The organism is Methanobrevibacter sp., assembly GCF_051877095.1.
Classification (GTDB): Archaea; Methanobacteriota; Methanobacteria; order Methanobacteriales; family Methanobacteriaceae; genus Methanocatella.
On the sequence record NZ_JBJEIO010000005.1, the window covers coordinates 346,029 to 403,699 of the forward strand.

General features: G+C 31.0%; 53 protein-coding genes and 1 tRNA gene (2 of these 54 cut by a window edge). 28 read left to right on the forward strand and 26 right to left on the reverse strand.

Annotated elements, in window-relative coordinates; translation table 11 throughout:
* Nucleotides 1-269, forward strand: the end of a protein-coding gene (locus tag ACI389_RS04690) for a DNA glycosylase (RefSeq protein WP_439780382.1). It extends 649 nt beyond the left edge of the window; the window shows 269 of its 918 coding nt (coding positions 650-918); its start codon lies beyond the left edge, outside the window; it ends in the stop codon at nucleotides 267-269.
* A gap of 66 nt (nucleotides 270-335) precedes the next feature.
* On the opposite strand, the gene ACI389_RS04695 is transcribed toward ACI389_RS04690, so the two are convergent.
* The gene (locus ACI389_RS04695) at nucleotides 336-767 is read right to left on the reverse strand and encodes a peptidylprolyl isomerase (protein ID WP_439780383.1); all 432 of its coding nucleotides are present in this window, start codon (nucleotides 765-767) and stop codon (nucleotides 336-338) included.
* Nucleotides 768-839: 72 nt separating this feature from the next.
* Between ACI389_RS04695 and ACI389_RS04700 the strand changes: the two genes are divergently transcribed.
* On the forward strand, nucleotides 840-2,000 hold the full coding sequence (locus ACI389_RS04700) for an acetylornithine transaminase (protein WP_439780384.1): 1,161 nt from the start codon (nucleotides 840-842) through the stop codon (nucleotides 1,998-2,000).
* 36 nt (nucleotides 2,001-2,036) lie between these two features.
* Here the strand turns inward: ACI389_RS04700 and ACI389_RS04705 are convergent, their stop codons facing one another.
* Entirely contained in the window at nucleotides 2,037-2,675 is a 639-nt protein-coding gene (locus tag ACI389_RS04705; protein WP_439780385.1) for a hypothetical protein, read from the reverse strand.
* A gap of 170 nt (nucleotides 2,676-2,845) precedes the next feature.
* Between ACI389_RS04705 and lysA the strand changes: the two genes are divergently transcribed.
* Nucleotides 2,846-4,129 carry a diaminopimelate decarboxylase gene (lysA, locus tag ACI389_RS04710; protein WP_439780386.1) on the forward strand — a complete coding sequence of 428 codons (1,284 nt, stop codon included), beginning with the start codon at nucleotides 2,846-2,848 and terminating at the stop codon, nucleotides 4,127-4,129.
* 9 nt (nucleotides 4,130-4,138) lie between these two features.
* A complete protein-coding gene (dapF, locus tag ACI389_RS04715) occupies nucleotides 4,139-4,999 on the forward strand; it encodes a diaminopimelate epimerase (protein ID WP_439780387.1) in 861 nt (286 codons plus the stop codon).
* A 10-nt stretch (nucleotides 5,000-5,009) separates the two neighbouring features.
* Here dapF and ACI389_RS04720 read toward each other — a convergent pair whose 3' ends face one another.
* From ACI389_RS04720 to polC, 7 genes are all read right to left on the reverse strand, one after another.
* Nucleotides 5,010-5,594, reverse strand: coding sequence for a HemK2/MTQ2 family protein methyltransferase (locus tag ACI389_RS04720; protein WP_439780388.1), 585 nt, complete (start codon nucleotides 5,592-5,594; stop codon nucleotides 5,010-5,012).
* A 6-nt stretch (nucleotides 5,595-5,600) separates the two neighbouring features.
* Nucleotides 5,601-6,473, reverse strand: coding sequence for a 16S rRNA (adenine(1518)-N(6)/adenine(1519)-N(6))-dimethyltransferase RsmA (gene rsmA, locus ACI389_RS04725; RefSeq protein WP_439780389.1), 873 nt, complete (start codon nucleotides 6,471-6,473; stop codon nucleotides 5,601-5,603).
* An 8-nt stretch (nucleotides 6,474-6,481) separates the two neighbouring features.
* Nucleotides 6,482-7,114 (reverse strand): DUF655 domain-containing protein, encoded by a 633-nt coding sequence (locus ACI389_RS04730; protein WP_439780390.1) that lies wholly within the window; start codon nucleotides 7,112-7,114, stop codon nucleotides 6,482-6,484.
* 155 nt (nucleotides 7,115-7,269) lie between these two features.
* A complete protein-coding gene (locus ACI389_RS04735; protein ID WP_439780391.1) occupies nucleotides 7,270-7,614 on the reverse strand; it encodes an RNA polymerase Rpb4 family protein in 345 nt (114 codons plus the stop codon).
* A 5-nt stretch (nucleotides 7,615-7,619) separates the two neighbouring features.
* Nucleotides 7,620-7,910 carry a 50S ribosomal protein L21e gene (locus ACI389_RS04740; protein WP_439780392.1) on the reverse strand — a complete coding sequence of 97 codons (291 nt, stop codon included), beginning with the start codon at nucleotides 7,908-7,910 and terminating at the stop codon, nucleotides 7,620-7,622.
* A 256-nt stretch (nucleotides 7,911-8,166) separates the two neighbouring features.
* Nucleotides 8,167-10,485 carry an anaerobic ribonucleoside-triphosphate reductase gene (gene nrdD, locus ACI389_RS04745; RefSeq protein WP_439780393.1) on the reverse strand — a complete coding sequence of 773 codons (2,319 nt, stop codon included), beginning with the start codon at nucleotides 10,483-10,485 and terminating at the stop codon, nucleotides 8,167-8,169.
* A gap of 230 nt (nucleotides 10,486-10,715) precedes the next feature.
* On the reverse strand, nucleotides 10,716-14,012 hold the full coding sequence (gene polC / locus ACI389_RS04750; protein WP_439780394.1) for a DNA polymerase II large subunit: 3,297 nt from the start codon (nucleotides 14,010-14,012) through the stop codon (nucleotides 10,716-10,718).
* A 189-nt stretch (nucleotides 14,013-14,201) separates the two neighbouring features.
* On the opposite strand from polC, the gene ACI389_RS04755 reads away from it, so the two are divergent.
* Genes ACI389_RS04755 through ACI389_RS04765 form a run of 3 tightly spaced genes read left to right on the forward strand, consistent with a single transcriptional unit; the run spans nucleotide 14,202 to nucleotide 16,144 of the window.
* Complete coding sequence (locus ACI389_RS04755; protein ID WP_439780395.1) at nucleotides 14,202-15,263, forward strand: hypothetical protein; 1,062 nt, start codon at nucleotides 14,202-14,204, stop codon at nucleotides 15,261-15,263.
* 33 nt (nucleotides 15,264-15,296) lie between these two features.
* Nucleotides 15,297-15,767 carry a nucleoside deaminase gene (locus tag ACI389_RS04760; RefSeq protein WP_439780396.1) on the forward strand — a complete coding sequence of 157 codons (471 nt, stop codon included), beginning with the start codon at nucleotides 15,297-15,299 and terminating at the stop codon, nucleotides 15,765-15,767.
* Nucleotides 15,767-16,144, forward strand: coding sequence for a GNAT family N-acetyltransferase (locus ACI389_RS04765; RefSeq protein ID WP_439780397.1), 378 nt, complete (start codon nucleotides 15,767-15,769; stop codon nucleotides 16,142-16,144). The genes ACI389_RS04760 and ACI389_RS04765 overlap by 1 nt, the downstream gene beginning before the upstream one ends.
* A 134-nt stretch (nucleotides 16,145-16,278) precedes the next feature.
* Here the strand turns inward: ACI389_RS04765 and lysS are convergent, their stop codons facing one another.
* The 4 genes from lysS to ACI389_RS04785 form a co-directional block, all read right to left on the reverse strand.
* Nucleotides 16,279-17,862 (reverse strand): lysine--tRNA ligase, encoded by a 1,584-nt coding sequence (gene lysS, locus ACI389_RS04770; protein WP_439780398.1) that lies wholly within the window; start codon nucleotides 17,860-17,862, stop codon nucleotides 16,279-16,281.
* A gap of 161 nt (nucleotides 17,863-18,023) precedes the next feature.
* Complete coding sequence (gene thiC, locus ACI389_RS04775) at nucleotides 18,024-19,322, reverse strand: phosphomethylpyrimidine synthase (protein WP_439780399.1); 1,299 nt, start codon at nucleotides 19,320-19,322, stop codon at nucleotides 18,024-18,026.
* Between the two features lie 250 nt (nucleotides 19,323-19,572).
* Entirely contained in the window at nucleotides 19,573-20,487 is a 915-nt protein-coding gene (locus ACI389_RS04780) for a carbohydrate kinase family protein (RefSeq protein ID WP_439780400.1), read from the reverse strand.
* Nucleotides 20,488-20,653: 166 nt separating this feature from the next.
* On the reverse strand, nucleotides 20,654-21,520 hold the full coding sequence (locus tag ACI389_RS04785; RefSeq protein WP_439780401.1) for a LysR family transcriptional regulator: 867 nt from the start codon (nucleotides 21,518-21,520) through the stop codon (nucleotides 20,654-20,656).
* Between the two features lie 57 nt (nucleotides 21,521-21,577).
* Here ACI389_RS04785 and hxlB point away from each other — a divergent pair, with 57 nt between their 5' ends.
* Nucleotides 21,578-22,168, forward strand: coding sequence for a 6-phospho-3-hexuloisomerase (gene hxlB, locus ACI389_RS04790; protein ID WP_439780402.1), 591 nt, complete (start codon nucleotides 21,578-21,580; stop codon nucleotides 22,166-22,168).
* Nucleotide 22,169: 1 nt separating this feature from the next.
* Here hxlB and fdhD read toward each other — a convergent pair whose 3' ends face one another.
* Entirely contained in the window at nucleotides 22,170-22,919 is a 750-nt protein-coding gene (gene fdhD, locus ACI389_RS04795; RefSeq protein WP_439780403.1) for a formate dehydrogenase accessory sulfurtransferase FdhD, read from the reverse strand.
* Between the two features lie 95 nt (nucleotides 22,920-23,014).
* Between fdhD and ACI389_RS04800 the strand changes: the two genes are divergently transcribed.
* The 4 genes from ACI389_RS04800 (at nucleotide 23,015) to ACI389_RS04815 (ending at nucleotide 28,239) form a co-directional block, all read left to right on the forward strand.
* Nucleotides 23,015-23,584, forward strand: a complete 570-nt coding sequence (locus ACI389_RS04800; protein ID WP_439780404.1) for an FmdE family protein — start codon at nucleotides 23,015-23,017, stop codon at nucleotides 23,582-23,584.
* A gap of 374 nt (nucleotides 23,585-23,958) precedes the next feature.
* Nucleotides 23,959-24,762: a formate/nitrite transporter family protein gene (locus ACI389_RS04805; protein WP_439780405.1), complete on the forward strand. Its 804-nt coding sequence runs from the start codon at nucleotides 23,959-23,961 to the stop codon at nucleotides 24,760-24,762.
* 88 nt (nucleotides 24,763-24,850) lie between these two features.
* Nucleotides 24,851-27,016, forward strand: a complete 2,166-nt coding sequence (fdhF, locus tag ACI389_RS04810) for a formate dehydrogenase subunit alpha (protein WP_439780406.1) — start codon at nucleotides 24,851-24,853, stop codon at nucleotides 27,014-27,016.
* Between the two features lie 17 nt (nucleotides 27,017-27,033).
* Nucleotides 27,034-28,239 carry a Coenzyme F420 hydrogenase/dehydrogenase, beta subunit C-terminal domain gene (locus tag ACI389_RS04815; protein WP_439780407.1) on the forward strand — a complete coding sequence of 402 codons (1,206 nt, stop codon included), beginning with the start codon at nucleotides 27,034-27,036 and terminating at the stop codon, nucleotides 28,237-28,239.
* Nucleotides 28,240-28,326: 87 nt separating this feature from the next.
* Here ACI389_RS04815 and moaA read toward each other — a convergent pair whose 3' ends face one another.
* Both moaA and mobB read right to left on the reverse strand, forming a co-directional pair.
* A complete protein-coding gene (gene moaA, locus ACI389_RS04820) occupies nucleotides 28,327-29,262 on the reverse strand; it encodes a GTP 3',8-cyclase MoaA (RefSeq protein ID WP_439780408.1) in 936 nt (311 codons plus the stop codon).
* 1 nt (nucleotide 29,263) lies between these two features.
* Nucleotides 29,264-30,301, reverse strand: coding sequence for a molybdopterin-guanine dinucleotide biosynthesis protein B (gene mobB, locus ACI389_RS04825; RefSeq protein WP_439780409.1), 1,038 nt, complete (start codon nucleotides 30,299-30,301; stop codon nucleotides 29,264-29,266).
* Nucleotides 30,302-30,705: 404 nt separating this feature from the next.
* Between mobB and ACI389_RS04830 the strand changes: the two genes are divergently transcribed.
* The 9 genes from ACI389_RS04830 to ACI389_RS04870 all read left to right on the forward strand — a co-directional run bounded on the left by ACI389_RS04830 (nucleotide 30,706) and on the right by ACI389_RS04870 (nucleotide 37,807).
* Complete coding sequence (locus ACI389_RS04830; protein ID WP_439780410.1) at nucleotides 30,706-31,167, forward strand: 4Fe-4S binding protein; 462 nt, start codon at nucleotides 30,706-30,708, stop codon at nucleotides 31,165-31,167.
* 1 nt (nucleotide 31,168) lies between these two features.
* Nucleotides 31,169-32,266 (forward strand): tungsten-dependent formylmethanofuran dehydrogenase subunit FwdF, encoded by a 1,098-nt coding sequence (gene fwdF, locus ACI389_RS04835; RefSeq protein ID WP_439780411.1) that lies wholly within the window; start codon nucleotides 31,169-31,171, stop codon nucleotides 32,264-32,266.
* Nucleotides 32,267-32,274: 8 nt separating this feature from the next.
* Nucleotides 32,275-32,505, forward strand: a complete 231-nt coding sequence (locus tag ACI389_RS04840) for a 4Fe-4S dicluster domain-containing protein (protein WP_295030776.1) — start codon at nucleotides 32,275-32,277, stop codon at nucleotides 32,503-32,505.
* A 13-nt stretch (nucleotides 32,506-32,518) separates the two neighbouring features.
* Nucleotides 32,519-33,088 carry a molybdopterin dinucleotide binding domain-containing protein gene (locus ACI389_RS04845; RefSeq protein WP_439780412.1) on the forward strand — a complete coding sequence of 190 codons (570 nt, stop codon included), beginning with the start codon at nucleotides 32,519-32,521 and terminating at the stop codon, nucleotides 33,086-33,088.
* Entirely contained in the window at nucleotides 33,078-34,454 is a 1,377-nt protein-coding gene (locus ACI389_RS04850) for a formylmethanofuran dehydrogenase subunit B (RefSeq protein WP_432645329.1), read from the forward strand. Before ACI389_RS04845 ends, ACI389_RS04850 begins: the two co-directional genes overlap by 11 nt.
* 6 nt (nucleotides 34,455-34,460) lie before the next feature.
* Nucleotides 34,461-36,179 (forward strand): formylmethanofuran dehydrogenase subunit A, encoded by a 1,719-nt coding sequence (locus tag ACI389_RS04855; protein ID WP_439780445.1) that lies wholly within the window; start codon nucleotides 34,461-34,463, stop codon nucleotides 36,177-36,179.
* Nucleotides 36,180-36,181: 2 nt separating this feature from the next.
* Nucleotides 36,182-37,057, forward strand: coding sequence for a formylmethanofuran dehydrogenase subunit C (locus ACI389_RS04860; RefSeq protein ID WP_439780413.1), 876 nt, complete (start codon nucleotides 36,182-36,184; stop codon nucleotides 37,055-37,057).
* Between the two features lie 45 nt (nucleotides 37,058-37,102).
* Nucleotides 37,103-37,393 (forward strand): DUF2097 domain-containing protein, encoded by a 291-nt coding sequence (locus ACI389_RS04865; RefSeq protein WP_439780414.1) that lies wholly within the window; start codon nucleotides 37,103-37,105, stop codon nucleotides 37,391-37,393.
* Between the two features lie 123 nt (nucleotides 37,394-37,516).
* Nucleotides 37,517-37,807 carry a DUF2097 family protein gene (locus ACI389_RS04870; RefSeq protein WP_439780415.1) on the forward strand — a complete coding sequence of 97 codons (291 nt, stop codon included), beginning with the start codon at nucleotides 37,517-37,519 and terminating at the stop codon, nucleotides 37,805-37,807.
* On the opposite strand, the gene ACI389_RS04875 is transcribed toward ACI389_RS04870, so the two are convergent.
* The 5 genes from ACI389_RS04875 to ACI389_RS04895 form a co-directional block, all read right to left on the reverse strand.
* Entirely contained in the window at nucleotides 37,808-39,490 is a 1,683-nt protein-coding gene (locus ACI389_RS04875; protein WP_439780416.1) for an NrpR regulatory domain-containing protein, read from the reverse strand.
* Between the two features lie 55 nt (nucleotides 39,491-39,545).
* Entirely contained in the window at nucleotides 39,546-40,919 is a 1,374-nt protein-coding gene (gene glnA / locus ACI389_RS04880; RefSeq protein ID WP_439780417.1) for a type I glutamate--ammonia ligase, read from the reverse strand.
* A 220-nt stretch (nucleotides 40,920-41,139) separates the two neighbouring features.
* On the reverse strand, nucleotides 41,140-41,892 hold the full coding sequence (locus tag ACI389_RS04885) for a HesA/MoeB/ThiF family protein (RefSeq protein WP_439780418.1): 753 nt from the start codon (nucleotides 41,890-41,892) through the stop codon (nucleotides 41,140-41,142).
* A gap of 15 nt (nucleotides 41,893-41,907) precedes the next feature.
* Nucleotides 41,908-43,074 (reverse strand): aldo/keto reductase, encoded by a 1,167-nt coding sequence (locus tag ACI389_RS04890; RefSeq protein ID WP_439780419.1) that lies wholly within the window; start codon nucleotides 43,072-43,074, stop codon nucleotides 41,908-41,910.
* Between the two features lie 120 nt (nucleotides 43,075-43,194).
* Nucleotides 43,195-43,304: transfer RNA gene (locus ACI389_RS04895), tRNA-Met, on the reverse strand.
* Between the two features lie 126 nt (nucleotides 43,305-43,430).
* Here ACI389_RS04895 and ACI389_RS04900 point away from each other — a divergent pair.
* Nucleotides 43,431-44,681, forward strand: a complete 1,251-nt coding sequence (locus tag ACI389_RS04900) for an adenosylhomocysteinase (protein ID WP_439780420.1) — start codon at nucleotides 43,431-43,433, stop codon at nucleotides 44,679-44,681.
* Nucleotides 44,682-44,704: 23 nt separating this feature from the next.
* Complete coding sequence (locus ACI389_RS04905) at nucleotides 44,705-45,355, forward strand: DUF2119 domain-containing protein (protein ID WP_439780421.1); 651 nt, start codon at nucleotides 44,705-44,707, stop codon at nucleotides 45,353-45,355.
* 3 nt (nucleotides 45,356-45,358) lie between these two features.
* Here the strand turns inward: ACI389_RS04905 and fen are convergent, their stop codons facing one another.
* Genes fen through cyaB form a run of 5 tightly spaced genes read right to left on the reverse strand, consistent with a single transcriptional unit; the run spans nucleotide 45,359 to nucleotide 49,947 of the window.
* Nucleotides 45,359-46,342 carry a flap endonuclease-1 gene (fen, locus tag ACI389_RS04910; RefSeq protein ID WP_439780422.1) on the reverse strand — a complete coding sequence of 328 codons (984 nt, stop codon included), beginning with the start codon at nucleotides 46,340-46,342 and terminating at the stop codon, nucleotides 45,359-45,361.
* A gap of 9 nt (nucleotides 46,343-46,351) precedes the next feature.
* Nucleotides 46,352-46,915, reverse strand: a complete 564-nt coding sequence (locus tag ACI389_RS04915) for a chorismate--pyruvate lyase family protein (RefSeq protein WP_439780423.1) — start codon at nucleotides 46,913-46,915, stop codon at nucleotides 46,352-46,354.
* Between the two features lie 8 nt (nucleotides 46,916-46,923).
* Nucleotides 46,924-48,177, reverse strand: a complete 1,254-nt coding sequence (gene hacA, locus ACI389_RS04920; protein ID WP_439780424.1) for a homoaconitase large subunit — start codon at nucleotides 48,175-48,177, stop codon at nucleotides 46,924-46,926.
* A gap of 6 nt (nucleotides 48,178-48,183) precedes the next feature.
* Entirely contained in the window at nucleotides 48,184-49,353 is a 1,170-nt protein-coding gene (locus ACI389_RS04925; RefSeq protein ID WP_439780425.1) for a homocitrate synthase family protein, read from the reverse strand.
* 42 nt (nucleotides 49,354-49,395) lie between these two features.
* Complete coding sequence (gene cyaB / locus ACI389_RS04930; protein ID WP_439780426.1) at nucleotides 49,396-49,947, reverse strand: class IV adenylate cyclase; 552 nt, start codon at nucleotides 49,945-49,947, stop codon at nucleotides 49,396-49,398.
* 295 nt (nucleotides 49,948-50,242) lie between these two features.
* Between cyaB and ACI389_RS04935 the strand changes: the two genes are divergently transcribed.
* The 5 genes from ACI389_RS04935 to ACI389_RS04955 all read left to right on the forward strand — a co-directional run.
* Nucleotides 50,243-50,788: a TATA-box-binding protein gene (locus tag ACI389_RS04935; protein WP_178788776.1), complete on the forward strand. Its 546-nt coding sequence runs from the start codon at nucleotides 50,243-50,245 to the stop codon at nucleotides 50,786-50,788.
* Nucleotides 50,789-50,800: 12 nt separating this feature from the next.
* The gene (serB, locus tag ACI389_RS04940; RefSeq protein ID WP_439780427.1) at nucleotides 50,801-52,327 is read left to right on the forward strand and encodes a phosphoserine phosphatase SerB; all 1,527 of its coding nucleotides are present in this window, start codon (nucleotides 50,801-50,803) and stop codon (nucleotides 52,325-52,327) included.
* 44 nt (nucleotides 52,328-52,371) lie between these two features.
* Complete coding sequence (locus ACI389_RS04945; protein ID WP_439780428.1) at nucleotides 52,372-52,518, forward strand: hypothetical protein; 147 nt, start codon at nucleotides 52,372-52,374, stop codon at nucleotides 52,516-52,518.
* A 106-nt stretch (nucleotides 52,519-52,624) separates the two neighbouring features.
* Nucleotides 52,625-54,778 carry a DNA topoisomerase I gene (gene topA, locus ACI389_RS04950; protein WP_439780429.1) on the forward strand — a complete coding sequence of 718 codons (2,154 nt, stop codon included), beginning with the start codon at nucleotides 52,625-52,627 and terminating at the stop codon, nucleotides 54,776-54,778.
* Between the two features lie 303 nt (nucleotides 54,779-55,081).
* On the forward strand, nucleotides 55,082-57,671 hold the 5' portion of the coding sequence (locus ACI389_RS04955; RefSeq protein WP_439780430.1) for an STT3 domain-containing protein. 98 nt of this gene lie beyond the right edge of the window; the window shows 2,590 of its 2,688 coding nt (coding positions 1-2,590); its start codon is at nucleotides 55,082-55,084; its stop codon lies off the right edge, out of view.

The following is a 57,671-nucleotide window of genomic DNA, read 5'->3' on the forward strand; positions in this document are numbered from 1 at the left end:
CATTTGAGACAATATTAAAAGTCCCTGGTGTTGGTCCTAAAGTTGCTGATTGTATTTTATTATATGGTTTTAACTTTAGAGAAGCTTTTCCATCAGATGTTTGGATAAAAAGAATTGTTTCTCATCTTTATTTTGATGACAAGGATATTAGTGTACCTAAGGTCAGAGAGTTTGGAATGGAAGAATTTGGTAAAAATGCAGGTTATGTTCAATTGTATATGTTTCATTATGCACGTAAATCTGGTTTGATGAAACAACTTAAAAAATAGTTCTCTTTTTAATTGTAAATTAAGATATTTGAGTTAGTATAAAATAAAAAAAGTTGAAAGATAAAATTATCTTTCTTCTACGGTAACTTTGTTCATTTTGTCGCCTTGGCGAATAGCGTTAACGACATCTTGGCCTTTGATAACTTGACCAAATACAGTATGCACACCATCTAAATGAGGTTGTGGAGAGTGAGTAATAAAGAATTGACTACCACCAGTGTCTTTTCCTGCGTGTGCCATGGATAATGCACCAGTTCCATGTCTATGTGGGTTTCCTTCGGTTTCACATTTAATTGTGTAACCTGGTCCACCAGTACCGTTTCCGTTAGGACATCCACCTTGAATTACAAAGTCAGGGATTACTCTGTGGAAAGTTAATCCATCATAAAATCCTTCTTTGATTAATTTTTCAAAGTTTGCTACAGTTCCAGGTGCTTCTTTTGGGAATAATTCAAGTTCAATGTTCCCTTTATCAGTTTCAATTATTGCAACTTTCATTTTATCACCTAATTTTTAAATAATATTAATATTATAAATATTAATGATTAAATAGTTTATGGAAAGATTAAAATGAATACTCAAGAATTAATTAAAATTGAAGATGATTATTTCATAAACACTTTCACAAGACAACCAGTAGTACTTGACCATGGTGAAGGTGTAAGAGTCACAGATATTGATGGAAATGAATATTTAGACATGTTTGCAGGTATTGCTGTAAATGCGTTAGGTCACAACCACCCTAAACTTGTAAAAGCTATACAAGACCAAGCAGAAAAACTCATTCATATTTCAAGTATTTACTATAATGAACCAGCATTAGTATATGCTAAAAAATTAATTGATTTAACTAATTTCGATAGAATCTTTTATGCAAACAGTGGTGCTGAGGCAAATGAAGGAGCTATTAAATTAGCTGTAAAGTACACTGGAAAAAGTGAAATTATTTCAACTATTGATTCATTCCATGGAAGAACAATAATGACACTTGCAGCAACTGGTCATGAGGAATATCATGAACCATTTAAAGCAGTAATGCCAGAAGGGTTTATCAATGTTGCCTATAATGATCTTGAAGCTATTAAAGAAGCTGTAAATGAAAACACTGCAGCTATTATTGTAGAACCTATTCAAGGTGAAGGTGGAGTCAATGTTCCTGATGCTGAATATTTAAAAGGAATTGAGGCAATCTGTAAAGAAAATGGTATTGTATTCATTGTAGATGAAGTACAAACAGGATTCGGTAGATGTGGAACATTATTTGCACATGAATTATTCGATGTTAAACCAGATATTATGACTATGGCTAAAGGAATAGGTGGAGGAGTTCCAATGGGTGGAATTTTAGCAACTGAAGAAATAGCTAGTGCATTTGTACCTGGAGATCATGGAACTACATTTGGAGGAGGACCTCTTGTATGTGCTGCTGCTAATGAGGTTTTAGATGAAATTGAAGAAAAAGATATTTTAGCAAATGTTAATGAAGTTGGAGAATACTTTATTGAAGAGCTAAAAAAATTAGATAAAGAAGTTATTTCTGATGTTCGTGGTAAAGGTTTAATGGTTGGTTTAGAATTAACTAAACCTGGTGCTGAATATGTTGATAAACTAAGAGAAGCAGGATTTTTAATTAATTGTACTGCTGGAAATGTTTTAAGATTTGTTCCACCATTAATAATTACTAAAGAAGACATTGATGAGTTTGTTAAAGCTTTAGATGAAATTTTATAAGATTATCAATTAGATAATCTCATTCTTTTTTTTAATTTACCAACTATAACTCATACCAACACCACGTCCATGACTTCCTAAATAATAGAAATACTTAGGTTTATGATGATTGTCCTGTGTGTGATAATTATATTCTAAATCCACTTCAAGATTTTTCATGTAATTTTCTTGACAATAATCTCTTTGTGCAGTATCTAATTTGTTTAAAAATGTTTCTTTAGATATTTTTGATTTTGGTGTGCTTTTGATAATTTCCTTGAGTTCATTGGTAACATGATCTGAATTATATTGGATTCTAAAAATCTTTTTACCGGTTGCAAAAAATACCTCTAAGAAATCATGATTGTAGTAATCATTGTACTGATATAATACTACTGCATGGTGGCCGGCAATCTCTGTTTCTTCACTATCATTTAAATATCTACTGTTATAGGAATAGCCATACATTCTTTTTAAATTATCATTTTTAACTAGTGAAAATATTATAAAATCAAATGGTTCTCCATGAGTGTAACCTGTATTATCTTTATTTAGTGTTCCATTTGAAAATTTTTCAGGAATTTTGAAAGTTACTTTATTGACAGTAACATTTTTCCAATTATTAGTATCTTCTGCTGATATATGGGGAATTAAAACGAAGAGTATTATCACAAGTAAAATACATTTTAATTTCATAATGCTCACCTTACACATTTATTTGTTTATAATTCAATATTTATCTTTTGCTTTGTAGTTTAATTTTGGATTAATATTATTATTGGGATTTTGCTACTTTTTTCATTAATTTTAAATAGTATTAAGAAAATAACTAAATATATAATGTAACTTTTTTAGGAGTTTTAATTATGGATTTAAATATTAAAGTAAATGATAAAAACCACCTAGATATTGGTGGAGCAGATGCAGTTGATATTGCAGAAGAATTCGGAACTCCAACCTATGTAATTGATGAAAATAGGATAAGAGATAATTATAATAGATTCTATTCTACTTTTTCAAAATATTATCCTGATTTTAAAGTTTTTTATGCATGTAAAGCTAACACTAACCTTGCTGTAATGAAAATTTTAGAAAGTGAAGGTTGTTGCATTGATGCAGTTTCTCCTGGTGAAGTCCACATATCAAAATTGATTGGATTCTCAGGAGACAGAATATTATTCACTGGTAACAATATCACTAATGAAGAATTAAAATTCGTACATGATGAAGGTGCAGTTTTAAATATTGATTCAGTATCCGCACTTAATAGATTATCTAAAATGATTGATCCTGAAGGAGTAAAAATATCATTTAGGGTAAACCCAATGGTAGGTGCAGGGCATCATGATCACTGTATTACTGGTGGTGTGATGAGTAAATTTGGTATTATGGAATCTGAAGCTGTAGAAGTATATGAAAAAGCAAAGGAATTAGGATTCAATCCTATAGGTATGCATTCTCATATTGGATCAGGTATTTTAGATCCAGAACCATTCAAATTAGCTATTGAATCAACAATGGATATTGCGGGTAAAGTTCACCAAGATGCTGGAATTGATTTTGAATTTGTTGATTTTGGTGGAGGAGTAGGTATTCCATACACTCCTGAAGAGAATATTGTAGATTTAGATAAATTTGCAGAAGTTAATGTTGGATTATTTAAAGAAAAATTAGAACAATATGATATGGGTAATCCTACAATGTATCTTGAACCTGGAAGATTCTTAGTTGGAGATGCATGTGTACTTTTAGTAACTGTTAACAGTTTAAAACAAAGTTACAGAAAATTCATAGGTGTAGATGCAGGTTTCCATACTTTATTAAGACCAGCAATGTACGAGTCATATCATCACATTGTTGATGCAACTAAAATGGATGCTGAAAACACTCAAACTGTAGATATTGCAGGAAATGTATGTGAATCTGGAGATTTATTTGCACGTGACAGATTAATGCCTGATGTAGAAGAAGGAGATGTATTAGGTATATTAAATGCTGGTGCATATGGATTTACAATGTCTTCAAATTACAACTCAAGACCACTTGCTTCAGAAATATTGGTAACTGATGGTAAATGTTCAGTTGTACGTGAAAGAGAAACATTTGAAGACTTATATGCAAAACAAAGAATTCCACCACATTTAAAATAAGTTGATAATATGGTAGATTTAAAAGGATTAAAATTCTCAAAAATGCATGGAATAGGTAATGATTTTCCAATAATCGATGAATCAAAAGGAAAAGTCATTTCTGAAGAAGATAAACCTGAAGCATGTAGAATGTTATGCCATAGAAACTTTGGAGTAGGTGGGGATGGTGTCTTATTTGTAGAACCATCTGAAGTTGCAGATATTGGGTATAGAATGTTCAATCCTGATGGAAGCGAAGCTGAAATGTGTGGAAACGGTATAAGATGTTTTGGAGATTTTGTATACAGAAAAGGTATTTTAAAACAGGAAAAAATGACTGTTGAAACAAGAGCAGGAATTAAAACAATTGAAATCACATTGGATAATGGTGAACCTGTATTATTTAAAGTTGATATGGGATTATCAACTTTTAAAACTACAGAAATTCCAATGATTTCAGATATGGAGGAATTTTTAGACGGTAATTTAGAAGTTTTAGATACTACTTTTAATGTAACTGCTATTAGTGTTGGAAATCCTCATGCAATTATTTTTGTTGATAATGTAGATGAAATAGATATTAACAAATATGGTCCTGCTATTGAAGCACATGAAGTATTTCCTGAAAAGATCAATGTGCATTTTGTAGAGGTAATCTCTAAAAATGAAGGTAAAATGATTACTTGGGAAAGAGGTGCTGGTGTAACTCTTGCATGTGGTACTGGTGCGACTTCTACAGCTATTTCTGGGTACAAGTTAGGTTTATTTGATAGTGATGTATTACTTCATTTACCTGGTGGTGACTTAGAATTCAATGTATATGAAAAAGATGATTCTCTTGGAGCCTTTATGAAAGGTCCTGCAGAGCTTGTTTATGATGGAGAATTTTAATTCTCCTTTTTTAAATTTTATAAGCATTAATTAATGTTATATCTTCGAAAAAGAAATGTTCTTTTTCAGCTATTTCTGAAATAAAACCTAATTTATCTAATTTTTCTAGTGTTTCTTCATTACCTGATAGTGAAGACTGTATCATCTGTACTATTCCACCATCATTTAAATGATTCCCTACTTCATTTAAAAAGATGTCAATAACTTTTCTGCCATCTAATCCACCATCGAATGCATAATTTATAGTGTCATCTAGAACTTCGCCTTCTTCGGTAGGTAGATATGGAGTATTAAATAAAATTACATCAAACTTTCTATTTTTTACAGGTTCAAATAAATTTCCAAACAATATTTCAATGGTTTCAATGTTATTTGCCTCGAAGTTTTTACGTGCAAGTTCACAAGCATCAAAATTAATATCGGTTACAGTAATATTATCTGTAAGTCGTGAAGCATACATTGCAATAATACCTGATCCAGTCCCAATTTCCAGTACACTTTGTCCTTTTTTAATTTGCAAGTTTTCTGCGAGTAAATAGCTATCTTCCGCTGGAATGTAAACATTATCATCAATATTAATTGTAAAATCTTGCATAGCAATCTATCCATTAAAAATTGAGTTTAACTTTTTAGATAAAAACAGTATATCTTCGGGTTTAAGTGTAACAACTCTTTGTGTTAGATATTCATTTAATTTTTCATCTTCAATGTTGTTCATGTGTTTTTTCATTTCTTTTTTATCAAGATTGGTTATTATATGTCTGGAATCAATCAATGCATTTCTGATTTTTTTGTTCCTATGTTGGAACAATGCTTTTGTAAATTTAGAATAAATTTCAAAATCTTCAATTGAAATTTTATTTTTTTTGGGTGTTAATTTCACAACAGAAGAGTCAATTTTTGGTTTTGGGATAAAACTCTCAGAACTCACATCTGTTAATTTTTTCACATCACATTTAAAATATAACATGGCTGAAAGTCTAGAATAATTTTTAGTTCCAACTTCACCATTCATACGATCAGCAAATTCTTTTTGATACATTAAAATAGCTAAATCAAAATCATAGTCTAAAAATTTAAAAGTAATTGGTGATGAGATTTGATAAGGTAGATTAGAGATGATTTTATTGAATTTTGGAAATTCAACATCTAATGCATCTTCATTGAGTAAATCCACATTATCTATTTTTTCATCTTTGAGTCTTTTAGCTAATATTCTACAGATATTTTCATCCTGTTCAATAGCTATTACCTTTTTAGCTTTTTTGGCAAGTTCAATTGTTAATGTTCCAATTCCAGTTCCAATTTCTAAGATTACATCCTCTTTATGGATGTTTCCAAAGTTAATGATTTGGTCTCTTTTATTTTTATCAATTAGATAATTTTGACCAAGATTTTTATTTAACTTTATCCCATTTTGATTTAAGATGTTTTTAGTTATCTTGGAAAGGGATAAGGAATTTTCATTATTCAATTTATCACTTATCTTGGATTTCTAGGTTTTCTTGGAGCTTGTGTAAATATGTAATATTTACTTTTTCCTCTTTTTAGGGTATTTTTGTCTAATTCTTGTTTAACCCGGTTTACAATCATTCCTGCAGGATCAGTTAATGTTGGGAGTCTTTCTGTTATATCTTTAAAACTTTCAAATGGTTTTTCTTCTCTAGCATTAATAATGTCCCACATATATTTTTTTCCAATTCCTGGAATCAATTCAAGTGTATGGAGTCTTGTACTTACTGCCCCTGTTGTATTGAAAAAGTTAACATATTTTTCTTCGTTTGATTCAACAATGTCTCTGATTGTATAATCCAATTCTATTCTACTTGTTGCAGTTAATTTTTCAAAGTTTAATCTCCCAAGTACTCTATATATCTTATCTTTTTTTCCTTCTCCTATAAATACTGTGTCTCCTATTTCTAAATCAACACCTTTTTTAGGAGCTAATTCAAGTAAAGTGAATTGTTCTGTACCAATAGCTTGAGCAATAGGTTTTCCAGCAAATTTAGACATATCTGATTTAACATAGCCTCTGCTTAAATAATCAAGAACAACAGCATGTTGTTCTCTTTTTACAGTTGGTTTTTTTTCATTTCTTTTTTTATTATCAACCATCTTTATCACTCACTATTGTTTTTATAAAACTAAAATTAGCTATATAAATAAACTAATTAATTAATTTATTTTTTAAGTATAATAAAGATATCTAAAAAAAGTATATTTTTGGATAATAAATTAAAAATATAATAAAAAAAGTGAATAGTTAGAAACTATTCTTCAATATCATATTGTTCTAAGAGTTCAAGTATTTTTTCCATATCTGATTTTTCAATTTTCATAGTTTCTTTAGCAAAAATTAATCTTAAATCTGCTAAATCTTTTGGAGCTAAATCTGCGATACGTACTGCAACTTTATCTCTTAGGCCAAAATCGTCTTGAAGTTTTTTAATAATTTCTTCTGAATCTTCAATGGAATATCTTTTAAATCGTGCAAGATGATTTAAAGTAATATTTTGCTCATAGTTTAATTCATTGTTTTGTGAAAAATCTTCAAGAACTTGTTTTACTTCTGTACTTGATATTGGTTCACTTTCAATAATTTCTTTTCCAATCATAGAAATCATTTTTGTAATTTTAAGTGGTCAGGTCTTACAATTAATTCCTTTGCTTTGTTTCCTTCTTTTAAGGATATGATGTAAGCTTTACCTTTTTGACCAGTAACTTTTCCAGTTTTACCATGGAATCTAGGAGAAGGTTGTCCTTTTTGGATACTTGGATTGATAGTAATGTGAACTAAGTCTCCTTCTTCAAACCTTTGCATTTTGTTAGTAATAGGATTGGTCCTACCTGGTCTTTGGGTTTTAGTCATTTTTTTTCTTGATCTACTTTTTAATCCTCTTGATCTTTGCATAATATAACCTCTTATCAGCTGTCTGGGTATATTAATCTATGTTATCAGCGACCTAGTATTAAATTGCCCATAAATACTAGTAACATAGAATGTGAAAATAATGTAATTATCACTCAGTAACATGATAATATTATAATTTTAGTTTAATGCTATTAATATACTTTTAGTTTTTTAGCATTTTTTAAAATTTTTTTTAATATAAATTTTAAAATATGGTTGTGGTTTGGTGTTTAAAATGGTGTGTGAAGATAACTATTTAGTTATCTTCGAATCTTCTTCTGTCAATTAATTCTTGACGTTTACCTGGGTTCCATCCACCGGATGCAGATTTTGCACGTCCAACTTGTTGTACGTATCCAGTAATTCTGTCATACCATTCAACATCGTCTTTTTCACCACAGGTAGGACAACTATTGTTCAATCCTTTCATTAATGTTTTACATTTAAGACAGAAACTTAATGCTGAACTGTAAGCCCAGAATCCAATATCTGATTTTTTAGCAATTTTATTAGTTAAACTCATTAAAGAATCAGGGTCAGAATAGGATTCACCCATGAATGCATGGAAGATGTGTCCACCTGGTGTGATACTGTGATATTGTTCTTCAATTTTAATTTTTTCGATAAGTGAAAGGCCAGTGTCTACTGGTACATGTGAAGAGTTTGTGTAGTAATTTGCGTTTCCTTCACCTTGTACAATAGCTTGGTCTCCATATTGTTTTTTATCGAGAGTTGCAAATCTGTAAGCAGTAGATTCAGCAGGAGTTTGAATAACAGACCATCTGAGTCCAGTTTCATCTTTTAATTGGTTAGCTCTATCATTGATGTATTCAATACATTTTACTCCGAATTTATTTGCATCAGCATTTTCAATACCTTCTCCAAATAATGAAGATAACATTTCGTTAAGTCCAACGAAACCAAAAGATAAAGTTGAATTTTGGATTCTGTAGTAAGAGTCTTCAGCTACTTGTTGTTTTAAGAATGGTAAAATGTGGAAATCGTTTAAACATTTTAATCCTTGTTCTCTTCTAAGCATTAAAGTTTCAACTGCAAGATCCATGTATTCGTCTAAGTATTCAAATACTTGACTTTCATCTTTAGATTGATATCCAATTCTTGGTAAGTTTAAAGTAACATAAGCTAAGTTACCAGTTCTTAAACAATCTTGATCCCAGTCACCAGTCCATGTATCTTGTAAACAAGTTCTACATCCCATGTAGTTTGCCATGTCTCCTCTATATTTAGGGAACATGTTTACAAAGTAGGAAGAACCATATTTTGCAGATAATTCGTGAACTAATCTGATGTCTTCTTCGTATTCACTGGTCATTGTTTCTTTACGGAGAGTATAAATGGTATTAGGGAATAAATGAGGTTTTCCTTCGTTATCTCCAGCGAGTAATGTTTCAGTAAATGCTCTTTGTATTAATCTGGTTTCTTCTTCAAAATCACCATAAGTTCCTACTACTTGACCTTTCGGTCCGTATGCTGTTTCTTCTTTTAAGAAGTCAGGAACACCAAATTCTAATGCCATACTTGTGAATGGAACTTGGGATCCTCTTGCTGCATATGCCATGTTTAAGTTGTAAACAAGCATTTGTACAGATTGTTTGATTTCTTCGTATGTTCTTCCTCTTGCAAATGGTGCTACAAATACGTTCCAGAGAGACATTCCTTGTCCTCCAGACATGTTTTGTTGTGCTGCAAGCATAATTTCACCAGTATGGTTCATTAATGTTTCCATATGGTTTGGAGCTCCTGCAATTGAAGTGTGATCCCCAGTACCATCTACTTTAAGTCCATATTTGATGAAAGTTCTAATATCGTGTTGCATACAATTTAGAGGTCTTCCTGCGAAAAATTCTAAATCGTGAATGTGGATATCTCCAGACATGTGTGCATCTGCTAAGTGTGCAGGAAGCATTTTTAAAAGAGCATATTGTTTTAATGCTTCATCTGCTACATGTTTGTGAATACTTTCAGGGTTGTGAATCATATTTGCATTATCTCTGTTACCATTTTCGATTAAATTGGTAATGTTATATACAGGAATACCTAAACGAGTGTAACGGCTTCTTAAATCTTCTAAGCCATATTCTACTAATTTAGTGTTAACAATTTCCCTAATCATTGGAGCAGTTAAGTATTCTACATTTAATTTTTTGAGTTCTTTCCAAGTTTCGGTTGCAATTTCAAATGCAGTTTCTTGGCTTGCTCCAGTTTCTTCAATTAAAGTATTTGCGATTTTGGATAAGTCAAATGCTTCAATAGTATCTCTTGAAGTACGTACTTTTAATCTGGTACTTGCTAAATATTTGTTTGCAATTTCAGAATCAATGTCTTCTAAACATTCATGCACGATTTTTTTGATTTCTTTAGTTTTAATTCCATCGTATAACTGTGATACTACTGTTGCTACGATTTTATCAGATTCAAAAAAAGGAGTTTCAACCATTACTAATGATTTTAGTAATTTTTCATAGCTGAATCTTTCTTTAATCCCATTATTCTTCTCTACATTAATTTTTGCAGATTCATCTAAATTTTTTTTTAATTCTGAAGTTTTTTCCATTTAAAACACACCATTTTCATAATTTCGAGAGTAAGTACTCTCATGTAAAATAATATATGTTTGCTCATGTATAAAAATTGTTCGTATTCTATCGAACATATATTTTAATACTTGATTTTGAGAATATATAAAATTTTCGTCTTTGCTTAATCAAGTCTATTATACTGTGATATTTATTATATTTCTAATATTAAAAATTAAAAGTCCAAGAGCATTTGGAAAGTAATTCTTTAGAAAAATACATCTAAAGAACTTTGTTTGGATTTATCACTTTCAAACAATGAGTTAATACCATATTCCTGTATTTCTAAACGTTGTTTTAAGTAATGTGAAACAGGATATCTATTAACAAGCTCTTGTGATATTTCAAGGTATTTAGTAACTGATCCTTTTGAAACGGACAGTATTAAATTACCTCCACATCTACATTTTCCAGTAAGTGGCATTCTCCGGTATTTAGCACCACATTTAGGACATCTTACTTTTTGTTTGGAAAATGCTCTTGAGTTACCCATAATGTCAGGTAAGAAATGAGATGATAAGACCTTTTCCACAACTCCTCTTTGATCAACTGCTCTAATAGTCTCAGCAAGTGCAATTTGAGCTTCAACTTTTTCTCGCATTGATGGTAATCGTTTATATAGGCAAACAGTAGGTCCTGCGTGAATACTTGAAGTATGATGGGAAAACATCAATCCTTCGTATTGCTGTGGGGTTCCTAAATGCATTTCTACATTATCAATATATTCTAAAACCTCCGCAGGCTTATGGGGAGTATAAGTTTCTTCATAAAACTCTACAGGGAATCTTTCAAAGATATCTAAATTATGTGATTCATCATCTATTTCTTCTGGATCAATTCTTGAAGATAAAACTAAAGGAGCATCCATACTTCCTCCTCTAGTATTTGGTAAATATGATTTTGAAAAGTTAATTAATGCATCTAATAATAGCATTACAGCATCTTCGTCACTATCACAGTTTCTACGTTTTGCTGAGTGGAAGTAAGGATGAGCATAGCAGCCCAATGCTTTTGTAAATCCAACAATTCTTCCAAGTACTCCTGCGGATGTGTGAGGAGCAAGTCCTGCGACTAAATGTCCAATTAAGTCACTTTTTTCTTTAACGTTATAGAATGGTTCCATATGATAATATCTTTCAAGCTCGTCGTCGATAAATTGTGCAGTATGTAGTAAATATTCACCACAATTGTTTGAAATAACGATATCTTGAACTTTAAGCTCAATGATTTGGTCTTCATTTTCAATAGGATTTCCATAACAATCTTTTTCATAACCCATTTCTAATAATTTTTCGACTGTAACTCCAATTTCACTTGGAATGAAGTGAGTAAGTGGCAAGTCAGTTGAGTCGTGTCTAATGGTTCCATCTTTAAAAGTAAATACTTCATGTTTTGCTCTAAGTATTCCTTTTTCAATAGGTTCTGGTAATTTAGATTCTGAAATCATACCAATTACACCTTTAACTTCATCAACACGTCTTACTTTGACATTATCTGATGCTTTTTTAAGCATAGCCGCAAGGGGAATAGTTTTTTGGGATGGTTTTCCCATTTCAGTTGGACTACCACATTTAGGGCAAAGTGATCCAAATGAACTGATTCCACAATTTGGATTTGTACATTTTCTTCTAGAAATATCTACTTTAATACTTCCTTTTTTAGCAGCTGTAGCTACAAGTCTTCTAGAACCACCATTATTTCCAATAGGTATTAACCCATGAGGTGCTGGTCTCATCAATCTTTCTTTTGATTTTTCAGGTCTACCTACACGAGTACCAATATATGCTGGTGCTTTATTTTTAATTTCGACAGGTGAAATTTCATTTACAGCATCTAGAGTGGTTTCTTTATTGGCTAATTTTTTAGATAATGTCACTAAAAGTGAATAAGAGTGATCTTTGTCAATAATAATTTTATTATCTCGTATGGTATGGGGAACACCTATTATTTCAAGAATTCTTTTTTGATATGATAAATCAAGTTGCATTCCTTTATCTTTATTGAATGTTGGTTTACCTTTTTCAATTAAATCAATTAATGAATTTAAATCTTCAATTGTTACATCATTGTAACAGTATGTGTATTTAGGATGAAGTGGAATGTTATACTCTTTAGATAAGCTAAATGCCTCAATGGATGATAAATATTCATATTCAAGTCTATGTAAATCTAAATTGTTATTTTTCTCATCGAAATTTTCGCTTCTCATTAATAGTTGAATCCACCATTCTTCACACCATCCAGATGGATATAATGGTTGATTGTTTCTTAAAAATTCTCCGAATGCAACAAGCATGTCTCCAAGGAATAATATTTCAACAACATCTTTTTTAACTTCTCGTGCTTTTTTTACAGAATCGAGAATTAAGACATCTCCATTTTTGAGTTTAACTGTAGGTCCTTCAATTGAATCTACAGGAACCACACAATTACCTTTTCCAGGATATTCAATTTTGAGTTGTGTTCCAACTGCTAAAAAATCAAGTAATGCCATTGTTGCTGGGTGAACTCCCATAGTTGCAAGACCAGTATTTCTAGATCTACCATATCTTAATCTAAATGCACCTTTTTCAGAAGGATATCCAAGAATTGGTCTTCCACCAATGATGTCTTGAATATATTTAGGTTCGCTAACAATATCTGAATCATTAGAATCCTCTTTTACATCATCTTTTTTAGGTTTGGAATATTCTTCAAGCCAATCCCAGTCAAGACCTAATTTGTTTGAAATCTTTTTGATTTTTTTAGATTTCTGAATAACTCCTTCAACCATAGCAAGAAGTGCTCCACCACGAATGTTGTTAGTTTCAACACGTTCTAAATCACGGTGAGATACTTCTACTTTATCAGTTTGTTCTCCTGAAACTTCTACAGGAATGTGAGTTGCTGCAAATCTCACTTCTTCTGGTGTTGGTGAGTATTGTAAGTTTGTAACTTCTGATTCGTATAATTCAACTTCTTCTACGTATCTTTCGATTTCATCATCGATTGGTTTGAATGCATCAATACCAATAGCTCGCCTAATTTTATCACCTAAAAGTACTGCTAGTGCAGCTGCAGTTCCTCCTGCACTCCTAATAGGTCCTGCGAAATATACTCCTATATATTTTGTTCCATCAAAGTTGTCTTTAATTTTAACATCAGAAATTCCTTCAAGGGGTGCTGCTACTACTCCTTCTGTGAGAATAGCAAGTGCAGTTCTGAGGCCTTGATCACATCTTTGTTCGGTATCCCATTCAGCTTTTTCGCCGGTAAGTTCAAATTCACCAGAGGCAATCTCTGCTGCAATTTCAAAGGCAACTTCTTCTCTTGTAATATCTTGTTCTAATGTTTTAATTCTTTTAGCTACACCTTCAGGACCAACAAGCCCTTCTACTCTTTCAGCTAAATCCTTTGCTAGAGGTACTTCAGTCTCTATTTCAACATCTAAACCTTTTGATCTGGCTTTATTAGCTATTTCGTATAGGTGATGGGTATCAGATTCTAATCTATCAAAATAATCCATGGTATCGCCACAAGTCCAAAATTAATTTATCATATAATTTATTGTTTTTCCTAATTTAATAATGTTTGTAATTTTAAGAATCACTATTAAACTCTATATTTAAAAATACTTAAATATAGAAAAATCTAAAATTTTTAAATGTAATTTGTTGTTGAATTTTTAATTAATTTTGCTATTTTGGTGATTTTAATGCCTAGTGATAAAGCGATTAATGCTATGTATGGCAGTAAAATGAAATTAGACTTGGATAAACTAAAAAAGTATCGTAAAACTGAAGAAGTAAGTGAAACAAAATCTGTTAAAGCGGATTCTGAAAAACCTGTTGATGTTTCTAAAAATGTAATTGATAAAGAAGAATCTTCTGAAGAAATTTCTGATAAAGTAGTTGAAGAAGTTTCTGAAAAACCTATTGATGTTTCTAAAGATGTAGTTGAAGATAATATAAAAGAAGAATCTTCTGAAGAAATTTCAAAAAAACCTGTTGAGGGTTCTAAAGAGGAAGTTAAGAAAGAAAAATCTTCCAAAAAAATTGATTCTAGTATTGTAGATAATTTGAAAAATATATTAAGTGAGAAAGAAAAGAAATTATCTAACCAATCTCAGGAACTTAATTACTTAACTAATAAAGTAATTCCTAATCTTAAAAAGGAAAATGCTAATCTAAAGGATATTAAAACAGAATTAACTGATGCTCTTGAAAACTCAACTAGGAAATATTTTGAGCAATTAGATATTAATGTGGATTTAAGTAATAAAATTGGAAAAATTGGTGCTGAAAGTGCTGTTAACAAGGTAAGAGCAGATAAATTTGAAGTTGAAATTGAGTCTGTTAAAGAGAAATTACAAGCTAAAATAAATCAATATAAAGAGAAACTAGATTCAATTAATATTGATGAGTTGAAAAAAGAGAATAGTGTTTTGTCTAGAGAGTTAGATGATGTAAACTTAGAGTTAGATAAAGCTAAAAAAGATAATGCTGAGCTTTCTAATGAGATTAAAACTTTAAGAGATGAAATAATTAAACTAGGTAATTATAAAGAAGAAGTAAATCAGCAAGTTAAGAAAGAAATTGAAGGATACAAAGAAGAAATTTCATCACTTACTACTCAACTTAGACTTAAGGAAAGTAGTTATGATAAGTTATCTAATGGGTCTAGTAAAACTATTTCAAGTTTGAAAAAGCAAATTACTAAACTTGAAGAAGACTTGGAAAAAGAATCCAATAAAGGATTATTTAATAGATTTAAATAGGTGATTAATTTCATCTAATTTATTTTTTTTAAAATGACAAATGATAATTATTTTATGAATGAGGCTATTTGTGAAGCTCAAAAATCTTTAAAAGATGGTGGACTTCCAATTGGGGCTGTTCTTGTTAAAAATAATAAGATAATATCTAGAGGACATAATCGGTTGATTCAAGATAATTCTGTAGTTTTACATGCAGAAATAGATGTACTTGAAAATGCTGGCTGTTTAACCTATGAAGATTATATTAGATGTACACTTTATACAACATTATCTCCATGCTCCATGTGTTCTGGTGCTGTAATATTATATAATATACCACGAGTTGTAATTGGTGACAATGTTACTTTAATGGGTGCTGAGAATTTACTTAAGTCTAATGATGTTGAGGTTGTTGTATTGGATAATCCAAAATGTAGGGAGTTATTTTTAAATTTTATTAAAGATAATCCAAATGTATGGGAAAAAGAGCTTAAAAGAGTGGGGAATACTACTGAGGTGAGATAATGGAGATTATTGTAACAAATGAAATGGATGAGAGATTTATTGAACTTTGTAAATCTTTTGATTGTTTCTTAGATGATCCTCAAGTAGTTTTGCTTCTAAATAACTTTGGCAAAACTGTTGGTTGTGCTAGTTTTAAAGTGCATGATGCAGATTCTGCTGAGATTACTACATTATTTTTAAATTCATACGATGATCGTGAGAGAATAGCGTATAAATTAATCAGACAACTTGAGAAAATAGCTATGGATTATGAATTTAAAAGTGTAATTGTTAATTTTGATAGTAATGAGGATATTCTAATTGAAATCTTTAAAAAATTAGATTATAAATTTATTGATGAACTTTTAATGAAAAAAGAATTTAAAAGTTTAATTTAATGTTTAAATTCACTGATAATGTGGTGAACTTTTTTTTTAAAATCAAAAAAAATTAAGTTTTAGATATATTGAAACTTTCTTTATAACTAACTAAATAATTATAGAAAATTAAGAAAAAAATAAAATTTAAAAGATTAAGCTTCTTGTCTTAATCTTTTTACAACGAAATCTTTGTCTAAGCTTAACAAGAATGAAGCTGCTCTTGGGCCTTGTTTTTGACCAAGAATCATTTTATAAATAGCTTGGAATCCTTTTTGAGGTTTTAATTCTTGTGCTTCTAAGATTTCATACATTGCATCGTGTAATTGTGTTGCTTCTGAAAATTCATTGTTTTCCATTAAATCAGCTAAATCAGTTAAGAATTTGGTTTGCTCATCAGTTAATGGTAATTTTGGAATGTTTTTCTCTTGTACTTGGAATTTTACAAATTTAGGCGCATAAGTATCTAACCAGTAAATTACATTGTCAACTCTTTCACGATATTGAGCTAATTCTGTTTCAGTTAAATCGTCAAATTCTTTATCTTTAAAGCTTTTAGATAATTGTGAGTTTCTTTTTAAAATTCCATAGATTTTTTCTAAGTCATCACCAGCTATTTGATAAGCATTAACTAAAAATCTGAAAGGTGGTCTAAATGGCAATGGGCTGCCTTCATGGATTTGCACGATTTCATAGATTTCTTTGAATTTTTTACCTTCTTTTTCAGATGGTGCTTCTTCTTCATCGTAGAATACTTTTTCAACTGTATCAAATTGGTCAATAAAGTCTAAAAATGACATTTTTGGTGAAAAATCTTTTGCTTTCATTGGTTTGGATCTAAATAAGTAATAGTTAAGACTTTCAGCAGGTCCAATTTTTAACCATTCTTCAGGAGCAAAGAATACTCCATGAGATTTACTCATTGCTTCACCATCAAGAGTAATCCATTCATATGGAACTGGATATGGTGCAGGATAATCAAAGATTTTTTCTGAAATAATACTACTTACATCATAAGATCCTCCACTAGCTGCATGGTCTTTTCCAAATGGTTCACATGTAGTTCCAAAGATTTTCCATCTTGCTGCCCATTCTACTCTCCAAGTAAGTTTACCGTTACCAGATTTAATATCCATTTCACCATCATGGCCACATTCACATCTATATTTAATAATGTCTCCATCATGATCATAAGCATAAGTTGTATTTACACGTCCACATTCATCACAAATTGGATTGTAAGGTAACCAGTCTTCTGCTAATGGTTCTCTCCTGTATTCGTTGAAGATTTCTTTGATTTCATCAACATGTTCAAGAGAAGTTCTAATATAATCATTGTAAATGCCACTTTTATACATTTCAAAACCTGATTTGGTTTCCATTTCAATTCCATAATCATCCATTACAGTAAGTAAAGGTTTTTCAAAGTGTTCTACAAAATTAGCACAACAACCATCAGGACATGGAATAACAGAGTAAGGCATACCTAGATATTTATCATAATCTTCAGGAAGTGGATATGGTACTTTTCTTAATGGATCGTGGTCATCTGCAATCCAGATAGTTTTTGCTTGTTTTCCGAGTTCCCTTAATTTTTTTCCAATTGCATTAGCAATAAATATGTCGCAAGAGTTCCCAATGTGTATTGAACCTGAAATAGAGGTTCCACTTGCAATAACATGTTCTTCTACATCTCTTTGTGCTAATTCTTTAGCTATGTTTTCAATCCAATGTGTCATTTATATTCACCGTTTTTTAATAAAAAAATTATCATAAAATAAGTTATATTAAATTAATATTTGTTAGTATTTATATAAAAAGATTAAGTAAAAGTAGTCTGTTTTCAACGTTGGGTTGGTTTTTAGTATAAAAAAAGAAGGAAAGGATAGATATAATTTATCTATTTAATCAATTCAGAATCAGATTTATCTAACCATTCATTAACGATTTTTACTGCACAGTAGTTACCACACATGGTACAGGTGTCTTCTTCTTCAGGTGGCCTTTGATCTCTTTTTGCACGTGCAGCTTCAGGGAACATAGCACATGCATATTGTCCTTCCCAATCAAGATTTTTACGAGCTTCAGCCATAGCTAAATCTTGTGAACCATCGATTTGACCAGTTGCTAAGTCACCAGCATAAGCTCCGATTTTTGTTGCAATTACTCCTTCTCTTACATCATCAGGGTTAGGAAGAGCAAGGTGTTCAGCAGGAGTTACATAACAAATAAAGTCTGCTCCAGCTTTTGCAGATGACGCTGCACCGATTGCAGATACTATATGGTCATAACCTGGTGCTACATCACATACAATAGGTCCAAGCATATAGAATGGAGCATTGGAACACATTTTCTTTTGAATCATAACATTTGTAGGAATTTCGTTAATAGGGATATGTCCAGGTCCTTCAATCATACATTGCACTCCAGCTTCACGTGATTTATCAATTAATTCTCCTAAAATGATTAATTCTTGGATTTGAGCACGGTCTGTTGAATCAGCAATAGATCCTGCTCTCATACCATTAGCAAGTGAAAGAACAACATCATGTTCTTTAGCTAATTCTAAAACATAATCGAAGTTTGAGTATAATGGATTTTCTTTTTCATTTTCAACAATCCATCCGGACATGAATGATCCTCCACGAGATACAAGTCCAGTTACACGACCTTGTCTTTTGAGTCTAGTTAAAGTTTCAATATTGATACTACTATGAATTGCCATGAAATCAATACCATCTTTTGCTTGTTTTTCGATAGCATTGAATAAGTCATCTTCAGTCATGTCAACTACAGAACCATGTTTCCTAATACTTTCAATAGCTGCTTGATAAACTGGTACGGAACCTACTGGTAATGGGGACATGTCAAGAACTCTTCTTCTGATTTCATCTAAGTCTCCACCAATACTTAATTCCATTAAACAGTCTGCACCGTGGTCAATTGCAATTTGTGCTTTTTGCACTTCTTCATCAAAGTTAACAATATCAGTTGAAGTTCCGACTGTTGCATTTACTTTAGTTCTAAGTCCTGCACCAATACCTGAAGCTTCAATGTTTCTGTTTACATTATTAGGTATTACGATTGTACCTTTTGCTACTGATTTTAAAATAAACTCTTCTGAAACATTTTCTATTTCTGCAACATGTTTCATTTCTTCAGTTAAAATTCCTTTTTTAGCATCACTAATTTGAGTCATGTTATCACATTATTTTGTTAAATAATATTTAAAATAATCAAATTTATTTTAATTAAATTTAATTTCAATTTGATACTTTTTTATATTTATTTATTAGTATTTAAATTAGTTGGTTGGCCTTTAATTAAATTAATATTGATATGTATCAATTTTTTTTGAAAAAATAGTATTTTTAGTTTTTAAATCTTAAAATAAAGTGATATTGATAAAAATAAAGTGTAATTTAAAAAAAGTTAAAAGAAAAATAAATTTAGTAAAATTCATTCATTCTTTCAAATGCCTCATCAAAAGTAGGCATATTGGTTTGGCAACCTTGGTGTTCAACTATAAATGAGGATACAGTTGATGCAAATTTTGCAGATGATTCTAATGATTCACCATTTAAGAATCTTGATAAAAATCCTGCTCTATAAGAATCTCCAGCACCAGTAGGGTCTGTGGCATTTGTTTTGATAGCATCAATTTTTATTTTATCTTCATTTGAATAAATTTCACTACCATGGGCTCCACAAGTTTTAACTATTATTTTTGGACCTAATGCTCTAAGACCATCTAAATCTACTTCAAGAGATTCTAAGATTCTACCAATTTCATGATGATTTCCAAAAAGAATAGTAGTATTTTCAATAACATCTTTTAACTTTTTGATATCATACATTCCAAGATCTTGACCTGGATCGAATGAAACAAGTAATTCTTCATTTTTAGCTTCTTCAGAACATCTCCAATTGAAATTAGGATCTCCTGTTGCTAAATGTACTGCTTCAGTATTTTTAATTGCGGAGGTAGGTACTTTGCTTTCTGCAAATTCACGAGCAGCGCCCCAATAGAAGTAACTAATTTGGTCTTCATTATCATCAGTTAAGACAAATGCAGTAGGTGTTGATTCTCCAGGAACGATAATTAAAGAATCAGTGTCAATATCTAAATTTTGCATATGTTCATAATATTCAGTTTTTTTGAAATCTCCACCAACTGCTGAAACTAAAGAAGTTTTTAATCCTAATTTCGCTCCAACACAAGCAACATTTGCAGCAGCTCCACCATTAAATGTTTTCATATTGGTTATTGGAGCTGAAAAGTTTGTTTTTGGGAATTCAGGCACTCTAATAATGTAATCATGAGCAGAGTGACCAATAGCTAGTAAATCTCTGTTTTTTACCATAATATCGCCTTTTAATCTTTTAATTTTATAATTGTTTTTTATCATTATTTAATAGTTTTGAAAAATCAATGTATGATAAATCATGAAAAAACGTAGTCATTATAATTGTAATTGATAATATGTTATATAAGTTTATTTTTTTATCTAAGAGCAATTGAAAAGTAATTTACATTGGTGTAAATCCTTGTTTTTCAATTTTCTTTTGTCCTTCATTAGTTAAATATCTAATGAATTCATCAATATTAGGTTTGTCTTCGTTAATTTTAACTAAACTAATTACATGTCGTGTATCAAATTTTAAAAGTTCATTTCCTTTAAAATAACTTGCATTTAAAAAAGTATATAAATTTTTAGAGTTTTTAACTTTTTTATATGCATCAAATTGTGAGCTTACACTTTCTTTAATGTTAATAGATATGTCATAATGTTTTAGACTGTCCCATGCAAGTCTTTGTGCAGATCCAGATACACTTATAAAATCAAGATTTTCTAAATCTGAAATACTCTCAATTTTTTTAGAATTTGGGCTTGAAACAAGGACAAGATAATCATAAGCTATTGGATAAAAATTTATATCTCTTTCAAATGCTATTAATGGATCATCTAATGTTAAGATATCAACGACACCTCTTTTTGCAAGTTCAAATGCATCTTCATCGTTGCTACTATAAATATTAGTTTTAAAAGGTAGGTCAATACTTTCTAAAAGACCGGTACTGATGTGACCTCCAACGATGTTGATTGTAGGGGTTTTTTCAATTTGGATAACATATTTTTTAAATTCATTTAATAATTCCAATCCCTCTTTTGTAAGTCCAGTACCATTCCCTTTTCTTTCCGTAAGTTTAAATCCTAATTTTTCTTCTGCTTTAAGTATTCTCCTATTAAATACTGTATGGGATATATTTAGTTCTTTTGCAGACATTCTTTGAGAATTAGTTTTTGATAGTGAATTAAGACTTTCATATAATTTATATCCATAAACTTCACCGTTTATATCTAAACTTATTAATCCTTTACTTTCAAATTCCATCAATTATAAATAAAATTTTAATCATAATTAATAATATCGATTTGGGGATTGAATAAAATGGAAATTATGAAAAGTTCTATTAAGGTCATATTGGAAAATATTGTTAAAGCTGAAGAATTTTTAGATGAAAAGGCAATTGATGAATTTGAAGATATAATTATTAATTCAAAAAATATCTTTGTTACTGGTGCTGGAAGATCAGGGCTTGCTGCTAAAGCTTTTGCAATGAGATTAATGCATTTAGGTTTAAGTGCTTATGTTGTAGGGGAAACTATTTCTCCAGCTATTTATGAAGATGATTGTATTATTGCGATTTCAGGTTCAGGTGAAACAAATACAATTGTTTCTGCTGCAAAAATTGCTAAAAATAGAGGTTCAAAAGTCCTAGCTTTAACATCTTATCCTGAGTCTACTTTAGGACAATTATGTGATGCTTTTATTCTTGTTAAAGGAAGAACTAAAAAAGAAGTAGATGATGAAAATTATATGAAACGTCAAATTCATGGAAATTATACTTCTTTAACTCCTTTAGGTACTGCATTTGAATTAACTACTTTGGTATTTTTAGATGCTATTGTTTCTGAATTAATGGAAAAAATGCAACAAACTGAAAGTGATTTAAAAGCAAGACACACAGTTTTAGAGTAATTTAATCAAAAATTACTCTATTTTGATTATTATATATATTACAACGTTGGCCTCTTAGGAATCCAACAAGTGTTACATTTCCTTTTTTTGCAATATTATATCCTGAATTTGCAGGTGCAGCATTTGATGCTAAAATTGGCACACCTGCCCTAGTCATTTTTATTACCATATCTGCTGGCATTCTTCCACTGTAAATCACATAGGAATGATTTAGATCAAAGCCATTTAGCAGACCATATCCAATTACTTTGTCAACAGCAACGTGACGGCTAACATCTTCTTTAACGACAAATTTCCCGTCATATACAATTCCTGCAACATGTGTTCCACCAGTAGCTTGCCAGATTTCTGCATTATTTTTCAATTCTTCAATTCTATCAATTAATTCTTTAACATTAACCTGTAAGTCAGAGTTAACTGGTTTTACTTCTTTAATTTTACTTCTCCAGCCACCTGCAGAATCAGAACATAATACTGTTTCATTTGTTTTAAGTAATGTATCATCAATTTTTACATTGATTTGAGCACCATCAATTTCTATTTTTTTAATGTCGTCAAGGGATTTAACCATATTTTCATTAAATAAGTATCCAACTGTAAATTCTTTAAGTGAATCTTCAATCGCAGATAAACTACGTGAAATATTTCTATTTATTGTTAATGTAATTGTTTCGTCTTTTACAACATTTTCTTTTACATTTTCATGTCTATTATTCTTATATTTTATAGCATCTATTTCTTCAATTTTCATTTTTTTCCTCATATAAAATATATCAATTGTTATATTTAAATTATTTTATAATTAATAATATATTATATATTATTAATAGTTAATGAGATGATGATATGAATATAGATGATTATGATGAACAGTTAAAAAAAGCAGTTGAGTTTCATGGTGAGCTATGTGGAGGCATAGCTATTGGAACTAAACTTGGAATGTATGGTCTTGAGTTATTGGGCATGGAATTAAATAAAAGACATAAAAATTTAATTGTAATTTTAGAAAGTGAAAGATGTACTTCAGATGGTATTCAAGCTGTAACTAAATGTAGTATTGGTAAACGATCTTTAAAATTAGCGTATTATGGTAAGTTTGCTGCTACTTTTTATAATATGGATACTGGTGAAGCTTATAGGGTTTCAGATGCTGATGCAAATAAAAAGGATAAATCTAAAGAAACAAGAGAAGAATTAGTTGAAAGGTTTAGAATCACTCCTCCTGAAGAATTATTCAATGTTGAAAAAGTTAAAGTTAAACAGTTTAATGAGGCTCAAAAACCTGGGGGTGTTCATGCTACTTCTTGGTGTAGTGTTTGTGGTGAAAAAATTACGGATAACTATCATTTGCTTAGAGCAGGTAAACCAATTTGTGAAGCTTGTGCAAATGAATCTTATTATGAAGTTATTGAATAATAACTTTAATTTTATTTTTAGGAATATAACATCATAATTCCTAATTATTAATCAATTAAATTTTTTTTCTTTTATTAACGCTTATTTTTAATATACATAAATTATATATTTAAATTTAAAAAACAAAGGATATTAATTCAAAAATAAGTAAAAACAGAACTTTAGCATGATGTTAGTACTATTCATCATGATTTATCATTAATTTTACTTTATAATTCTTATTATTTAAATATTTCTTTTATTTTCTAATGACAAATCCTTTATATATTAAACTAGTAATATAGACTCATAATACTTTGAACATCTTATGAAATGTGGAATTCATTAGTATTATAAAAAATTTAATTTAAAAGGGAATAAAAGAGGTTGATAAAATGAGTTCATTTAAAAGTCCAGCTGAAGTTGCAAAAGTAATATCTAAAACAGCTGGAGCAAAAAACTCTGCAAATATTGTTAATGTAATATTGCTTTCTTTCTTAGCAGGAGCATATATCGCATTTGGTGGTTTATTAGCTGTAGTTTCAAGCGCAGGTATGCTTAAAGCTGGCGCTCCACTCGGTTTAGAAAAATTTGTATTCGGTGCAGTGTTCCCTGTAGGTTTGATTATTGTTATTCTTGCAGGTTCTGAATTATTCACTGGAAATGTTATGTTTATGGTTTTAGGTGTTTTAGACGGATCTGCTTCTATTGGCGGTCTTGCTAAAAACTGGGTTGTTAGTTGGATTTTCAACTTTGTTGGAGCTTTATTCGTTGCATACGTTTTAGCTTACATGGGAGGAATTTGTCCTACCGATGCAACCGCACCTGCTTATGCTATTTCTGCTAAAGCTATTGCAGTAGCAGAAGGTAAAGTAACTATGCCTTTCACTGTAGCTTTAATTAAAGCTATTGGTTGTAACTGGTTAGTATGTTTAGCTGTATGGTTAGCTAACGCATCTGATGATGTAATTGGTAAAATACTCGGTATTTGGTTCCCAATTATGGCTTTCGTTACAATCGGATTTGAGCACAGTGTTGCAAACATGTTCTTTATCCCATTAGGTATGTTCTTAGGAGCTAATGGAGTAACTTGGTCCACTATTATTGTAAACAATTTAATCCCAGTTACTATTGGTAACATTATTGGTGGAGGACTTTTCGTAGCTTGTATTTATTGGTACACTTTCCTTAAAGAATAAGCTTGTTAAATTGAACATTAAGAAGCTTATAATTTAAGCTTCTTTTAAAAATATTTTTTAAAAAGATATATATTTTGGAGATTATAAAATGGTTGAAATTAAATATGTTCCAACAATCTGTCCATACTGTGGTACCGGTTGTGGACTCAATTTCGTTGTTAAAGACGGAAAAATTGTTGGTGTTGAACCTTTAAAAAGAAGCCCTGTAAATGAGGGTAAAGTATGTCCAAAAGGAAACTTTGGATATCAATTTATTAATAGGGAAGACAGATTGACTTCTCCTTTAATTAAAGAAAATGGTGAATTTAGGGAAGCATCTTGGGATGAAGCTTTAGACTTAGTTGCTAACAAACTTAAAGAAGTATCTGACGAAGATCCAAATAAAGTTGGATTCTACGCATGTGCTCGTTCACCTAACGAAAACATTTACATTACTCAAAAATTAGCAAGAGTAGCTTGTGGAACTCAAAACGTAGACCACTGTGCACGTATCTGTCACGGACCTACTGTTGCAGGTTTAGCAAATACCTTTGGATCAGGTGCTATGACTAACGGATTCGACAGTATCAAAGAAGCTGATTACATCTTCTGTATTGGATCCAACAACATGGAAGCTCACCCATTATTTGGACGTAAAATCATCCAAGCTAAACAAAATGGTGCTAAATTAGTAGTATTAGATCCAAGATTCACTCCTACTGCTAAAATTGCAGATGAATACGTACAATTCGAAACTGGTACTGACGTTGCTTTAATGAATGCTATGATTAAAGTTATCATCGACAACGACTTACAAGATGATGAATTCATTGCAAACAGAACCAAAGGTTACGAAGAAATGAAAGAAACTGTCCAAAAATACACTTTAGACAAAGTTTCTGAAATCACAGGTATTGCTCCTGAAACTATTGAACACTTAGCTATTGAATATGCATCTGCTGACAAAGCAGCTATTGTATACTCCTTAGGTATTACCGAACACTCCCACGGTGCAGATAACGTAATGTCTACTGCAAACCTCGCAATGTTAACTGGTAATATTGGTAGAGAAGGTACTGGTGTAAACCCATTAAGAGGACAAAACAACGTACAAGGTGCTTGTGATATGGGTGCATTACCTTCCGATTATGTAGGATACAGAAAAGTTAAAGACCCAGAAACTACTGCATGGTTCAACGAATATTACAGTGGAGATGGCTACGAAGTTAACTTACCAACCACTCCTGGTTTAACATTAGTTGAAATGATGAACGCAGCTCATGCTGGTGACTTAAAAGTATTATACATCCATGGGGAAGATCCTGTACTCTCCGATGCTGATGTACAACACACCAAAGAAGCACTTGCTAACTTAGAAATGTTAATTGTTCAAGAATGTTTCTTAACTGATACTGCACAATGTGCTGATGTTGTATTACCTGCAGCAGGTTGGGGTGAACAAGAAGGTACTTTCACCAGTGGTGAAAGAAGAGTACAATGCTTACACAAAGCTCAAGAACCTCCTGAAGGCGCAATGTTAGATTGGAAAATCATGGAAGAAATCGCAGTTAGAATGGGCGTACCTAGATCATTATTCCACTACGAAACTTCTGAAGATATCTTCAACGAAATCAGAGAATGTGCTCCTATCATGGCAGGTATGAACCGTGAAAGATTAGACACTCCTGAAGCTCTTCACTGGCCTTGTCCTTCCGAAGATGATCCATGTCAACCATTAATGCACAAAGAAAAATTCGCACACCCTGATGGTTTAGGAATTTTCCAAGCATTAGAACACAAAGGACCTGTTGAAACTCCTGATGAAGAATACCCATTACTCTTAACTACTACTAGAGTATTGTTCCACTATCACGCTGCAATGACCAGAAGATGTGAAACCTTAAGTAATGAGGTAAAAACTGGATTTATCGAAATCAACACTAAAGATGCTAAAGAAAGAGGAATTATTAATGGTGAAGTTGTAAAAGCTTACTCTAGAAGAGGAGAAATTGCAATTCCTGCACGTGTAACTGATGACATTAAAGAAGGTATTGTAAACATCCCAATGCACTTTGTAGAATGTGCTGCAAACGTATTAACTAACTCCGATTCTTTCGACCCTAAATCTAAAATGGTTGAATTAAAAGCTTGTGCTATTAATGTAGAAAAACTCCCTGAAAAAGTAATCGTTAAAGGAGAAGTCTACAAAGATGGTACTGATACTGAAATTAAAGCTGAAGATATGGCTACTACCACCATTAAAGTAGGTAAATAAATAAGGAGTAGATTTAAATGAGCGCAAAAATTAACGATATGTACTACGCATACTCTGCTATCGAAGATATTAAAGAAAAAGGAGAGTACGGTGGAGTAGTAACTACTATCATGAAATACTTATTAGAAGAAGGTATCGTTGACGGTGTTGTTGGTGTAACCGAAGGTCACGATATGTATGATGGTGTACCTATTCTCGTAACTGACCCTGCAGATGTAATTAAAACTGCTGGTTCCGTACACTGTGGTACTTTAAACCTTGCTAAATTCGTATCAAAATACTTAGATGGCGCAAGAGACATGAAACTTGCTGTTGCATGTAAACCTTGTGATGCAATGACCATCAGAGAATTAATGAAAAAAGGTAAAATCATTGAAGATAACGTAATCATGATTGGTGTAAACTGTGGAGGTACTTTCTCACCAGTTCCTACTATGAACATGATTAGAGATGTATATGAATTAGATCCTAAAGACGTTGTCAAAGAAGAAATTTCCAAAGGAAAACTCATCATGGAAACCGCAGATGGTGAAAAAGGAATTGCTATTGGTGAGTTAGAAGCACAAGGTTTAGGTAGAAGAGAAAACTGTCAAAGATGTAACCTTAAAATCCCTAGCAATGCTGATATGGCATTAGGTAACTGGGGAGTTATTGGTGAATTAGCTGGAAAAGCAACTTTTGTTGAAGTATTCACTGAAAAAGGTGCAGATGTTTTAAGTAAAGTTATTGATGCTGGATTAATTGCTACCGAAGAACCTCTCGAAAAAGGAATTAAAATCAGAGAAAACATTAACAACTTCATGCTCAAAGAGTCCCAAGAGAAAAAAGAAGTTGATTACGCAGGTACTACCGGAGATATTATTGATGTATTCCACATGTATGAAGATGAATTCTCCAAATGTATGAAATGTTACGGTTGTCGTGAAGCATGTCCATTATGTTTCTGTGAAGACTGCTGTCTTGAAGCTGAAGGTCCTGAATGGGTACCTGGTGGATACACTCCTGCAGCTCCTTTCTTCCACTTAACTCGTTTAGTGCACATGGTTGATGCATGTACCAACTGTGGACAATGTTCTGAAGTATGTCCATGTGAAATCCCTGTAGCTAAAGTATGGAGTACTATAAATAATAAAGTAAGAGATGTCTACGGATACATCCCAGGTATGGGTAGTGATGACCCACTTCCATTCACTGATCACGTATCCAAAGCTAAATGGATTTAAGGGTTCTTCCCTTTTATCTATTTTATTTTTTTTTAGTTATAAAAATAACATTGTTATATATTTTTTTAAAAAATATAAAAAAGAGAATTAATCCTCTTTGTTAAATGGTTCACGGTTATTAATTCCATTGATAAATATTTCTTCAAGTTCTTTTTCACTTTTACCAGTTCTAATATGTGGAATTAATTCTACTAAATTATCATTTCTAAGCAAGCAAGGTTTTATTTTTCCATCTGGTGTTATTCTTAATCTAGAACAACTTGCACAGAATTTAGCATTGTCAACTGGTTTAACTATTTCAATTTCTCCATCGCCAATGTAATATTTCTTACGTCCTTGCATAAATTTACGTTCATGAACTTTATCAGCTATATCAGCTATTTTCTTTTCAATAGAATCTAAAGGATAATAATGTTCTATGCTGAATTTATCATCATCACAGTTTTCACTTTCAATTAATTCAATTAATTGGAGGATAATACCATGTTTTTTACAGAAGTTGAACATTTCTTTTACTTCATGTACATTTATATCTTTCATTATAACCATGTTTATTTTAACAGGGTATAATCCAACTTCAACAGCTTTTAATATGCCTGATTTAACTTCGTTTAGATAATCCATACTTGTTACATATTTGTATGTATCTCTGTTTAATGTATCTAAACTTACATTGACTCTATCTAATCCAGCATTTTTTAAGTCTTGAGCATATTTTCCAAGCAATACTCCGTTGGTAGTTAAGGATATGTCTTTAAAATCGAGGCTTGCGATTTTTTCTACAATTTCAACTATGTCTTTTCTGACTAATGGATCTCCACCTGAAAGTCTTATTTTTTTAACACCAATCTTTTTAGCTATTTTGCTTATGGTGTATAATTCGTCGGGGGTCATTTCACCTTTTGATGAAACCATTCCATCATGATGACAATAAATGCAGTTTTCATTACATCTATTGGTTATTGTGATTCTTAGTGAAAGGATAGGTCTTTCATATTTATCTCTGACTACATTTTTTAACATATTATCTCTCTTCCACTTTGATTTTTAATTCTGTAATTTCTTCATCAACTTTTAAGGAATTTATAATAGCAAAAATAGTTTCTTTTAATATTCCTTGTGTAAATTCGTTAATTTCAACATTATGGTCATTTGTTTTAAGTTGAATAGTGGCATTTTCTAATTTATTATTTTCAATATTTGAAATGACCATATCAATTATTTTAACATTATCTTCGGTTTTAATAGAATTAATCATTCCTTTAATAGAATTTGAAACAATATTTTTTGTGAATGTGTTCATTTCTAGATTTTTATCATTGACTAAAATACTGCATTCAGCATCAATTGGATTTTTATTTGCTTCATTAGGGATTATTAATTCAATATTTGATATATTCTCAATATTGTAGTCATCTAAATTCAATGTATTTATTACACCAAGTACTGTTTGTTTTAAATATTCACTTACAAATCTATTTAATCCAACTACTTTATTATCTATTGATAAATAACTGTAAACATTATCTAATTCATTAACAGTTAAATTTCCTTCACGAATTTCAGATGCAATAGCTTCTCCATTATTGAATCCACAATTATTTGCAAATAATGTGTCTACAATATCATGAGACCTTTCTTCAATAATGTCAACTAATTCTTCCAAGCCAGTATTATCAATAGTAAATGAATCTACTTCTTTAATTGTGTATTCATCAACTACATCAGGGGAAGTTGCTATTTTTGGATAATTATATTTTTTAAAGCCTTCAATGACAACGAAATCAACGATATCCATATGTTTTATTAAAAATAGTAGTCTATTCAAATCCATTTCTTTTTTCACATTAAAGAATGTTGTTGAACCAATCCCAACAACAACATTAGATCCTGCTTGTTTATGTTTCCAGGTATCTGTATTCTCTTTATCCATTTCCATAGTGTGATGAGAATGTTTTATTGATGCTACATTGTAGCCTCTTTTTGTAAGTTCTTCGATAACTTTCACTGTCAGTGAAGTTTTTCCAGTATTTTTTCTTCCAACTATAGATACTATTTTCATAATGTTCTCCCCCTTTGATAATATATATTGTAATTGGTATTAATTAAGAATTTCTAAATTATTTATGTGTAGTTACTACACATTTTAGTTAAACCAAAATATTTTGTATAATTTCGCTCATTTAATAATACTTTTTTATTATATTTTTATTACTACTTTCGTGCCATTTTTTAACTTTTTAGTGTATTTTTAGTTTATACTACTTTTATTTATTTATTTAAGATATTTTATGAATTATTATATGTAATAATTAGTTTATATTCTTTATTTAATTATTTTAACGTTTAATATTAATTTTAATTAAAAAAATTGTGTAGTTATCCCATAGTAATATATAAATCTTGTGTCTTTAATCTAGTAGGTAAATATATTTATATAAGGAAACATATGTGTAATCATTACACATGGTGGTTCAAATGCCAAAACATATTGCTTCTGGTTTAAAATATTTGGCTGCAGTTAAACTAAAACTGAAAGGTAAAAGTCATCAAGAAATTGCTGACGAGTTAGATGTTGATAGGTCTACTATTTCTCATTATTTGAATGGTAGGAATTTGTCTTGGAACTCTATTGATGTTGCAAGAACAATTATCGACTTATGCCCCAAGGATTTTTTAGCAATGACTGGGGTTATATTTGATAATCCAGAACAGAGTCGTAAAATTGTGAATATTTGCAGAGAAAGAAATTTTGAAGCAAAGGTTGAAGATTCTTGTATTGGTTGCGGCTTATGTGTAAATGCATGTGCAATGAAAGCTATAAAATTAGAATCATTAAAAGCGCATGCAGACTCCATGCAATGTTGTGGTTGTCAGCTTTGTGAAGATGAATGCCCAACTAATTCGATAAAAATTTTGGAGATTTAATATGATTAGAAATTTAAAAGAGGTTAAAGACAATAACTTTGACATCACAAGGTCTGCAGACGAAGTTAGAAACTTGTCTTTCAATGACCATATCTGTTTAGGTTGTGGGATTTGTGAATCTACTTGTCCTGTTGAAGCAATTACATTAAATCCAATTGCTATTGATGCTCGTCACAGAATTTCAAACGACATCTATTTCAGTGGACATGAAAAAATTGCTCAAAACTTCCAAGAAGATTTTGATGTTCAAAGAGTAAGCATTGACGAAAGTAAATGTGTATTATGTGGTATGTGCAGTGGATTATGTCCTGTTGATGCATTAGTATTAACTATTGATGGCGTACCAATTAGAGAAATTGAAGCATATCCTCATTATAATGCTTTCTCAGAAATTGATGATGATGAATGTATCTACTGTAAAAGATGTGAAATCGCATGTCCTCGTGATGCAATTGTTATTGAAAGAGTTTTACCAGACCGTGCTGATTTAGTAACTGGTGAAATTGACGTCGATGACGATGAATGTATTTACTGTGGAGTATGTGAAGAGTTATGTCCTGCAGAAGCTATCGTCGTTGATCACGAAACTGGTAAAGAATCTATTGTCATCGACAAAGATAGTTGTGTATACTGTCTTGTATGTAAAAAATCCTGTCCTACTAATGCTATTAAAGCAATTTGTAGAGCATGTAACTACGGAGAATACGATTTAGATCCTTCAAAAGCAGCTGTTAAAGGTAACTCTATCATCGATTCAGAACTTTGTGTCTACTGTGGATGGTGTGAAGGAGTTTGTCCTACCGATGCTGCAAAAGTTAAAAAACCATTTGAAGGTATTATTGAAATTGATGATGAAAAATGTCAAGCTTGTGGTGCTTGTGTAGATATCTGTAAATGTAATGCTTTAGCATTCCCTGTATCTACTGGTCCTGGTTCCAGAATGGCTCATGTTATTGCTCATGATGATTATTGTTTACGTTGTAAAGCATGTGAAAAAGCATGTCCTAACGATGCAATTACTGTAAAAAGAACTGAAGTTGACCACACTCCTATTAACTCCGCTACTTGGAAAGATGCTTTAGATGCAATTAAAGATTAGGTGATTGGATGGAACTTAAAGTTAATCAAGATAATTGTTTAGGATGCGGTATTTGTGTAATCGCATGTCCTGTTAATGCAGCTATCAGTCCTGAAAATGCTGGTGGTAATGGTGCAAAGACTGAAGAAGTAGTTATGATGGTTGAAAATGGATTTATCAAACTCTTCAGTCCTGAAAAATGTGAATTGTGTGGAACATGTCAAATGTTTTGCCCAGTTAATGCTATATGGTTAGAATAAGGGGGATTATATAATGCATTATGCTAATACTTATTTGGAAAAACCTGTAGTACCTGATGTAAAAATTACTGGTGAAGGAAATACAGAAGTTCTTAAATGTATGTTAAACACAGGATCTGACATCTACCAAGGTGCTTGTAAAAAAAGAGGATCCACTTTAAAACAAGAGTACAAAAATGCTTCTGGTACTTGCTACATGGACCCTAGAGACATGGCAAAATTAGGTGTAAACAATTGGGATACTGTTCTTGTTAAAACTGATTTTGGTGAAGTTGTTGTAAATTGTGCAGTATCAAGAGACGCACCTCATGAAGGTACTGTATTCATTTGTAAAGGTCCTTGGGCTAACACTATTGTAAGTCACGATACTTACTGTTGTTCTGACCCTACTTACAAAGGTATTAAATGTACTGTTGAAAAAACAGATAGAAAAGTATTACTCATGGCTGACTTAATGAGATGGGTATACAAAAAATACGTTAATGAAGAAGATGACGATGTAGTTGAAAACATGGAATCTTTAGGTGAATTACCTGTTTATCATGGACGTAAATGGGAGGAGTTGATTGATCATGACTTATGAACCACCTGTAACTGATTATGACCACATTGTTGAAAATTGTACTTGTGCATTTTGTGGTTGTAATTGTGATGATTTAGATTACTTAGTAAAAGATAATCATGTTGTTGCTGTAAGACACGCATGCAGATTAGGAGCAAGTAAAATCATGGAAGATATGGATCAAAGATTACTTGTTCCAATGATTAGGGATGAAAATGGAGAACTCACTGAAGTTGATTGGGATACTGCTTTAGATAAAGCTGCTGAATATATTGCTAATTCTATTAGACCTGTATTCTATGGTTGGTCTGAAACTTCAACTGAATGTATGAAAGAAGGTGTAGCATTAGGTGAGTACATCGGTGCTGTATTAGATAACCAAGCTACTATCTGTCACGGTCCTTCTCTCCAAGCTGTACAAAACGCAGGTTACCCTATTCAAACTTTAGGGGAAGTTCAAAACAGAGCAGATATGATTGTTTACTCTGGAAGTAACGCTATGAACTCTCACCCTAGACACTTAGCAAGATACGCTGCTTTCTGTCGTGGATACTTCAGACAAAGAGGAAGATTCGACAGAACTGTTGTAACTATGGATCCTAAATTCTCAGATACTGCAAAATGTTCTGACAAATGGATTGGATTTGAACAAAATGGGGACTACGGTTTCTACAATGCTATTAGAGCTGTACTCAGAGGAAAAGAATTATACCAAGATGTAATTTCTGGAATTCCAAAAGAAGATATTTATGAATTAGCAGAAGAAATGAAAAATGCTGAATTTGGTGTTCTCTTCTTCGGTTTAGGTTTAACTCATACCTTATCAAAACAAAGAAACATTGATATTGCTATTAAAATGATTCAAGACTTAAACAAATACAGTAAATGGGGACTTACTCCTATGAGAGGTCACTTTAACGTAAACGGATTCAACATTTTCATGGCATTTGAATGTGGATTCGCTTTCGGTGTTGACTACTGTAGAGGTTACCCAAGATACATGTTAGGTGAAACCAACACTATCGATTTATTAGTAAGAAAAGAACCTGATTGTTTCATGGTTATTGCAGCTGACCCAGGTGCTCACTTCCCTAATGGAGCAAACCAACATTTAGCTGACATTCCTGTTATTCAAATCGATATTCACTGGGGTCCTTCCACTGAACTTGCTGATGTAGTATTACCAGGTTCATTCATTGCTGTAGAATGTGCTGGTACCAGTTATCGTATGGATGGTGTTCCTATCTACATGAAAAAAGCAATCGACAAACCTGAAACTTGTCGTGATGACGAATGGATTGTCCGTGAATTGAAAGAAAGAGTAATGAAACTCAGAGAAGAGCCTAACGTAGCTCCAAAATATGTGCAAAATCCAAACGCACTCTAAGGTGATATAATGGAATATATTCTTAAAAATGGTATTGTCTACGATCCAGCTAATGAAATCAACGGTGAGAAAAAGGACGTCATGTTTAAAGATGGTATTATAGTAGATGACGTATCCGCAGATGCTAAAGTCTTAGATGTTACCGATAAAATAGTCATGCCAGCAGGTATTGACCCTCACGCACACGTTGCAGGTCCTAAACTTGTTGTTGGAAGATTATACAGACCTGAAGATTCTAGAAGAGGTGTTACTCAAAAAACTAAAGTATTAAGATCCGAATCTGGTTTCTCTATTCCAAGTTGTCCTGCAACTGGTTATAGATACTCAAGATTAGGTTACGGTACTGTTGTTGAAGCAGCTATGCCTCCTCTTGAAGCAAAACACACTCACGAAGAAATCTCAACTATTCCACAATTAGACATCCCAGCTTTATCTTTATTTGGTAACAACTGGTTTGTAATGGAATATGCAAAAGAAAATAATATTGAAGATATGGCAGCATTCTTAGCTGCATGGTTAAAAGTCTCTAAAGGTTACGGAATTAAAATCGTAAACCCATGTGGAAGTGAAGCATGGGGTTGGGGTATGAACGTACACGGTGTAAATGATAAAGCACCTTACTTTGATGTAACTTCTAAAGAAGTTGTTGTTGCTTTAGCAAAAGCTAATGAAATGTTAAACTTACCTCACTCTATCCACATTCACCCTAATGATTTAGGACACCCTGGTAACGTTCCAACTACCATTGAAACTATGGATTCAGTTAAAAACGTTAAAAAAGGTTCTAAAGCTGCTGAAATCAGAGATCAAACTATGCACGTTTGTCACTTACAATTCCACTCATACACTGGTAACAGTTGGAAAGATGCAGCATCTGGTGCAGAAGAAATTGCTGATTATATTAACAAACATGATCACATTACTTGTGATATAGGTCAAGTTACTTTTGATGAAACTACTACTATGACTGCAGATGCTCCTATGGAATATGACTTGTTCAAATTATCTGGTTTAAAATGGGCTAACAAAGATATTGAATGTGAAACTGCAGCTGGTATTATTCCATGTATTTACTCACCTAAAGCTCCTGTTAACACATTACAATGGGCTATTGGTCTTGAATTGTTCTTACACATTGATGATCCATGGAAAGTATGTTTAACAACTGATCACCCTAACGCAGGTCCTTTCACTAGATATCCTAGAATTATTTCCTGGTTAATGAGTAGTCAAAGAAGAATGGAAATGATAGAAAACAGAGAAGTACACAAATGGGCAGAAAAAAGAACTACCCTTGCAACTCTCGACAGAGAATACGATTTCTACGATATTGCTACTATTACCAGATCTGCTCCTGCTAAAATCTATGGATTCACTGATAAAGGTGCACTTACTCCAGGTTACAGAGCAGATATTGCTGTATATGACATCAATCCTAATGAAATTGATCCATCCAGACAATATGCTGAAATTGAAAAAGGTTTCAACGTAGCTGATTACACTATTAAAGATGGTCAAATCTTAGTGAAAGATAAAGAAATTGTAAAAGTTAAAGAAAGTCAAAACGTTTGGGTTAACGTAAAAGGATGGGAACAAAACGAGCAAAAAGTTATCGACAACATTATGCCGTTCTTCACCCAATATTACTCAGTCAAATGGGAAAACTACCCAGTACATGACCACTACGTATCCAACCCAATTAGAATAGATGTTGATGGTAAATAGGGGTGTTTAATTTGAAAACAATAACATTTGATCAAATCAAAACTTCTTCAATCGCTTTAGAATTTGATGAATTAATTCCTGATGAAATTTTTTCATGGACTGAAGCTGATTTCGCAAAATATCAAGTCCCTATTGGAAATTCTAGATTCCCAATTACTGATTTCTTCGACATTACTGTTGAAGGAGATGCTTCTGGACCTGATGATGTTAAAATGATTCTCAATGGTGATTTAAACAGAGTAAAATATATTGGTTGTAAAATGAGCGGTGGAGACATCGTCTGTAACAGTAGTGTAGATTTACACGTAGGTGCAGAAATGTCTGGTGGATCCATTTTAGTTAAAGGGGATGCAGCTGCTCACGCTGGAAGAGAAATGTCTGGTGGATACCTTGAAATCGAAGGTAATACCAAAGAATTTACTGGTGCTTCTTACATTGGTGATTGGAGAGGTATGACTGGAGGACAAATTGTTGTCGGCGGTAATGCTGGTAAACAATGTGGTGAATGTTTAACTGGTGGAAGAATTCACGTTAAAGGTGACTGTGATATTTTAGCTGGTATTCACATGACCAAAGGTATTATTGAAATTGATGGTAATGTAAACCGTTGGCCTGGTGGACAAATGAAAAACGGTAACATTATTATTCACGGATTCCTTGGAAGATTACTTGAAGGATTCGTTATTAATGGTGTTGTCGAAAATCCTGAAGTTGATGGAACTACTTTCGAAGGTAAATATATTAAATACACTGGAGATATTGGTCTCAATGGTAAAGGTAATCTTTACTTAGATGCTGAAGCTAACAAAGATAAATTAGCATCTTACGGTGAAATTGACGACGAATATACTTCAATTAGAGAATACAGGAATTTATAATTCCTTTCTCTTTTTCTTTTTTTTTAAAGTAAATGTGTGACTAAGATGATAAAAGAAACTGAAATGACTTTTGATGAATTATTAAATTATGTTAAAACTGATGTAAAAGTTGGTGATGTTCTAGAAATTTCTTATAATCGTATTTTTGCTCCTGGTGAAGTATTGGGATTCACAGAAGAAGATGATGTGACTGGTGAAGGTTTTAGAGTTAGTCTTCAATTAAATGGTGAAATTTTAAATCAATCTGTTGAAATTGATTTTAATGAAATCGAAGGAGATTTACTTGAGATGCGCCACATTACTGATGAAAAAGAACTTGTTATTGAAATTTTGTAATTTTTCTCTTTTTTTTATTTATTTTTTATTATATTCTTCTATAAAAAATTATTTTGTTCGTAATAATACAAACATGTTTATATATGATAAGTTTTATATTATATCTTAAAAGGGATGATTATCATGAAAAAATTAGAGTTAACAGTAAAAGAGGCTGTGGATTATTTAAAAGAGAATGTTGGCATTCATGATAGGATTGAAATTTCATATAATAGGATTTTTGCTGAAGGTGAAATTCTGAATATGGATTTTTCCGAGTATTTTGGAAAACCTGGTTTTAAAATGTTAATTTCTCTTGATGAAAGTGATTTAGGAGCTACAATTGAAATAGATGTTTATGAAGTTCAAGATGATATAATTGAATTTGTCCATTATCCTAGAGAAGGTGAAGAAATAGATGTAACTGTAGTTTAGTTATAATCTATTCATTTTTTCAAAGGGTAATAATTTTTCGATAGCTTTAACTTCAACATCAATTCCTTTTTCTTTTATTGCCCCAATAGTGTTTAAACCACTGCCAGTAACAATACCAAAATTATAATTATCTGCTTTTGCATTGTATGTTACTTCTCGGGGCTTTCCAATTTTATATATTGAAAATCCTATATTGTTTAAAATTTCTAAAATATGAACACTATAGTCACGAGATATATATGGTATCTCTTTAAAACTAGCTAATATTTTAGTTGATTCATTTTCCGTGGTTATTGATGTCATATTTTTGGCTAGAAATATTTTATGTGGATCTTCTGTTGACCCATTGTATGAAATTAAGTCAATGAATAATGGAGGTTCTGATAGTTCAAGTAGTCCACCATATTTTGGAGTACTCATAATTCCATTGTCTATTAAAATTCCATCAATACTCAAACTACAAATTGTAGCAAGTCCAATTTTTGAATCATCACTAGGGTGATCAATTAATTTATAATAAGGATTAATGTATTTTGGATTATCATTGTATGTTTCTTCCATTATGGATAATGCTTTGTCTATTTTATCCATATCCATAAAAGAAACATTAGATATTATGTCTCCTTTTATTTTTTCAATATCAAAATTTACCTGTTGAATTAAATTCCAAGTTTTTGAGAGTAAAAATGATATTTTTGGTTGTTGGATAGGTTTTGTTTTTTTCAAAATCGGTGTTATATTGGAGGTTATTGGATATAATGATTTAAAATCTTTAATTTCCTCGGATATTTTTATATCAATATCTAAATTTTCTTCTTGAACTGCGCAAAATGGTGTTGCTCCTGCTAAAATTGATATTCCAACCATTCCTTCAGGTACAGAAAGTCCTAAAATATCCTTTCCCTCTTCAGAAATAGCTATTACTCCACCAATTCCTATTTTGTCTAGTTTGTTAATAATATCTATAGCTTTTTCACGTCCGATTCCAGGTATTAATCTAAAATTTGCAGGAATAATTCCTTCACCATTTTCAATCACATCCATGATGGAAGTGAATTCTTTTGTTGAAAAGGCATCAAGTGGGGATAGGGATGTTTTTTTATAGGACATTAATTCAGTAAATTTGACAGGTTCTGAATCTTCAATTTTTAGAAGACCTCCGTATTTTGGTTGGGAGGGAATCCCTTCATTAAGTAGCACTCCATCAATTGTTGTTCCACATAATGTTGTTACTTCTATTTTGTTACTATTATCAACACTATTTAAATCAACGTAAGGACTAACAGAAAGGTCACTTTCAATAATGCTTTTAATTATATCAATTGATTCTTTATCATAAATGGTCGAGGTATTAACAATTACTTTTCCTTCTTGTGACATATAGTTGAAGTCAGTTAAATATATTCTTTCTTCAAATTTAGAATAAATAGAGTCAACTTGATCATAAATTAATCCTTTTTCTAGTTTTTCACGACCTAATTGGGTGATTTTTCTTCCAGTATTCCCAATTCTTTCTGTGTAACCTTTTTCATCTAAAATTTGCATATGATATCTAACTGCACGTTCTCCAAGGTTAAATCCCTTATTTTTCAGTTCATCAGCAATTAATTTCGAGCCTGTAGGTTTTTCTTGTTCACTTAATATTCTTAAAATTTCAATCATTCGGTGTTCAGATTCAGACATAAAAAAACCTCGCACAGTTAATATTAATTTAAAAAAATAAAAAAAGTTATTTAGATTAGATATCTAAATATTTTTTCTGTTCGTATCCAAATACTTGAACACGGTATTCGTCCCATTCTTTGTATTTGAGTTCTAAGAATTTATCACTTACATGGGAACCTAATGCATTAAGAATCAATGGATCTTCTTCAAGTGAATGGTATGCTTCCCATAAACTTGTTGGTAAGACTTTGATTCCTCTTTCATTTCTTTCTTCTTCACTCATACTATATATATCGAGTTCTACAGGTTCACCAGGGTCAATTTTGTTAACAATTCCATCAATACCTGCTTCAAGCATTACGGTAAATGCTAAGTAAGGGTTACATGCAGGGTCAGGGGACCTGTATTCAATACGAGTAGCTTTTCCACGTGCTGCAGGAACTCTAATTAAAGCAGATCTATTTCTAAGACCATATGCTCTGTAAACTGGTGCTTCATAACCTGGAACTAAACGTTTATATGAATTTACAATAGGATTAGTAATAGCAGTAATTGCTGGAGCATGTTTCAATAATCCTCCCATGAAATGAAGAGCATCTTTTGAAAGTCCAGTTTCAGAATCTGGATCTGAAAATAGGTTTTTATCTCCTTTAAATACAGATTGGTGACAGTGCATTCCACTACCACTTACTCCAAAGAATGGTTTTGGCATGAATGTTACTCTATAATCCATTTGGTCAAAGGTAGCCATGTTGTCTACAATAGCTTTAATTGCTTGTTTAAATGTAATTACAGCATCTGCAGTTTTAAGCGCATCTTTAAATTTAAATGCAATTTCGTTTTGACCAGGAGCTACTTCGTGGTGGGATGCTTCAACTTCAAAGTCTAAATCTTCTAAGTTTAAAGTTAATTCTCTTCTGAAATCAGGTCCTTTATCTAAAGGTTCGACATCAAAATAGCTTGCATCATCATAAGGCATTGGATATCCATTTTCATCAATATCTACAATAAAGAATTCTGGTTCTGGACCAATATTATATTGTAATCCCATTTTACCAATATGTTGTAATGATTTTTTGAGTACTCCTCTTGGATCTCCTGCAAATGGTTTTTTCTCAGGAGTCCATACATCACAAATAAATCTACATGTTGCAGATTCTTCTGGTCTCCAAGAAAGTCTTGAATAAGTGTTGATGTCTGGTTTTAAAACTAAATCACTATCGTTGATTCCAACGAATCCTGCAATGGATGATCCATCAAATAACATTCCTTCGTTAAATAATTCATCCATGTTGTCTCCTGGATTAAATGGGATTACAATGTTTTTTACAGTACCGTTAATATCAACAAATTGTAAACGGATAAATTTGATATTATCCTCTTTCATTATTTCAGTTATTCTTTCAATTTTTTCCTGTGGAATATCGCTCATTAAATCAAGCTCCATAATAAACTAATCAAGATTAATTCAAAATAGTCGGAAAATACTTTCCATTGTATGTTATATCTTAATTTTTTAGTATATAAATATTTGTAAAAAATATTTGTACATTAATTTTTTTATATATTAATTTGTACTTTTTAATAAAAATATGCTTATTATTTTGTAAAATAAATATATTTTTGTTCAATTTAATATAAAAAAAGAATAATATTTTAATTAATGTTTAGATTTCTGTCTGTAAAAATGAACCTAAATCCAATAAATCAAATGTTAAAATTTTAGGTGCGACAGTAACTTTTCCAATGCCAGTTATTATTTTATAAGCTTCAATTGCTTGAAGACAACCAATTAAATTTGGGGTTGGTCCAATAACTGGTGGTGTGCCTGAAGTAATATTTTTCAAACTTTCAATGACTTCATTTGTTAAATCTTTACCAAGAGATGGAAGGTTGAACATTTCTTCATAACTTTTTGTATTTGGTAAAAATGTAGTAATTTGACCTAAAGTTCCATGAATTGCTCCGTGTATGAATGGAATTTTCTTCTCATTTGCTTTTCGTGTTGCAATAACTCTTGTTAAAATATTATCAAGAGCATCAATAACAATATTTGAGTCAGATATAATTTTATCAATGTTATTTTCGTCAACATGCTCGTTAAAACTTGTTACTTTAACATAAGGATTGATTAATCTTACTTTTTCTTTTGCAACTTCACTTTTAGATAATCCAATATTATTTAATGTTGCAAAATTTTGCCTATTTAGGTTTGACATATCAAATGAATCTTCATCAACAACTATAAGTTCTCCAATTCCCATTCTTGCAAGCATTTCAATGGTTTGACCTCCAATACCACCACATCCAATCACAGTGATTTTTGCATCTTTAAACTTTTGTTGTTCGCTTCTTGTAACAATACTCATTTGACGGGAAGCTATTTCCCAGTATCCATCTTCTTTATATCTTGTTGGCATTTTTCCACCTTCTTTTTAAAAATGATTAAATTCACTACCAAAGTATTCATATACTTTTTGAAGTTCTTCGGGGATATTCAACATCTGTGTACAAAAGGGTATACACTCTTTACAGTTTATACAACTATCTGCTCTTGAATCATCATCTATTAGTGTGAAGTATTGCATAGCACTAGCTTTAGGGTCTTGCATCATATGTGCAATATTATATTCAGTTAAACAATTAATAATATCAACACCATGAGGACAAGGCATGCAGTAACCACATCTAGTACAACTGTTTCCAAGAAAAGTTCTATAAGTCCTTGCAACTTCTCTAATTAGTTCTTGATCATTTTCACTTATAATATCTTCAGTTGATGCAATTCGGATATTTTCTTTTACCTGATTTAAGTTATTCATGCCACTAAAGACACAATCAACATCATCTCTATTCCATAAGTATTGTAATGCCCATTCAACAGGTGTTCTTTTCTTTTCTGAGGTATTCCATAATTCTTGAATTTTATTTGGGATATTTTGAACTAATCTTCCTCCACGAAGAGGTTCCATAATCATACTTCCAACATTAATATCTTTTAAATAATTAAGACCCATTATTCCTGATTGGTAATATTCATCAAGATAATTCATTTGAGTTAGTACAACTTCCCATTTTGGATACTCATCAAGTATTTCAATTAAATAATCTACTTCAATATGTGATGAAAATCCAACATGTTTGATTTTACCACTACTTAAACAATCATCTAAAAAATCGAGCACTCCTAAATCATGTACTTTATTCCAATCTGGAACAGTTAATGAATGAAGAAGATAAATATCAATATAATCAGTTTGTAATTTTTCAAGTTGAATATTTAAATAATAATCAAAATCAGTTTTTTCCTCCATTAACCATGAGGGAGATTTTGTTTGTAGTAAAATTTCATCTCTTAAATTATTTTCTTTTAAAAATTCACCAATAAATTTTTCACTATTTCCATTACCATCAAGTCCTATGCTATGGTAAGGGTAAGCGGTATCAATTATATTAATTCCATTTTCAATCCCATATTTTAATATTTCTGATGCTTCTTTTTTGTTGATATCTGCATTGGAATTAATTGTAGGTAATCTCATTGTTCCAAAACCAAGTCTGGATACTTTAAGATTAGTTTTTCCGAGTGTATTATATAACATTTCAAACCTCTAATAATTTAGCAATTGATTAGTATTTTTGATAAAAAGAGTATAAAATTATTATTTGAAAATATTTTTTTTTAAAAAATAAGTTAGATGGAAATTCCTGGGATTTTAGGATGCCGGGGGCGGGATTCGAACCCGCGATCTCACGGTATCCCAGGAATACGTCAGAGCACTGCATTATTACCCTATGAGCCGTGCGCTCTAACCAGCTGAGCCACCCCGGCATCTAACAATAATATATTATTTATGCATTATATTTATACTTTTTGTTTTTTTAGGTATTTTATTCTAATTTTCCATTAATTATAAAGGTTATAAAATTTATATAATTTTATTGAGGAGTAATTTTTATGAGCAAAGTTAAAGATATGTCTTTGGCACCTGAAGGTGTTAGGAAAATTGAATGGGTTCAAAAGCATATGCCTGTTTTAGAACAAATTAAGCAAGAGTATTTAGAAACTCAACCTTTTAAAGGTATTACTATTGGTTCATGTTTACATTTAGAACCTAAAACTATTAATTTAGGTTTAACTTTAATGGCTGGTGGTGCTGAAGTTGCTATGACTGGTTGTAATCCATTATCTACTCATGATGATGCAGTTGCAGGAGCAGCTGATTTAGGTTTAAATGTTTATGGTTGGAGAGAACAAGACGATGAAGAATATTATCAAACTATTAATATGGTACTCGACCATAAACCAGATATTATTATTGATGATGGTGCAGACATGATTATGGTACTTCACAATGAAAGAACTGAATTATTAAGCCATATTAAAGGTGCATGTGAGGAAACCACTACTGGTGTGCACAGATTACAAGCAATGCATGCTGATGGAGCATTAAAATTCCCAGTAATTGCAGTAAATGATGCTTATACTAAATATTTATTTGATAATAGATACGGAACTGGTCAATCAAGTTTCGATGCAATCATGGGAACAACTAACATGGTAATTGCAGGAAAAACTGTAACTATCTGTGGATATGGATGGTGTGGAAGAGGACTTGCACTCCGTGCTGATGGTCTTGGTGCAGATGTTATTGTAACAGAAGTAGATCCAATCAGAGCACTTGAAGCTAGAATGGATGGATACAGAGTAATGACTATTCGTGAAGCAGTAAAACAATCAGACTTAATCATTACAGTAACTGGAAATGCGGACATTATTTCTGGTGATGATTTCAAATACATAAAAGATGGATGTATGCTTGCAAACTCAGGTCACTTCAATGTAGAAATCAATAGACCTGATCTTGAAGCTATTTCAACTAGTGTTAAAGAAGTACGTGAAAGTATTGAAGAGTTCACTACTAAAGATGGACGTAAAATTTATTTACTTGCTGATGGTCGTCTCGTAAATTTATCTGCAGCACGTGGACAAGGACACCCTGCTGAAATTATGGATATGAGTTTTGCTGTACAAGCATTATCTGCAAAACACATCCTCGAAAATGATTTATCTGTAGGAGTAACCAAAGCACCAGATGCAATTGACTATATGGTAGCAAACAAAAAATTAGAAGCTATGGGTATTGAAATTGACTCATTAACTGATAAACAAAAAGCTTACATGTCTAATTGGCAAGAAGGAACATAATTTCCTTCATTTTTTTTTATTTTATGTCTTTTTTTAAATATGTGGATAATGGTAAAGGTCCAACTAAATTATTTATTGGTGGACTTCATGGAAATGAGGGTGTAACATCTTTAAAATTTCTTAAAAGGATTAAAGATGAAAATTTATCACAAGGGCAGTTTTATTTTTATAATTTCGATAAGACCCCATATATTTCAACTATTGATAAAGAGTATTATGAATCTGAACTTGGCCAAAAGGTTTTGGAGTTGATTGAAGATTTACGGCCTGATTTTTATACAGAACTTCATTGTTATAGTCTTAAAAATTATGATAAATTAACTTCATTAGAAAGATATAAAAAAACAGGGGTTCCTCCACTTATTAAATTAGGAAATCATGTTTTAGTTTCATCTGTATCTCCATTAATTAGGATGACTTATTTTTCTACTGAAACTGTATGTAAAACATTAGAGTTTCCATGTTTTGAAAAATTAAACTCTGAGATTATTAAAAAATATAATTTTAATAAAACTTTAGCTATTGAAACTTATGAGGAATTACTTAATTTAATTTTAATCTCACCTTCAAGAGATTATTTTGAAAAAGAAATGTTAAAAAAACATGCAAGTCAAGTTCGAATAGCTATGAGGTATGCTGAAAAAGTATTTGGTAAAGATTTTCCACCATATTAAAATTTAAAACCAAGCATCAAGACTTCCTTGTGTTGAATTTAGATTTTTAAGTTTGTCAGATGCTTTAGAAACACGATCTTCAGAAAAACCATGTTCATAGCATAAAAATTCAATAATTTTATCTTTTTGAGGTTTTTCCCATTTGATTTTATAATCCATATTCACATTATGGTTTAAGAAAATTTCACGAACTTCTTCTAAATCATGTGTTGATTCTTTTTGAAGTTCCTTTAGTTTTTCTTTTAATTGATTTTTATGAGCTAATTTAAGTGCTGTTTTTGCACCTACACCTTTTAAGCCATCACAAAAGTCAGTTCCAATTAAAATTCCCATATCAACTAATTCTTCTCGTGTTATATCTAATTTTCTTAAAACTTTATCTAATTGATAATATTCTAAGTTTCCAAGATTTGAATTAACTGCAAGGTTTCTAACAACTCTTTTAGCTCCGAATAATAAACAATCGTAATCTTGAGAAGCAACAGCATATGCATCTCCATTTTGAACTAAATAAGCTGCTTGAGCTTCACCTTCTCCTTTTGCATCAACATATGGGATTCCCATTAATGTTAATAACTTTTTAGAGGAGGAAATAATTTCAGGTGATAGTTTAGATGATCTCATTGCAAATTTACGTGCTTTTTCAGTATCTCCTTTAGCTAATGCATCTTTATAAATTTTCTCAGCTTCATCTCTAACTTCTCTTCTTTTAGCTTGAGTTTTTTTTTTAAGGTCAGGTGCTTTTCCATCAAAGATATAAATTGGTTTTATTCCTTTTTCAATCATTGATGAGTTTCTATATAATATTCCGCTTAAATGAGAGGTAATATTTCCATTCTCATCAGTTAATGGTCTACCATCTCTTTGTCGGATTGTAGATAAGAATTGGAAAAGTGTGTTGAATGCATCAATTGATACGGTTCTTCCTTCTAAATTTTTAAAATTAATTGGTTCTGGTTCAATTATATCTTTTAGTTTAACACCCATTTTCACACCTTATATTTCTGTAAAATAGCTAATTGGGAATACTTCTTTAATCCACATTAGGATTTCATTGTTGTTTATTATGACATAATCTCTTGCAAGCATGTCTTCATCAGTTTCAAATAATTCTTTTAAGGTTTCATTTGGTTTTTCGATGAATATGTTATGAATTTCTCTTCTGGATTCAATATTATAATTTTTTAGAATTCTACCAATTGGAATATCTGCTCTTACTAAGTCAGCACAAACATTTTCACTACATCTAGATAATGGAATGTGTGATATCGCATAAATTAAAGGTTTACCGTCTTTATGCATTATAACTTCACGGTAATTGATTTTTTCACCTTCATCAACGTTAACTAATTTCGCATGATTTTCATCTGCATTTTCAAAATGTTGATCAAGTGTAGTTAAAGTAATCTTTCCGTATAATACATCTAGAATTGCAGTAATTGATCCGTCTGTTGTCATTAATATTTTCTGAGTATTTGAAAATGTTTTACCATAATCGTTTTCTACTTGTCTTATTTTATCAATAAGAGCTTTATTTGCTTCATTTTTAGATATTGTCATTTAGATCACTACAAATCTTTTGGATTAGTAATAACACCAGTAATTGCTGATGCGGCTACTACTTTTGAATTAGACAGATATACTGAAGATTTTGGATCACCCATTCTACCTTTAAAGTTTCTATTTGTGGTGGAAATACATGATTCTCCTTCACATAACACTCCCATATGTCCTCCAAGACATGGACCACATCCTGGATTACAAATAATTGCTCCTGCATCTATAAATGTATCAATGTAACCTAGTTGCATTGCTTGTTTGTAAATTTCTCTTGATGCTGGAAGAATAATCAATCTAATATCTTCGTTAATTTTTTTACCTTTTAATATTTCTGCTGCTTCTTTTAAATCAGAAAGTCTACCATTTGTACATGAACCAATTAAACATTGATTTATCACAGTTCCTTCAATTTTAGAAATTGCTTTAACATTATCTACATCATTTGGACATGCAATTTGAGGTTCCATATCAGAAATATCAAAATGCATTTCTTTGGAATAAACCGCATCTTTATCTGATTTTACAATATTTAATTCAGATTCTTTTTTACCAGTTCTTTTGCAAATATAGTCAATAACTTCATGATTAGGTTCCATTATTCCATTTTTAGCACCCATTTCAATAGCCATATTACACATGGTTGCTCTTCCTTCAACTCCCATGTTTTCTATTGTTGGACCGCAAAATTCGGCAGTTTTATATGTTGCACCAGCTATTTCAACTTCTCCAATAATGTTTAAAATTACATCTTTTGGTGCAATATATGGGTTTAATTCACCTTCTACTTCCATTTTAATAGCTTCTGGAACCATAAACCATGATTTTCCAGTTGCCCAAACCATTGCAAGATCAGTTGATCCCATACCAGTGGAAAATGCTCCAAAGGCACCATAAGTACAAGTGTGAGAATCAGCACCTACAATAACCTTTCCAGGTTCGACTAATCCCATTTCTGGAACGACTTGATGGCAGATTCCTTCACCATGAATAAAGTTTTTAGTAATATTTTGAGTTTTAATAAAGTCACGGCAAACTTTTTGGAATTCTGCAGATCCAATAGTATTTGCGGGAATGTTGTGATCAAATATAATTGCTATTTTATCGGAATCCCATACTTTGGTAGCTATTTTTTCAAATGTTTTAATTGCTGGTGGTGAGGTTCCATCATGTGACATTGCGAGGTCAACTGGGATTTCGATAATTTCGCCAGGTGTTACTTCATGACCTGCTTTTGCAGATAATATTTTCTCAGTAATATTCATTGTAATCTATTCCTTTTTACTGATTTTTTTAACGATTTCTTTGAAGACTTTATCATTAATGTATTTTCCTTCTTCTCTAGATTTTTTTACTTCTCTTACAATCTGTATAAGTTCTTCATCACTCACTTCAAGATCGAATTCATTCATTTTAGCTTTTACTGCTCTACATCCTGAATGTTTACCTAAAACAAGTTGTCTTTTCTGACCGACTAATTCTGGAAGGTATGGTTCGTAACATAATGGTTCTTCAATAACTGCATCAACATGAATTCCTGATTCATGTCTAAATACATTATTTCCAACAACAGGTTTATTGTAGGGGATTTGAAGTCCACTGTGTTTTGATACAATATCTGATAATTCCTTAATGTATTTGGTTTTAAATCCATAATCCTTACCGTAAAGTATTCTTAAGGACATGATTAATTCTTCTAGTGATGCATTACCTGCTCTTTCTCCAATACCATTAACAGTTGTAGAAATACCTTTTGCACCAGCTAAAATACCTGTGATTGAGTTAATTACTGCAAGACCAAAATCATTGTGACAGTGAAGAGCAATCATAACATCTAAATCTTTTACAAGTTCTCTTACAAGATAATCAATACCTTGTGGAGTAATTGCACCAGTAGTGTCTGCAATATGAACTCTGTCAGCACCACATTCTTGAGCTTTTAAGTAAATTCTTTTTAAAAATTCAATATCAGTTCTGGTAGCGTCTTCTGCTGAAAATGCAACATATAATCCATGGTCTTTAGCATAGTCTACTGCAGTTTCACACAAGTTAATTGCATCTTGGCGAGTAATGTGCATTTTGTGGTCTAAGTGAATGTCAGATGTTCCAACAAAAGTAATGATTCCATCTACATCACAGTCAAGAGCTACGTCAATATCTTCTTTTTTTGTTCTTGTTAAACCTAAAATTCCAGCATCTAAACCTTCATTTGTGATTGCCTTAACGGTTTCTTTTTCTTTTTCGGAAACTATTGGAAAACCTGCTTCAATTTGATGAATTTTAAATTGATCGAGTTTTTTAGCTATTTCTAATTTTTCATCAAAACTAAAACAAACACCAGGGGTTTGTTCACCGTCCCTTAGTGTTGTGTCATAAATTATTAAATCATCTGGAAATTTTAATTCTTGTTCTTTATTATAGTGACTAATAAAATATTGCAATGTATCACATCTTTATAAAATAAATCTATTATTAGTTATTAGTTAGTTATTATTATTTAAGTTTTCTAATAGTTCTAAATAGGAAGTTCTTTCAAATCCATCTGTGATGCCTAATTTTTCAAATAGCTCGAAAATAGAGTTTTGAGCATCAGAGTAATCTTGTTTGTCATCTAATCCTATTTCTATTTCCATATATGGGTCAAGTCCTTCAATATCATCAAGTGATATTTCGAAGTTTTTATAAGTATAATATTGTCTATTTTTACGAACAGTCCTTACTTTTTTAAATCCAATAGCTTCAAATATATCTGAGCACTTTTCAGCATCTTCAATTCCTATTTCAATTTCTTTTCTAGTTTTTGAGTTGCTGTCTATTTTTGGACCTTTGTAGGTTATAAAAATATTAATATCATTATTTTTTGTTGTTGTTCTGATTCTTAATGCTTCATCAGTATCTGCAAAGTCTACAACAGGACTATTAAAGTATATGTCTTCTTGAAATTCTTTTTTACTTTTTATTGCACCAATTTTTTCCAATTTTTTTTCAATTTCATTAAAGCTATTGATTTTAGCTTTCACTTCAACTTCAATCATCTTATCGCCTATAAGCTAATTTCTTATAAATTTTCTTTTTTTTAAAAAAACTATTTAATTAGTAGTAACATTTATAAATAACTATTATCTAATTATTATTCTAATTTTATTTATAAATAAAATCTTATTTTTTAAATTAAAATTTTATTTTTTTTTAAAATTTTATTTATATTCTTTAAATAAACATACCTTTATATACTATTTAAATTAAATAGTTTATTAGTAAAAATTTAACTAATTTTATTGTTTTCTTAAATTTTACTATTCTACTTTTAATAATTAAGGAGGTTTTAAATTGACCGATGTTGAAATAAAAATTGAAAACATTGTTGCTTCTGCAAGCATTGGTAAAGACATTGTTCTTACTGAAGTGTCCCAAGCTTTAGAAGGGGTTAATTTTAATCGTGAACAGTTTCCGGGATTAGTTTTTAAACTTAAAGATCCTAAAACAGCAGCATTAATATTTAGCTCTGGTAAGCTTGTATGTACTGGAGCAAAATCTATAGATGATTCTAAATTAGCAATCAAAAAAACTGTAGATTTAATGAGGACTATCGATACTGAAATTCCTCATGAGTTTGAAATTAAAATTCAAAACATTGTGGCTTCTGCTAACTTAGAATCCACATTAAATTTAGAAGCCGTAGCTTTAGAACTTGAAGATACTGAATATGAGCCAGAACAATTCCCTGGTTTAGTATACAGATTATCTGACCCTAAAGTGGTTTTATTATTATTTGGCTCAGGTAAAGTAGTTTGTACCGGAGCTAAAACTAAAAGCGACGCTAAATTAGGTGTCGAAAGAGCTTACGATAGATTAAGTGAGCTAGATTTAATATAATTGGTGGTATTATTGATTAAACTTGTAGTATTTGACTTAGATAACGTTATTATTGATGGTGAAGCAATAGATGAGATAGGAAAAATAGCAAATGTTGAAGAAGACATAGCTGCAATTACTGAAAAGGCTATGCAAGGGGAAATTGACTTTGAAACTTCTATTAAAGACAGAGTTCAACTTCTTAAAGACGTCTCTATTGAAGATGTTGAAAAAGTTGCTGACGAACTCCCTTTAATGCCTGGTGCTTTAGAAACTATCAAATCTTTAAAAGATAATGACTTAGATGTAGCTATCATTAGTGGTAGTTTTGATGTAGTGGCTGAACATATTAAAGATAAACTTGGAATAGACAAAGTTTATACTAATAGTTTCACAGTCGAAGATGGTAAATTAACTGGTGAAGTGACTGGTCCTTTAGTATCTGGTTCTAAATTAGATGTTTTAAACGGACTTGTTGAAGAAGCAGGAATTACTTTAGATGAAGTAGTTGCTGTTGGAGATGGAGCTAACGACATTTCCATGATTGAATCAGCAGGTTGCGGAATTGCATTCAATGCAAAAGATTCTGTAAAAGAAATTGCTGATGTTGTAATAGATGAAAAAGACTTATGCAAAGTCTTTGATGAAATTAATAATCAATTAACCACTGATGATGCTGAAACTGAAACTGTAGACGAAAAACCTCTTCCTAAATCTGACTTTGTTCTTGCTGACACCATGGAGGGTGTAAGAAAACAAAAAGATGAAAAAGAAGCTGAAATTGCTAAAGTAGCTGACGAAAGAGAAAATTTCAATAAAATAGCTAAAGAACAACGTAAAATTAGAGATGAATTAAACGCATCTTTAAAAGAAAACTTAAACAAAGCTATTGAGTTCAGAAACGAACGTAATGAAATTAACAAAGCTGTTGAAGCTGCTAAAAAAGCTCGTAATGATGCTAATAACAAAATTAAAAGTTTAGAATGGTCTTCTGGTAAACGTGATAAAATTAAAATAGAAAATGAAATCAAAAAAATTGATAAAATCATTGAAACTCGCGTTTTAGACATTAAAAAAGAAAATCAGCTTGTTAAAAATGCAAATGATCTCAGAAAACAATTAATGAAAATTCATGAAGATGAATCTGTTCAAGGTGAATCTCAAGAACTTAAAAAGTTATCTGAAGAAGAACACGAAAAAGTTATTACTCTTTCTGAAAAAGCTCAAGCAGCTCACGAAGAAATGCTTACTTACTTCAGAAAAACTGATGATATCAGAACTGCAGCTGATGAAGCACACAAAAAATTCATCGAAGCACGTAAAAATGCTTCTGCTAAACATGAAGAGTTTAAAGCTATCTTAAGTGATATTCATGTTATCAATAAAAAATTAGGTTCCAACAGACCTAGAAAAAGAAAATCTGATAACAAACCGTCTAGCGGATCTAACAGAAACCGTGAAGAAAAAGAAAGAGCTGAAGAAATCTTTGCTAAATTTAAAAAAGGTGGAAAAGTTTCTACTGAAGAGATTTTACTCTTACAAAAATACAATATAGGTTAAGTTTTTTTTAACCTACTCTTTTTTTATTTTTTTTAAGGTATAACATGACAGAAGAAAAAATCGAAACTTGTTTTATTTGTGGTAAAAAATTTGATATGAATAAAGCAGAACTTGGATATTATCGTAATGGTAAATACCCAATTTGTGACTTTTGTGCTGATTTTTACCGTTTTTATAATGAAAAATTATAACTTTTTTTTTAATTTCATAATTTCTTTTTTTTCAAAATTTTTATATATTAGATATTATTTTATATTATATCCAGTATTATTTTTTTAAAGTAGGGGATTGTATAAAATGCATGAAGTAATTGTATGTGAAAAACCGACATCTGCAGAGAAGATAGCAAAAGCACTTTCATCAAGTGCAAAAAAGAAAGTATATAAAAAAGTGAAATATTGGGAACTTAAAAAGGATTCAAAAGATATTACTGTCGTATCTGCTGTTGGACATCTTTATTCACTTACCCCTGACAATCCAAAAGATAAAGTTTATTTTAATCTTCATTGGGCTCCTGCTTATGAAGTTAATAAAAAAGGTAGTGGATTTACTAAAGATTATGTAAGAACTATTAAAAAGCTTGGAAAAAATGCAGATGCTTATATTCATGCTTGTGATTATGATACTGAAGGTACGTTAATTGGATATAATGCATTGAAATATGCTTGTGGTCAAGATAATTTAGATAAAGTCTCTCGTATGAAATTTTCTACTTTAACTAAAAAAGATTTACTTGAAGCTTATGATAATAGAATAGAATTAGATATGAAGCAAGTAGATACTGGTATTGCAAGACATGTTTTAGATTATTATTTTGGTGTAAATATTTCTAAAGCATTAATGAAATCAGTAAGTGATGCTAAACATAGATTTTTAAAATTATCAGCAGGTAGGGTTCAGACACCTACTTTATCTATTTTGGTTGAAAGGGAAAAAGAAATTAATGAGTTTGTTCCTGAACCTTATTGGTTAATAAAAGCTATTATTGAAGGAGATATTGAAGTCAATCATGTTGATGGTAAAATCTTTGATAAAGATAAAGCTGAAGAAATCATGACTAAGTGCCAAGGAAAAGATGCAGTTGTTGATAAAATTACAATTTCCAATTCTACAACAAAACCTCCAGTACCATTTAACTTAGGGGGTCTTCAATCTGAGGCGTATAATGTATTTGGATTTTCACCTAAAAAGACACAAACAATTGCTCAAAATCTTTATACTTCAGGTTATACTTCTTATCCACGTACATCTTCACAGAAATTACCTGAAAGTCTTGACTTTAAATCAATATTTGGTCAGTTATCAAATGAAAAAGAATTTAAAAAACATATTGATCAACTTCCATCTAAATTAAAACCAAACAATGGTAAAAAAGATGATGCAGCACACCCTGCTATTCATCCAACTGGAATTTTACCTCAAGGTTTATCTAAAGATGATAAAAAGATTTATGATCTTATTGTTTATAGATTTATTTCAGTATTCTTTGAAGCAGCTAAATTTGAAACTATGAGTACTAAATTGGATATTGAAGGTGAAAAGTTCCGTTTCAAACGTAGAAGAGTTACTCATAAGGGATGGATGGAACATTATCCGTTTAGAAAAATTGACGATGAAGCATTTCCTGAAATTGCAGAAGGAGATTTAATTAAAGTATTAAAGTTGATTTCAGATGAAAAAGAAACTAAACCTCCTGCAAGGTATAATCAAGCTTCACTTATTAAGGAACTTGAAAAAAGAGAACTTGGTACTAAAGCAACTCGTGCAGATATTATTGATAAGTTATATGATCGTAAATATATAACTGGCACTCAACAAATTGAAGTAAATCAATTAGGGGAGAATATGATTGATACGTTGAGTACTTATTGTAATAATTTAACTTCTGAAGAGCTTACTCGTGACTTGCAGATTAAACTTGATGGTATTAGTAATAATGAATCTAATCGTGATGAGATTATAAGTGAAGGCGAAAAAGAAGTTAAATTGATTTTAGATGATATTACTAAGAATTCAAAAGAGATAGGTTCTAAATTATATGAATCATATCAAGAGAGTAATATTGTTGGAACTTGTCCTAATTGTGGTGGAAATCTTATAAAAAGATATTCTCCTAAAACTAAGAGTTCATTTGTAGGGTGTTCTAATTATCCTGATTGTACTACAAGTTATTCTATTCCAAAGGGTACTAATTTTCTTAAAAAAACTTGTGAAAAATGTGGTCTTCCAATTATCTCATTTGGAAAACCTCGCCAACGTGCGTGTCTTGATGCGAATTGTGGAAAAGATAAAACTAAAGTTCATACTCCTACTGAAGTTGGTAAATGTCCTGAGTGTGGTAATACTCTTTTAAAGCGTTCTGGCCGTTATGGGGAATTTATTGGATGTAAAGGATTTCCAAAATGTAGATTTACTTGTTCTGTTGATGAACTGGAAAGTAAATTAAAATAAAGTTAATTTAACTTATTTTTATTTTAGTTTGATATAAGTATATTTCTAATATTTTTTCTATTTTTTTACTATATTTTTAATTTATTTTGTTATATTGTTTAATTATTTTTTTTAAAATATTTATTTATTATAAAATTCAGGATATGCAAAATACTTAATAATGTTAAAATAATAAATATATTTTAATAAAAATATTTAATTTTTATTTAATATTTTTATTTTGTAATTTAAAATGTATTTTAATCATGGTATTATTTTAAAATTTAAAATAATATTATTTAAAAAATTTAAATGAGGATTTTAATGAATAAAGAAACAAGAAAGACAATTGTTAAGTCAGTTCTCATCATATTGATATTATTAGCAGTTGTTTTTGCACTTAAAATGCCTGCTGCAGATTTAAATATTATTTCTGATCAGGCTAAAGGAGAATATGTTGATTCTTCAGGTCTTCCTTATTTTAGTGAAATGGATTCATATTATAACTTAAGGTTGACTGAGAATTACATTGATCATGGTTTTGTTGGTGATGTGCAGATTAATGGTAGTGATTGGGATATGCATAGATACGCCCCTACAGGTGATGAAATCCATTATGAACTGGGTATCGTGTATGTAACATCATTTTTACATGATTTTGCTAACCAATACTTCGGAGATTATTCAGTTAAGGAAATAGCATTTTGGGTAGGAGCTATTATATCTACATTAGCTGTTATTCCAGCATATCTATTTTCTAGGAGAATAACTAATGAATATGGGGCTATTGTTGCAACATTGATTATTGCTCTTGCTCCAAATTACTTTGCGCACACATTCCCTGGATTTTTCGATACAGATATGTTCTATTACATATTTCCATTATTCTTTATATTCTTCTTTATAGAGAGTATAAGGGCGAAAAATATCATATGTAAAGTTCTATGTGCAATTTTATCAATAATATCTATTGGATTATTCTCTCAATCATGGGCAGGTTATATATTTTATATAGGTCTCATGGGAATATTTTCAGTTGTTTATCTAATTGCATGTTATTACTTTAATGTTGGTAAAGATAATAAGGAAGAGTATTCTAATAAGTTGTTATGGTTTATTAATCAAAATGCTTTAAAGTCTATTGTACTTTTAGGAGTTGTAGGATTTGTTGGTCTTGCAATTTTCAGAGGTTTAGATGGTGTTATTTCTATATTTGGAAGTTTATTAGGTTTACTTTCCTTACAGTCTGCTTCTAGTGTAATTGGTGGTTTCCCTAATGTGCTTGTTTCAGTTGCGGAGATGCAAATTCCAGCTATGCTTGGAAGTGGTATGAATTCATTATTCTTAGCTAACAGTAACGGTGTTGTAAACGGTATTGGTGGTATAGGTGTATTATTTGCAGGTTTAGCTGTATTGTACTTATTTGTGAAAAATATATTTGGACTTAGAAAAGAATCAGTAATTCCTGACAATACAAATAAGCCACATAAATCTGAAAGATTATCTGCTTCTAAAAAACTTGATAACAGCCGTAAATTTAAGATTAATTTTAATAAATTCAATATGGAATCCATGCCAGATATATTGTCTGATAATAAATTAACTATTTTATATGGATGTTTATTTATAATATGGGTTTTAGTCACTGTACTTGCTGTAACAAGAGGTTCAAGGTTTATTACTACTATCGTATTACCATTTGCTCTTTTGACTGGTATTTTTGTAGGTGTTGCATCTGAATATATTAGAACTAAAATCACTAATGATAAGATATTACTTGCGATTATTGCAATTGCAGCTATTTTTGTTGCAGTGCCGTTAACTACAATTAGTACAATTTATGGAATTTTAACATTCATTGTTATTGTTGGTGTTGGAGCAGCTTCAATTTATATACTTAAGCCTAAAGCTACATCTGGTAAAAAGATTCCAATTAAGAAAACTATTGCAATCATTACTATTGCACTCGCTTTAATTGTTCCGTGTGTTTGTGGCGCTTTTTTAACTTCAAATACTGTTATTCCAGGTACAAATGATGCAATGTGGAATTCAATGGCGTGGGTTAATGAAACTCAAAGTAATGATACAGTATTAACATCCTGGTGGGACTTTGGTTATCTCTTTGAGATTGCTGCGGATAAACAAGTAACATTCGATGGTGGTTCACAATCTGGAGATCGTGCATTCTGGTTGGGTCAAGCCATGACTACGGATAATCTGGAATTGTCTGCAGGCATATTTAGAATGCTTGATACAACAGGTAATAAAGCTGTTGAATCATTAGTGAATATTACTAATGATACAGGTAAATCAACTGATATTCTAATTGATATTTTACCAATGAAATCAGATGATGCTCAGAAAACATTGCAAAGCAAGTATCATTTAACAGGAGCTCAAGCAAAAGATATAGTTCAATATACACACCCTAAAAATCCACGTCCAGTAATATTTGTTGCATCTTCAGATATGCTTCAAAAAGCTGGTTGGTGGAGCTACTTTGGTGCATGGGACTTTAAAAACCAAAGTTCTGAAAACTATAATTATTATGTTCCAACAGATCAAGTGAAAGTTAATCCTGGATCAACTGGTAAATTATCATTGCTTGATGATCAGGGTATGACTGTAAATGCAGTAATACAGAGAGGTTCTGGTAATAATTCAACTACTGCATATACTGAGGCTGTTTATAGTGATACTGGAAAGCAGATTTTTGTGAATGATACTCCATATAATCCATTAAATATTTCAAGATTAGTGGTTATTGAAGATGGATATGTCATGAAAAACGAGTCTGTTGCTAATGCAAAAGATGCAAACTACACACTCCTTTTAATGGGTGAAAAAAATTATTATACTCCTATTTTGATGAATAAGGAGTTAGAAAACTCTATGTTTACTAGATTATACTTAT

Excerpts from the sequence above, each read along its gene's own strand:
- ACI389_RS04695 (WP_439780383.1), bottom strand. The coding sequence starts at position 767 with ATGAAAGTTGCAATAATTGAAACTGATAAAGGGAACATTGAACTTGAA.
- ACI389_RS04700 (WP_439780384.1), top strand. The coding sequence starts at position 840 with ATGAATACTCAAGAATTAATTAAAATTGAAGATGATTATTTCATAAAC.
- ACI389_RS04705 (WP_439780385.1), bottom strand. The coding sequence starts at position 2,675 with ATGAAATTAAAATGTATTTTACTTGTGATAATACTCTTCGTTTTAATT.
- lysA (WP_439780386.1), top strand. The coding sequence starts at position 2,846 with ATGGATTTAAATATTAAAGTAAATGATAAAAACCACCTAGATATTGGT.
- dapF (WP_439780387.1), top strand. The coding sequence starts at position 4,139 with ATGGTAGATTTAAAAGGATTAAAATTCTCAAAAATGCATGGAATAGGT.
- ACI389_RS04720 (WP_439780388.1), bottom strand. The coding sequence starts at position 5,594 with ATGCAAGATTTTACAATTAATATTGATGATAATGTTTACATTCCAGCG.
- ACI389_RS04730 (WP_439780390.1), bottom strand. The coding sequence starts at position 7,114 with ATGGTTGATAATAAAAAAAGAAATGAAAAAAAACCAACTGTAAAAAGA.
- ACI389_RS04735 (WP_439780391.1), bottom strand. The coding sequence starts at position 7,614 with ATGATTGGAAAAGAAATTATTGAAAGTGAACCAATATCAAGTACAGAA.
- ACI389_RS04740 (WP_439780392.1), bottom strand. The coding sequence starts at position 7,910 with ATGCAAAGATCAAGAGGATTAAAAAGTAGATCAAGAAAAAAAATGACT.
- nrdD (WP_439780393.1), bottom strand. The coding sequence starts at position 10,485 with ATGGAAAAAACTTCAGAATTAAAAAAAAATTTAGATGAATCTGCAAAA.
- polC (WP_439780394.1), bottom strand. The coding sequence starts at position 14,012 with ATGGATTATTTTGATAGATTAGAATCTGATACCCATCACCTATACGAA.
- ACI389_RS04755 (WP_439780395.1), top strand. The coding sequence starts at position 14,202 with ATGCCTAGTGATAAAGCGATTAATGCTATGTATGGCAGTAAAATGAAA.
- ACI389_RS04760 (WP_439780396.1), top strand. The coding sequence starts at position 15,297 with ATGACAAATGATAATTATTTTATGAATGAGGCTATTTGTGAAGCTCAA.
- ACI389_RS04765 (WP_439780397.1), top strand. The coding sequence starts at position 15,767 with ATGGAGATTATTGTAACAAATGAAATGGATGAGAGATTTATTGAACTT.
- lysS (WP_439780398.1), bottom strand. The coding sequence starts at position 17,862 with ATGACACATTGGATTGAAAACATAGCTAAAGAATTAGCACAAAGAGAT.
- thiC (WP_439780399.1), bottom strand. The coding sequence starts at position 19,322 with ATGACTCAAATTAGTGATGCTAAAAAAGGAATTTTAACTGAAGAAATG.
- ACI389_RS04780 (WP_439780400.1), bottom strand. The coding sequence starts at position 20,487 with ATGGTAAAAAACAGAGATTTACTAGCTATTGGTCACTCTGCTCATGAT.
- ACI389_RS04785 (WP_439780401.1), bottom strand. The coding sequence starts at position 21,520 with ATGGAATTTGAAAGTAAAGGATTAATAAGTTTAGATATAAACGGTGAA.
- hxlB (WP_439780402.1), top strand. The coding sequence starts at position 21,578 with ATGGAAATTATGAAAAGTTCTATTAAGGTCATATTGGAAAATATTGTT.
- fdhD (WP_439780403.1), bottom strand. The coding sequence starts at position 22,919 with ATGAAAATTGAAGAAATAGATGCTATAAAATATAAGAATAATAGACAT.
- ACI389_RS04800 (WP_439780404.1), top strand. The coding sequence starts at position 23,015 with ATGAATATAGATGATTATGATGAACAGTTAAAAAAAGCAGTTGAGTTT.
- ACI389_RS04805 (WP_439780405.1), top strand. The coding sequence starts at position 23,959 with ATGAGTTCATTTAAAAGTCCAGCTGAAGTTGCAAAAGTAATATCTAAA.
- fdhF (WP_439780406.1), top strand. The coding sequence starts at position 24,851 with ATGGTTGAAATTAAATATGTTCCAACAATCTGTCCATACTGTGGTACC.
- ACI389_RS04815 (WP_439780407.1), top strand. The coding sequence starts at position 27,034 with ATGAGCGCAAAAATTAACGATATGTACTACGCATACTCTGCTATCGAA.
- moaA (WP_439780408.1), bottom strand. The coding sequence starts at position 29,262 with ATGTTAAAAAATGTAGTCAGAGATAAATATGAAAGACCTATCCTTTCA.
- mobB (WP_439780409.1), bottom strand. The coding sequence starts at position 30,301 with ATGAAAATAGTATCTATAGTTGGAAGAAAAAATACTGGAAAAACTTCA.
- ACI389_RS04830 (WP_439780410.1), top strand. The coding sequence starts at position 30,706 with ATGGTGGTTCAAATGCCAAAACATATTGCTTCTGGTTTAAAATATTTG.
- fwdF (WP_439780411.1), top strand. The coding sequence starts at position 31,169 with ATGATTAGAAATTTAAAAGAGGTTAAAGACAATAACTTTGACATCACA.
- ACI389_RS04840 (WP_295030776.1), top strand. The coding sequence starts at position 32,275 with ATGGAACTTAAAGTTAATCAAGATAATTGTTTAGGATGCGGTATTTGT.
- ACI389_RS04845 (WP_439780412.1), top strand. The coding sequence starts at position 32,519 with ATGCATTATGCTAATACTTATTTGGAAAAACCTGTAGTACCTGATGTA.
- ACI389_RS04850 (WP_432645329.1), top strand. The coding sequence starts at position 33,078 with ATGACTTATGAACCACCTGTAACTGATTATGACCACATTGTTGAAAAT.
- ACI389_RS04865 (WP_439780414.1), top strand. The coding sequence starts at position 37,103 with ATGATAAAAGAAACTGAAATGACTTTTGATGAATTATTAAATTATGTT.
- ACI389_RS04870 (WP_439780415.1), top strand. The coding sequence starts at position 37,517 with ATGAAAAAATTAGAGTTAACAGTAAAAGAGGCTGTGGATTATTTAAAA.
- ACI389_RS04875 (WP_439780416.1), bottom strand. The coding sequence starts at position 39,490 with ATGTCTGAATCTGAACACCGAATGATTGAAATTTTAAGAATATTAAGT.
- glnA (WP_439780417.1), bottom strand. The coding sequence starts at position 40,919 with ATGGAGCTTGATTTAATGAGCGATATTCCACAGGAAAAAATTGAAAGA.
- ACI389_RS04885 (WP_439780418.1), bottom strand. The coding sequence starts at position 41,892 with ATGCCAACAAGATATAAAGAAGATGGATACTGGGAAATAGCTTCCCGT.
- ACI389_RS04890 (WP_439780419.1), bottom strand. The coding sequence starts at position 43,074 with ATGTTATATAATACACTCGGAAAAACTAATCTTAAAGTATCCAGACTT.
- ACI389_RS04900 (WP_439780420.1), top strand. The coding sequence starts at position 43,431 with ATGAGCAAAGTTAAAGATATGTCTTTGGCACCTGAAGGTGTTAGGAAA.
- ACI389_RS04905 (WP_439780421.1), top strand. The coding sequence starts at position 44,705 with ATGTCTTTTTTTAAATATGTGGATAATGGTAAAGGTCCAACTAAATTA.
- fen (WP_439780422.1), bottom strand. The coding sequence starts at position 46,342 with ATGGGTGTTAAACTAAAAGATATAATTGAACCAGAACCAATTAATTTT.
- ACI389_RS04915 (WP_439780423.1), bottom strand. The coding sequence starts at position 46,915 with ATGACAATATCTAAAAATGAAGCAAATAAAGCTCTTATTGATAAAATA.
- hacA (WP_439780424.1), bottom strand. The coding sequence starts at position 48,177 with ATGAATATTACTGAGAAAATATTATCTGCAAAAGCAGGTCATGAAGTA.
- cyaB (WP_439780426.1), bottom strand. The coding sequence starts at position 49,947 with ATGATTGAAGTTGAAGTGAAAGCTAAAATCAATAGCTTTAATGAAATT.
- ACI389_RS04945 (WP_439780428.1), top strand. The coding sequence starts at position 52,372 with ATGACAGAAGAAAAAATCGAAACTTGTTTTATTTGTGGTAAAAAATTT.
- topA (WP_439780429.1), top strand. The coding sequence starts at position 52,625 with ATGCATGAAGTAATTGTATGTGAAAAACCGACATCTGCAGAGAAGATA.